Annotated in this window: 55 protein-coding genes, 1 other RNA gene and 1 riboswitch (2 of these 57 only partly in view); of the genes, 29 read left to right on the top strand and 27 right to left on the bottom strand. The window is 66.2% G+C overall.

The window, feature by feature from the left end; translation table 11 throughout:
* Positions 1-542 carry the 3' portion of a methionine--tRNA ligase gene (metG, locus tag OKW37_RS08080; protein ID WP_429335912.1) on the top strand. It extends 1591 nt beyond the left edge of the window, so only the last 542 of its 2133 coding nucleotides appear in the window; its start codon lies off the left edge, out of view; it ends in the stop codon at positions 540-542.
* A gap of 97 nt (positions 543-639) precedes the next feature.
* On the opposite strand, the gene OKW37_RS08075 is transcribed toward metG, so the two are convergent.
* Entirely contained in the window at positions 640-4977 is a 4338-nt protein-coding gene (locus OKW37_RS08075; protein WP_429509791.1) for a translocation/assembly module TamB domain-containing protein, read from the bottom strand.
* 45 nt (positions 4978-5022) lie between these two features.
* Complete coding sequence (locus OKW37_RS08070) at positions 5023-6876, bottom strand: autotransporter assembly complex protein TamA (RefSeq protein WP_429407116.1); 1854 nt, start codon at positions 6874-6876, stop codon at positions 5023-5025.
* A 266-nt stretch (positions 6877-7142) separates the two neighbouring features.
* Between OKW37_RS08070 and OKW37_RS08065 the strand changes: the two genes are divergently transcribed.
* The 4 genes from OKW37_RS08065 to panD all read left to right on the top strand — a co-directional run bounded on the left by OKW37_RS08065 (position 7143) and on the right by panD (position 9824).
* Entirely contained in the window at positions 7143-7328 is a 186-nt protein-coding gene (locus OKW37_RS08065) for a DUF3460 family protein (RefSeq protein WP_429407118.1), read from the top strand.
* A 20-nt stretch (positions 7329-7348) separates the two neighbouring features.
* The gene (locus tag OKW37_RS08060) at positions 7349-8260 is read left to right on the top strand and encodes a segregation and condensation protein A (RefSeq protein WP_221311919.1); all 912 of its coding nucleotides are present in this window, start codon (positions 7349-7351) and stop codon (positions 8258-8260) included.
* Positions 8261-8543: 283 nt separating this feature from the next.
* The gene (gene panC, locus OKW37_RS08055) at positions 8544-9377 is read left to right on the top strand and encodes a pantoate--beta-alanine ligase (protein WP_429408471.1); all 834 of its coding nucleotides are present in this window, start codon (positions 8544-8546) and stop codon (positions 9375-9377) included.
* A gap of 60 nt (positions 9378-9437) precedes the next feature.
* Positions 9438-9824, top strand: a complete 387-nt coding sequence (panD, locus tag OKW37_RS08050; RefSeq protein ID WP_018431692.1) for an aspartate 1-decarboxylase — start codon at positions 9438-9440, stop codon at positions 9822-9824.
* A gap of 45 nt (positions 9825-9869) precedes the next feature.
* On the opposite strand, the gene OKW37_RS08045 is transcribed toward panD, so the two are convergent.
* On the bottom strand, positions 9870-10508 hold the full coding sequence (locus OKW37_RS08045) for a ParA family protein (RefSeq protein WP_184059634.1): 639 nt from the start codon (positions 10506-10508) through the stop codon (positions 9870-9872).
* Between the two features lie 243 nt (positions 10509-10751).
* Between OKW37_RS08045 and OKW37_RS08040 the strand changes: the two genes are divergently transcribed.
* Positions 10752-11171: a PaaI family thioesterase gene (locus OKW37_RS08040; protein WP_090803438.1), complete on the top strand. Its 420-nt coding sequence runs from the start codon at positions 10752-10754 to the stop codon at positions 11169-11171.
* Between the two features lie 57 nt (positions 11172-11228).
* Here the strand turns inward: OKW37_RS08040 and OKW37_RS08035 are convergent, their stop codons facing one another.
* The gene (locus OKW37_RS08035; protein ID WP_429407121.1) at positions 11229-12755 is read right to left on the bottom strand and encodes a cobyric acid synthase; all 1527 of its coding nucleotides are present in this window, start codon (positions 12753-12755) and stop codon (positions 11229-11231) included.
* An 89-nt stretch (positions 12756-12844) separates the two neighbouring features.
* Here OKW37_RS08035 and cobU point away from each other — a divergent pair, with 89 nt between their 5' ends.
* The 4 genes from cobU to OKW37_RS08015 are packed head-to-tail and all read left to right on the top strand — an operon-like array spanning position 12845 to position 16455.
* Entirely contained in the window at positions 12845-13399 is a 555-nt protein-coding gene (gene cobU, locus OKW37_RS08030) for a bifunctional adenosylcobinamide kinase/adenosylcobinamide-phosphate guanylyltransferase (RefSeq protein ID WP_429407123.1), read from the top strand.
* Entirely contained in the window at positions 13399-14340 is a 942-nt protein-coding gene (gene cbiB / locus OKW37_RS08025) for an adenosylcobinamide-phosphate synthase CbiB (RefSeq protein ID WP_429407125.1), read from the top strand. Before cobU ends, cbiB begins: the two co-directional genes overlap by 1 nt.
* A gap of 33 nt (positions 14341-14373) precedes the next feature.
* Positions 14374-15450, top strand: a complete 1077-nt coding sequence (gene cobD / locus OKW37_RS08020; RefSeq protein WP_429407127.1) for a threonine-phosphate decarboxylase CobD — start codon at positions 14374-14376, stop codon at positions 15448-15450.
* 54 nt (positions 15451-15504) lie between these two features.
* Entirely contained in the window at positions 15505-16455 is a 951-nt protein-coding gene (locus OKW37_RS08015; RefSeq protein WP_429407129.1) for a cobalamin-binding protein, read from the top strand.
* Between the two features lie 53 nt (positions 16456-16508).
* Here OKW37_RS08015 and cobC read toward each other — a convergent pair whose 3' ends face one another.
* The 6 genes from cobC to OKW37_RS07985 all read right to left on the bottom strand — a co-directional run bounded on the left by cobC (position 16509) and on the right by OKW37_RS07985 (position 22919).
* Entirely contained in the window at positions 16509-17099 is a 591-nt protein-coding gene (cobC, locus tag OKW37_RS08010) for an alpha-ribazole phosphatase (RefSeq protein WP_429407131.1), read from the bottom strand.
* Complete coding sequence (locus tag OKW37_RS08005; RefSeq protein WP_429335903.1) at positions 17084-17860, bottom strand: adenosylcobinamide-GDP ribazoletransferase; 777 nt, start codon at positions 17858-17860, stop codon at positions 17084-17086. Before OKW37_RS08005 ends, cobC begins: the two co-directional genes overlap by 16 nt.
* A gap of 73 nt (positions 17861-17933) precedes the next feature.
* Positions 17934-18995 (bottom strand): nicotinate-nucleotide--dimethylbenzimidazole phosphoribosyltransferase, encoded by a 1062-nt coding sequence (cobT, locus tag OKW37_RS08000; RefSeq protein WP_429407134.1) that lies wholly within the window; start codon positions 18993-18995, stop codon positions 17934-17936.
* Positions 18996-19029: 34 nt separating this feature from the next.
* Complete coding sequence (locus OKW37_RS07995) at positions 19030-19839, bottom strand: ABC transporter ATP-binding protein (RefSeq protein WP_429407136.1); 810 nt, start codon at positions 19837-19839, stop codon at positions 19030-19032.
* A gap of 29 nt (positions 19840-19868) precedes the next feature.
* Positions 19869-20933 carry a FecCD family ABC transporter permease gene (locus tag OKW37_RS07990; RefSeq protein WP_187611863.1) on the bottom strand — a complete coding sequence of 355 codons (1065 nt, stop codon included), beginning with the start codon at positions 20931-20933 and terminating at the stop codon, positions 19869-19871.
* 39 nt (positions 20934-20972) lie between these two features.
* On the bottom strand, positions 20973-22919 hold the full coding sequence (locus OKW37_RS07985; protein ID WP_429407138.1) for a TonB-dependent receptor domain-containing protein: 1947 nt from the start codon (positions 22917-22919) through the stop codon (positions 20973-20975).
* Between the two features lie 91 nt (positions 22920-23010).
* Positions 23011-23275: riboswitch (cobalamin riboswitch) on the bottom strand.
* A gap of 220 nt (positions 23276-23495) precedes the next feature.
* Here OKW37_RS07985 and OKW37_RS07980 point away from each other — a divergent pair.
* The 5 genes from OKW37_RS07980 (at position 23496) to OKW37_RS07960 (ending at position 25985) form a co-directional block, all read left to right on the top strand.
* Entirely contained in the window at positions 23496-23855 is a 360-nt protein-coding gene (locus tag OKW37_RS07980; protein WP_090803421.1) for an ATPase, read from the top strand.
* Positions 23852-24166 carry a cell division protein ZapA gene (locus tag OKW37_RS07975; protein WP_018419691.1) on the top strand — a complete coding sequence of 105 codons (315 nt, stop codon included), beginning with the start codon at positions 23852-23854 and terminating at the stop codon, positions 24164-24166. Before OKW37_RS07980 ends, OKW37_RS07975 begins: the two co-directional genes overlap by 4 nt.
* 66 nt (positions 24167-24232) lie before the next feature.
* Positions 24233-24414, top strand: a non-coding RNA gene (gene ssrS / locus OKW37_RS07970) — 6S RNA.
* 141 nt (positions 24415-24555) lie between these two features.
* Positions 24556-25014: an EVE domain-containing protein gene (locus OKW37_RS07965; RefSeq protein WP_429407140.1), complete on the top strand. Its 459-nt coding sequence runs from the start codon at positions 24556-24558 to the stop codon at positions 25012-25014.
* Positions 25015-25259: 245 nt separating this feature from the next.
* A complete protein-coding gene (locus OKW37_RS07960) occupies positions 25260-25985 on the top strand; it encodes an SIMPL domain-containing protein (protein ID WP_429407142.1) in 726 nt (241 codons plus the stop codon).
* A gap of 94 nt (positions 25986-26079) precedes the next feature.
* On the opposite strand, the gene lgt is transcribed toward OKW37_RS07960, so the two are convergent.
* Positions 26080-26985: a prolipoprotein diacylglyceryl transferase gene (lgt, locus tag OKW37_RS07955; protein WP_187611785.1), complete on the bottom strand. Its 906-nt coding sequence runs from the start codon at positions 26983-26985 to the stop codon at positions 26080-26082.
* A 60-nt stretch (positions 26986-27045) separates the two neighbouring features.
* Positions 27046-28032, bottom strand: a complete 987-nt coding sequence (locus tag OKW37_RS07950; RefSeq protein ID WP_090803415.1) for a LysR family transcriptional regulator — start codon at positions 28030-28032, stop codon at positions 27046-27048.
* A gap of 158 nt (positions 28033-28190) precedes the next feature.
* Here OKW37_RS07950 and ilvD point away from each other — a divergent pair, with 158 nt between their 5' ends.
* Entirely contained in the window at positions 28191-29864 is a 1674-nt protein-coding gene (ilvD, locus tag OKW37_RS07945) for a dihydroxy-acid dehydratase (protein WP_429407144.1), read from the top strand.
* A gap of 147 nt (positions 29865-30011) precedes the next feature.
* A complete protein-coding gene (locus OKW37_RS07940) occupies positions 30012-30350 on the top strand; it encodes a c-type cytochrome (RefSeq protein ID WP_429407146.1) in 339 nt (112 codons plus the stop codon).
* Between the two features lie 24 nt (positions 30351-30374).
* Here the strand turns inward: OKW37_RS07940 and OKW37_RS07935 are convergent, their stop codons facing one another.
* From OKW37_RS07935 to OKW37_RS07925, 3 genes are all read right to left on the bottom strand, one after another.
* Positions 30375-31193 (bottom strand): DUF2486 family protein, encoded by an 819-nt coding sequence (locus tag OKW37_RS07935; protein WP_429407148.1) that lies wholly within the window; start codon positions 31191-31193, stop codon positions 30375-30377.
* A gap of 84 nt (positions 31194-31277) precedes the next feature.
* The gene (locus OKW37_RS07930; RefSeq protein WP_184059659.1) at positions 31278-31694 is read right to left on the bottom strand and encodes a DNA polymerase III subunit chi; all 417 of its coding nucleotides are present in this window, start codon (positions 31692-31694) and stop codon (positions 31278-31280) included.
* 52 nt (positions 31695-31746) lie between these two features.
* A complete protein-coding gene (locus OKW37_RS07925) occupies positions 31747-33258 on the bottom strand; it encodes a leucyl aminopeptidase (RefSeq protein ID WP_184059660.1) in 1512 nt (503 codons plus the stop codon).
* A gap of 138 nt (positions 33259-33396) precedes the next feature.
* Here OKW37_RS07925 and lptF point away from each other — a divergent pair, with 138 nt between their 5' ends.
* Genes lptF through OKW37_RS07910 form a run of 3 tightly spaced genes read left to right on the top strand, consistent with a single transcriptional unit; the run spans position 33397 to position 36065 of the window.
* Positions 33397-34494 carry an LPS export ABC transporter permease LptF gene (gene lptF / locus OKW37_RS07920; protein ID WP_184059661.1) on the top strand — a complete coding sequence of 366 codons (1098 nt, stop codon included), beginning with the start codon at positions 33397-33399 and terminating at the stop codon, positions 34492-34494.
* 3 nt (positions 34495-34497) lie between these two features.
* Entirely contained in the window at positions 34498-35646 is a 1149-nt protein-coding gene (lptG, locus tag OKW37_RS07915; RefSeq protein ID WP_018419679.1) for an LPS export ABC transporter permease LptG, read from the top strand.
* Positions 35647-35684: 38 nt separating this feature from the next.
* Positions 35685-36065, top strand: coding sequence for a sirohydrochlorin chelatase (locus OKW37_RS07910; protein WP_018419678.1), 381 nt, complete (start codon positions 35685-35687; stop codon positions 36063-36065).
* Positions 36066-36122: 57 nt separating this feature from the next.
* On the opposite strand, the gene cobA is transcribed toward OKW37_RS07910, so the two are convergent.
* The 6 genes from cobA to OKW37_RS07880 all read right to left on the bottom strand — a co-directional run bounded on the left by cobA (position 36123) and on the right by OKW37_RS07880 (position 42356).
* Entirely contained in the window at positions 36123-36878 is a 756-nt protein-coding gene (gene cobA / locus OKW37_RS07905) for a uroporphyrinogen-III C-methyltransferase (RefSeq protein WP_090803404.1), read from the bottom strand.
* 86 nt (positions 36879-36964) lie between these two features.
* The gene (locus OKW37_RS07900; protein ID WP_429407152.1) at positions 36965-38281 is read right to left on the bottom strand and encodes a sulfate adenylyltransferase subunit 1; all 1317 of its coding nucleotides are present in this window, start codon (positions 38279-38281) and stop codon (positions 36965-36967) included.
* Between the two features lie 24 nt (positions 38282-38305).
* Positions 38306-39268, bottom strand: coding sequence for a sulfate adenylyltransferase subunit CysD (gene cysD, locus OKW37_RS07895; protein ID WP_429356748.1), 963 nt, complete (start codon positions 39266-39268; stop codon positions 38306-38308).
* Between the two features lie 101 nt (positions 39269-39369).
* Positions 39370-40116: a phosphoadenylyl-sulfate reductase gene (locus OKW37_RS07890; RefSeq protein WP_184059665.1), complete on the bottom strand. Its 747-nt coding sequence runs from the start codon at positions 40114-40116 to the stop codon at positions 39370-39372.
* Positions 40113-40655 carry a DUF934 domain-containing protein gene (locus tag OKW37_RS07885; RefSeq protein ID WP_429407154.1) on the bottom strand — a complete coding sequence of 181 codons (543 nt, stop codon included), beginning with the start codon at positions 40653-40655 and terminating at the stop codon, positions 40113-40115. The genes OKW37_RS07890 and OKW37_RS07885 overlap by 4 nt, the downstream gene beginning before the upstream one ends.
* A gap of 21 nt (positions 40656-40676) precedes the next feature.
* Positions 40677-42356, bottom strand: coding sequence for a nitrite/sulfite reductase (locus OKW37_RS07880; RefSeq protein WP_429407156.1), 1680 nt, complete (start codon positions 42354-42356; stop codon positions 40677-40679).
* A gap of 225 nt (positions 42357-42581) precedes the next feature.
* Here OKW37_RS07880 and OKW37_RS07875 point away from each other — a divergent pair, with 225 nt between their 5' ends.
* The 6 genes from OKW37_RS07875 (at position 42582) to OKW37_RS07850 (ending at position 47739) form a co-directional block, all read left to right on the top strand.
* Complete coding sequence (locus OKW37_RS07875) at positions 42582-43523, top strand: CysB family HTH-type transcriptional regulator (RefSeq protein ID WP_184059671.1); 942 nt, start codon at positions 42582-42584, stop codon at positions 43521-43523.
* A 39-nt stretch (positions 43524-43562) separates the two neighbouring features.
* Positions 43563-44732 (top strand): ABC transporter substrate-binding protein, encoded by a 1170-nt coding sequence (locus tag OKW37_RS07870; RefSeq protein ID WP_429407158.1) that lies wholly within the window; start codon positions 43563-43565, stop codon positions 44730-44732.
* A gap of 168 nt (positions 44733-44900) precedes the next feature.
* On the top strand, positions 44901-45440 hold the full coding sequence (locus tag OKW37_RS07865) for a DUF302 domain-containing protein (RefSeq protein ID WP_429407160.1): 540 nt from the start codon (positions 44901-44903) through the stop codon (positions 45438-45440).
* Between the two features lie 23 nt (positions 45441-45463).
* On the top strand, positions 45464-46462 hold the full coding sequence (locus OKW37_RS07860) for a zinc-dependent alcohol dehydrogenase family protein (protein ID WP_429356744.1): 999 nt from the start codon (positions 45464-45466) through the stop codon (positions 46460-46462).
* Positions 46463-46552: 90 nt separating this feature from the next.
* The gene (locus tag OKW37_RS07855) at positions 46553-47317 is read left to right on the top strand and encodes a ParA family protein (protein ID WP_090803391.1); all 765 of its coding nucleotides are present in this window, start codon (positions 46553-46555) and stop codon (positions 47315-47317) included.
* A 161-nt stretch (positions 47318-47478) separates the two neighbouring features.
* Positions 47479-47739, top strand: coding sequence for a hypothetical protein (locus tag OKW37_RS07850; protein ID WP_090803389.1), 261 nt, complete (start codon positions 47479-47481; stop codon positions 47737-47739).
* Positions 47740-47781: 42 nt separating this feature from the next.
* Here the strand turns inward: OKW37_RS07850 and OKW37_RS07845 are convergent, their stop codons facing one another.
* The 6 genes from OKW37_RS07845 to OKW37_RS07820 form a co-directional block, all read right to left on the bottom strand.
* The gene (locus OKW37_RS07845; RefSeq protein ID WP_429407163.1) at positions 47782-48933 is read right to left on the bottom strand and encodes a Gfo/Idh/MocA family protein; all 1152 of its coding nucleotides are present in this window, start codon (positions 48931-48933) and stop codon (positions 47782-47784) included.
* A 44-nt stretch (positions 48934-48977) separates the two neighbouring features.
* Complete coding sequence (locus OKW37_RS07840; RefSeq protein WP_429356741.1) at positions 48978-50027, bottom strand: sugar phosphate isomerase/epimerase family protein; 1050 nt, start codon at positions 50025-50027, stop codon at positions 48978-48980.
* Between the two features lie 67 nt (positions 50028-50094).
* Positions 50095-51057, bottom strand: a complete 963-nt coding sequence (locus OKW37_RS07835) for a substrate-binding domain-containing protein (protein ID WP_018419664.1) — start codon at positions 51055-51057, stop codon at positions 50095-50097.
* A gap of 148 nt (positions 51058-51205) precedes the next feature.
* Positions 51206-52219, bottom strand: a complete 1014-nt coding sequence (locus OKW37_RS07830; protein WP_184045512.1) for an ABC transporter permease — start codon at positions 52217-52219, stop codon at positions 51206-51208.
* Positions 52200-53687 (bottom strand): sugar ABC transporter ATP-binding protein, encoded by a 1488-nt coding sequence (locus OKW37_RS07825; RefSeq protein WP_429407166.1) that lies wholly within the window; start codon positions 53685-53687, stop codon positions 52200-52202. Before OKW37_RS07825 ends, OKW37_RS07830 begins: the two co-directional genes overlap by 20 nt.
* A 3-nt stretch (positions 53688-53690) precedes the next feature.
* Entirely contained in the window at positions 53691-54779 is a 1089-nt protein-coding gene (locus OKW37_RS07820) for a LacI family DNA-binding transcriptional regulator (protein ID WP_429407168.1), read from the bottom strand.
* A 289-nt stretch (positions 54780-55068) separates the two neighbouring features.
* On the opposite strand from OKW37_RS07820, the gene OKW37_RS07815 reads away from it, so the two are divergent.
* The 3 genes from OKW37_RS07815 to OKW37_RS07805 all read left to right on the top strand — a co-directional run.
* The gene (locus OKW37_RS07815) at positions 55069-55722 is read left to right on the top strand and encodes a protein-L-isoaspartate O-methyltransferase family protein (protein WP_090805605.1); all 654 of its coding nucleotides are present in this window, start codon (positions 55069-55071) and stop codon (positions 55720-55722) included.
* An 89-nt stretch (positions 55723-55811) separates the two neighbouring features.
* Entirely contained in the window at positions 55812-56135 is a 324-nt protein-coding gene (locus tag OKW37_RS07810) for a rhodanese-like domain-containing protein (RefSeq protein WP_429407170.1), read from the top strand.
* A 49-nt stretch (positions 56136-56184) separates the two neighbouring features.
* Positions 56185-56274, top strand: partial view of a hypothetical protein gene (locus tag OKW37_RS07805; RefSeq protein ID WP_429407172.1) — the 5' end (the start) only. Its footprint extends 909 nt past the window's final position; 90 of the gene's 999 nt are visible here — the first part of the coding sequence; it begins with the start codon at positions 56185-56187; the stop codon falls past the right edge of the window.

The following is a 56274-nucleotide window of genomic DNA, read 5'->3' as shown; positions in this document are numbered from 1 at the left end:
ACGCCACCGTGCCGCTCAGCTCGGCGCGCCCGATCAACGCGTACAAGCATCTGATGACGCGCGTCGATCCGAAGCAGATCGAGGCGCTGCTCGCGGCCAATCGCGACTCGCTGCAGGCCACGCCGGAAGCGGCGCCGGCCGACGCGAAGGCCAAGGCGAAGGCCCACGCCAAGGCCGTCGCCGCGAAGGAAGAAGAGGCCGGCATCATCACGATCGACGACTTCGCGAAGGTCGATCTGCGCATCGCGAAGATCGTCGACTGCAAGGCGGTGGAAGGCTCGGACAAGCTGCTGCAACTGACGCTCGACGTCGGCGAAGAGAAGACCCGCAACGTGTTCTCGGGCATCAAGTCCGCGTATCAGCCGGAGCAGCTGATCGGCAAGCTGACCGTGATGGTCGCGAACCTGGCGCCGCGCAAGATGAAGTTCGGCATGTCCGAGGGCATGGTGCTAGCGGCATCGGCGGCGGACGAGAAGGCCGAACCGGGCCTCTACGTGCTCGAGCCGCATAGCGGCGCGAAGCCCGGCATGCGCGTGAAGTAACGCGCGGCGCCTTTGGGCGCCTCGCCCCACCTCGCCGCAGGCAGGTATGACGAAAACGGCACGCTTCCAGGCGTGCCGTTTTTTTATGTTGCCCGCATCACCACGAGATCCGGTCGAAGCGCCGCGTGTACAGCACGTCGGCGCCATAGAACGTGCCGCCATACACGACCAGCGACCAGTATCGCGTCAGATTGATCGTCGCCTTGATCGCATTGCTCGCCGACTGCAACCCCTGCTCGTAGCCAATCACGAGCCGCTCGTTGATCGCCTTCGACACCATCACGACTTGCGGATCGGTCAGGCCGACGTCGCTGCGGCCGATCGAAAACTCGTCGAGCCCGACGGTCTGCGCGATCCGCTGACCCGTCGCGCTGCCGAGCAGCGCGAGCGCGGTCGTCATCGTGCTCTGCTGGCCGAGGTTGTTGCCCTGGTCGGTGCCGTGGCCGAACAGCAGCCACGACAGTTTTTCGTTGTCCGGCACGCTTGGCTCCGACACGAGCCGCGCGACCGGCGCCTGCAGCGTGCCCGTTACCTGTACGCCGGCCTCGACCTGCTGGTTGCGGCGCATCGCGAGAATGTTGATGCCCGGATTCGTGACCGGCCCGTTGAACGTGAAGAAGCCGTTCTCGATCGCGAGCTTGCGGCCGAATTCGGTGTAGGTCGAACCCGGCGTGACGCGCACGTTGCCGACCGCGCGCAGCGGCGTATTCGGCGCGCTCGTCGCGGTGATCGTGCCGGCGAGGCCGAGATCGGCGCCCTTCCCACGGAAGCGGAAGTCGTTGCCGAGGCCGATCTCGATGTTCGCGCGTGGCGCGAACGGGCTCGCCGGCGGCTGGCCGCCTTCGCTCGGAGGCGGCCGGCCGCCCGAGCGCGTGCCGTCCGGGCGGATGATCACGACGTCGTCGCCGAGGCTCGGCGCGGCCTGCTCGGGCAGATCGAACCGCGCGCTGTCGACCACGAACTTGCCGTCGATCACGGGGCCGCGCTCCACGCCGCCGTTCGAGATGTTCGCACTGCCCGACAGCGACAGATGGCGGTCCGGCGACGCGAACACATCGAGCTTGTCCGCGACGATGCTCGCGGTCATGTCGGGCTCCGGGCTGTCGAGACGCACGTGCCCAGTCGCGCGCAGCGTGCCGCTCGCGCCGTGGAACTCGACCTGCTGGAAGTCCACCATGTTCTGCGACAGCGCGATGCGCACGACCCCATCCTTCAGTTGCACGCCCTGGCTCACGACCGTCGCGGACAGACCGTCGCCGGTCAGCGAGCCGGTCACGTTCGGTTTCGCGACCGTGCCGCCGAGCGCGAGCTTCAGCGCGAGATGGCCGTCGAGCAGATAGCCGGGGCCGAGCAGGCCGCCCGTCGTGCGCAGCGACGGCACGTTCGCGTTCACGTTGCCCGACAGCGCGCTTTGCGGATCGACGCTCAACATGCCGTCGCGCAGCGCGAGCGGCGTGTGCGCGTCGGCATCGATCACGCCGACGCGGCTCGCCTGCGCATGCACGGTCGCATTGAGCCGGTTGCCGCCGGTGAATTCGGCGCGCGCGCGGATGTCGCCAATGCCCATCGACGAGAGCCCGCGGCCGATCTCGACCGTGACGTCGCCGCTGCGCCGCCGCAGCTCGATGTGGCCGCTCGCCGTCGCGCCGAGCGAGAAGTCCCAGTCGCCGTCGAACACGAGGTCGGTGCGCACGGCGGGCGGCTCGCCGGTGATCTGGTGACGCAGCTCCTGCAAGTGCGCGAGCGACACATCGGTCAGGCTGCCGGCCGACTGGACGCGGCCGTGATCGAACGCGAATGACTTCAGGGTCAGCACCGAGCCTTCGATCGTCAGGCGCGTCGCGCCGAGCGTGAGGTGCCCCGGCCCGGCGCTGAGCGCGAGCGGCGATTCGAGATTGAGCGCCGGCGTGCCGCGATTTTGCAGACGCGTGACGGTGCCGTCCCAGCGCGAGCCGTCGCGCGTGTCGGTCAGCTTGCCGTTGGCGGCGAGCGTCAGATCGAGCGGTCGGTCCTGCAGCTTGCCGGTCGCGGCGGCTTCGAGCGTGTGGTTCGCGCGTGTGCCGGACAGGCGGGCGGTCAGCGTGGCGAGGTCGACGCCGCCCGCGTTGACATTGCGCGCGTCGGTCGTGAACGCGAGCGCGCCGTTCGCGCCGTCGCGCAACTCGGCGTGGCCTTCCGCATGGCCGATGCGGTTGCTCGCGAACACGACGCTGTCGGCCTTGTAATTCAGCGTGACGTTCGGATGCGCGAACGAGCCGGTAACGTCGCCGTCCGCGGCGACCGCGCCCGCGAGGCCGAAGCCGAGCCGATCGAGCTGCGGCGCGTCGATGCCGAAGCGCAGCCGGTCGCCGGCCGCGCCGAAGCTGCCTTGCAGATTCACCCGGTTGCCCGCCACCGAAAGATTCGCGTGGCTCGGCAGGATTCGCGAGCCGGCCAGCTGGATCATGCCGCCGCCCGTGAGCGGCAGGTCGTTGTAGACGCTCGGACCGAGCGTGAATTCGGCGCGCGTCGTGAAGACCGGCGCGAGCACACCTGCTGCCGTGACCGTGGCGTTCACGCGCGCCTCGATCCTGCGCGCTGGCGGACCTGCATGCGCGGCCGCGCGTGGCGCAGGGCCCGCGCCATGCGCGGGCGGTGGCGTCCTGCGCTCGAGCACTTCGGTCTGCACCGCGGCCTGCGCGGTGTTCTTCGCGATGGCGGCGGCCTGATCGCCGGGCGCCGCGCTCTTCGCGCCGGCGGTGCTGCCCACGAGCGCCGCGGCTTGCGCTTGCCGCTCGCGTTGCGCGCCACTCGCGGCGGACGCGCCGGATGTCGTGACAGGCGTGCGGGCGGGCATCTGCGAGGTCAGCGACAGCGGATCGAAATCGGTCAGTTGCGCCTTCAGGTTGTAGGTCGAGTTCTCATCGTGCTTCAGCGCGCCCGATAGATCGATGCGGCCACGGCCCGACGTGACGCGCACGTCGTTGAAGCTGATGCGTGCGGGGTCGAACGTAATCTTGCCCTGGGCGCGCAGCGCCGCGGCGGGGTCGGCGAGATCGAGCGTCAGGGTCTGGATGTCGTCGTTCAGGCGGATGCCGATCGGGCCGGACAGCTGCGTCGGCCGCACGGTCGCCTGCAGCGCGTTCAGGTCGAGCCGCGCGACGCTCAGATCGAGCCGGCCGTGCCGGCCGCTCAGCGCGCCGCCGCCGGTGAGCGTCGCGTTGCGCACGAGCCGCACGTTCAGGTTCGAGATGCTCTGCGTGTGGGCGTCGAGGCGCACGTCGGCGTTCGCATCGATCAGCGGCAGCAGTTTCTGGTCGATTGCGCCGGGTTTCGCGTTGACGATCGAGACATGGCCGGCGACGGCGAAACCCGCCGCCGGTTTGGCCGGCGCGTGGTGGCCGCCGAAGATGTGGTGCGGATGGCTGGCGGCCGACGGTTTCGCCGCGCTGGCTGTGCCAGGGGCGGTCGCCGCGCCCTGCTCGACCGGCTGCAGCTCCGCGCGCACCGCCAGATCGGCGAGCGGCGCACCTGGCGCGAAAGCCTGCGGATTCACATGATCGAAGCTCAGCGTCGCGCGCTGCAACGGCACCGCGGCGAACGGCGCCGCTTCGACCCGCGCGTGGCCGGCGAGCTTCATGCCGCTCGCATCGAGCTCGGCGACGAGCTGCTCGAGCGTGCCGCTCAGGTGGCCGGCCACCTGCACCGCTTCATCGTTGACCTTGCCCGCATAACCGACTTCGCCGGTGAGCGGAAACGGCCGCACGCCATCGAGTTTCGCCGCTGCCGTCAGCGCCCCGAACGGCGTATCGAGCCGATCGATCGCGGCCTCGTGATGACGCCCGTCGCTGCGCCCATGAAACGCGAAGCCGGACAGCTCCGTCGTCGACGCGCCCTGGTGCAGCAGCAGCCGCTCGACCTGCACGTCGCGGATCTCCAGCTGCATCGGTAGCTGCAGATCCTGCGGCAAGCTCAGCGGCTCGCTGGTGCTCGCCGACGACGGGCCGACGCGCGCCTCGATCGTGCCGACGTGCAGGTAGTCGATCGTGAACCGCCACGGCTCGCGCGCGAGCGCCCAGCTGCCCGCGATGCGGTCGATCTCGATGTCGGTGCCGCTGCCGTCGAGGCTGCGCCAGCGCACGTCGCGCAGTTGCACGCCGCGCGCGAGCGTGCCGCCCTCGAGCGTGCCGGCGAGCCGGCCGCCGAGCAGCTTCACGGCCGCGTGCCACGCGTACGCAGTGCCGCGCTCGGTCGTCAGCGCCCCGTACAGCAGACCGACCGCGAGTGCGGCGAGCAGTACCAGCATGACCACCGTGCCCGCGACCGACTTCAGCAGCAGCCGGCCCCAGCGCCGCTTCGGCGGCGGCGTGTCGGGCGGCTGCTGCCCATCCGGCGGTCCTGGCGGCATGGCGCCGGGCGGCTGCGCGGGGGGCGGGGCGGTGACGTCGGTGGTCATGCGTGAATACGGTGGCAAATAAGGTAGTGGGTTGTCGTCAAAACGTCAGAACGCGATGCCGAGCGTGATATACGGCCGCACCCGGTTATCGCGGATCCCGTAAGCGACATCGAGATTGACCGGGCCGACCGGGCTGCGCCAGCGCGCGCCGACGCCGGCGCCCGGATAGAAAACTTTTTCGCCCCAGGTGTCGGTCGCGGTGCCGATGTCGAAGAATACGGCCGCGCCCCAGTTGTGCGAGAACCAGTGCTGGTATTCGGCCGCGCTCGTCAGCAGGTACTTGGTCGGCAGGATCGAGCCGGCGACGTTGTTACCGATGCTCTGGAAGCCGTAGCCGCGCACCGAGTTCGAGCCGCCCGCGCGGAACAGCAGCGACGCCGGAATGCCGCTCGAGCTGCCGCTCGTGAATACGCCGCCGAGTTCGGCGCGGATCAGCACGATGTCGTCGACGCCGATCGGGAAATACTGCTGGCCGCGCGCGTAGCCGCGGATGAACGACTGGTCGGCGAGCAGACCTTTCACCGCGAAGCCCGCCTCGACGTGGATCAGGTTGCCGCGGCGCGGGAACAGCGGGTCGTCGGTGTCGCGCCGCGTCCACGACCACCCCGGCACCAGCGCGTGCGCGCGGGTCGGCGGCGCCGCGTTCTGGTCGAGCTGATCGTCGTAGAACAGCAGCGAATAGCTGTAGTCGAGGAACTGCGACGTGCGCGAGCGCTGCACGCCGCCGCGGATGCTGTAGATGCGCGTGTCGGAGACGTCGGTGGTCGTGTACGACGCGAGCATGCTATTGGTCCACCCGTGCTGGCCCGGCGGCATCGACAGCTGGATCTGCCCGTATTGCTGCGTCTTGTCGGCGCGGCCCTCGACGGTGAACGGCCACGCCGCGCCGAACGTGTTCAGATACGTGTAGCCGCCCTGCACGAGCGGGCCGTTGTCGGTCGAATAGCCGACGCCGCCGCGGAAGCTGTGATACGGAAACTCCGACACCTTCACGTGCACCGGCGTGTCGAGCGGCTTGGCGGGGTTGTCGTCGAGGTCGATCGCGACGCTCGCGAAGTACGGCGTGTTCTGCAGTTGCCGCTGCAGTTCGGCGACAGTGCGCGTGTCGTAGATCTCGCCCGGCGAGATCGGATTGACGTTGTGGACGATGCGCTCCGGATAGCGCTTCGTGCCCTGCACGTCGAGCTGGCCCATCGTGAAGGTCGGCCCGCTGTCGTAGATCACCGACAGCTTCGCCGTGTGCGTGCGCGGATCGATCAGCGCCTCCGAGTGGTAGATCTTCGCGGCGAGGTAGCGGCGCGATTGCAGCTCGCGCAGCGACGCGTTCTTCGCGTCGTCCCAGGCGCCCTGCGAGAACGGCTGGCCCTCGTGCAGCGAGAACGCGAAGCGCGTCGCGTTTTCGCGCGATGGGTCTTCGGTCAGCACCGCGCCGCGAAACGACAGATCGACCGACGTGACCTTGGTCTGCGGGCCCGGCTCCACGCGCACGGTGACCTGCCGCAGATTGTCGACGGTGCGCACGTCGGTGCTGACGAGCGGCGAGAAATAGCCCTGCGTCGCGGCGAGATCGCGCACCTGCTGTGGCGTCGCGGTGATCAGGAACGAGAACTGGTCGTCGGTGACGTCGGGCCGCTTCGCGAAACGCGAGATATCGAGGTGCTGTTCGAGCAGCCGGCGCAGCGCGCGCGGCTCGGCGACCACCTCGACCTTGTAGCTCGGTGCCTTGCTCGCCGCGTGAGCCTTGCCCGCGGCGAGCAGCAACATCAGGAGGCCGAGGCCGATGGCGAGCGACGCACGCAGCCAGCACCGCGCGAGCGCCTCGCGCTCACGCGCGCGCCCGCGCGCCTGGCCGGTCTCGCCGCGCAACGCACGCGGCATGTCGATCGTACCTCCCGCCAAACAGGACCTCCGGCCTCAATGGTTGAATTCTCGCGCCCGGCCGCGCATGCGATCGAGGCATGCTATTTGACCACAACGCGACCCCGATCGGCCTGTCTCGTGCCCCTGGCGGAGCCCCGCGCTTCATCTCAAAAATGGGCGGCCCGCGGCGATTTTCGACCGCCCGCGACGCATGCGGTAAAATCGCGGACGACGGCGCCCTCCCCGCGGCACCGCGCAGCGGCCAGCCCGAGAGCCGCCACCCTACCCACCACGGACGTCGAGCCATGTATCAATCGGACATCACCCAGTTCCTGAACCAGCTCAAGCAACAGAAGCCCAATCTGGAGGCCGAGCAACGCAAAGGCCGCGCACTGCTGTGGGACAAACAGCCGATCGATCTGGAAGAGCGCGCCGAGCAGAACACTTCGCGCGTGGAGCAGACGCCTTACTCGTACTACCAGAACTTCTAAGCTCCCCAGTCACGCCGACGATGAGTCACGCTGACGAGGTGCATGGTCCGCTTCACGGCCCGATACACGGCCCGGTTCACGGCCCAGCGCCGGCACCGTCCGACACCGCGCTTTCCACGCCCGCCACCGATTCGACGCCCGACACGGTCGACGGCGTCGCGTTCGCGCGTCTGTACGGCGAGCCGCTGTTCAAGCTGCCGAACGACCTGTACATCCCTCCGGACGCGCTCGAGGTATTCCTCGAGACCTTCGAGGGGCCGCTCGACCTGCTGCTGTACCTGATCCGCAAGCAGAACTTCAACGTGCTCGACATCCCGATGGCGGATGTCACCGTGCAATATCTCGGCTACGTCGAGCAACTGCGCAAGACCAATCTCGAACTCGCGTCCGAGTATCTGCTGATGGCCGCGATGCTGATCGAAATCAAGTCGCGCATGCTGCTGCCGGTCAAGAAGGCCGACACCGGCGAGGAAGCCGAAGACCCGCGCGCCGAACTGGTGCGCCGCCTGCTCGAATACGAGCAGATGAAGCTCGCCGCGCAACGCATCGACCAGTTGCCGCAGCTTGGGCGCGATTTCCTGCGCGCCGAGGTCTACATCGAGCAGAGTGTCGCCCCGCGCTTCCCGGACGTGAACAGCGACGACCTGCGCGCCGCGTGGGCCGACGTGATCAAGCGCGCGAAGCTGGTCCAGCATCACAAGATTTCGCGCGAGGAGTTGTCGGTGCGCGAGCACATGAGCCTGATCCTGCGGCAGTTGCAGAATGCGCGCTTCATCGAGTTTTCCGATCTGTTCGACACGAGCCGCGGCGTGCCGGTCGTCATCGTGAATTTCATCGCCGTGCTCGAGCTGTGCCGTGAATCGCTCGTCGAAATCACCCAGGCGGAGCCGTTCGCGCCGATTTACGTGCGGCTGGCGTATCTACCGGCCTGAGCGCTGAATGACGGCCGCTTGACGGCCGGACCGCGGCCGGACCGTGGAAATCTCGCTACGAACACCGTCGCAGCGATGCCTGGCGGGCCTCAGCGGGGAGTGCGCGGCAAGCGCGCCGCGCCCCGCTCGGAAGTGCCGCCGCGTTTCGGTGCGTCCGCTGCCCAAATCCACTACAATCCGCGCTCCGAACCCGTCATTTGCCGGTGAGGCGATGAGCCGCGCGATTCCGCCAGGTGTCGCGCCAACCGGATCGCGCGCCGCGCGAGCCTATCCCTGTCCGATCATGAAAGTCATCAGCTCGATCCATGAATTGCGCGACCAGTTGCGCGGCCAGAATCGCACGGCCTTCGTGCCGACGATGGGCAACCTCCACGAGGGCCATCTGTCGCTGATGCGCCTCGCGCGCCAGCACGGCGACCCGGTCGTGGCGAGCATATTCGTCAACCGCCTGCAGTTCGGCCCGAACGAGGATTTCGACAAATATCCGCGCACGCTCGAAGCCGATATCGAGAAGCTGCAAAAGGAAGGGGTCTACGTGCTATTCGCGCCGACCGAAAGGGACATGTATCCGGAGCCGCAGGAATACCGCGTGCATCCGCCGCACGATCTCGGCGACATCCTCGAGGGCGAATTCCGCCCCGGCTTCTTCCACGGTGTGTGCACGATCGTGATGAAGCTGATGTCGTGCGTGCAGCCGCGCGTCGCGGTGTTCGGCAAGAAGGATTACCAGCAGCTGATGATCGTGCGCCAGATGTGCCACCAGTTCGCGCTGCCGACCGACATCGTCGCCGCCGAAACCGTGCGCGACACCGACGGCCTCGCGCTCAGCTCGCGCAACCGGTTCCTTTCGGCCGCCGAACGCGCCGAGGCGCCGATGCTGGCCGCCGAACTCAATCGGGTGCGCGACGCGGTGCTCGCGGGCGAGCGCGACTTCGCGAAACTCGAAGAGTCGGCCAAAGCGACGCTCGCGACGCGCGGCTGGAATCCCGATTACATCGCGATCCGCAAGCGCTCGAACCTGATCGCGCCCGGCGCGCAGGACGCCAGCGCACCGCTCGTGGTGCTGGCCGCCGCGAAGCTCGGCGCGACCCGGCTCATCGACAACCTCGAAATCTGACGCCGCAACCGCCCGCGCGAACACAGTTACACTGCGCAGTCACATAGGATTGGATTGATCATGCAACGCAATATGCTGAAGTCGAAGATTCACCGCGTCGCGGTCACGCACTGCGAGCTCCACTACGAGGGCTCGTGCGCGATCGACGAAGATCTGCTCGAAGCGGCGAACATCGTCGAAAACGAGCGTATCGACATCTGGAACATCAACAACGGCGAGCGCTTCTCGACGTACGCGATCAAGGGCGAGCGCGGCAGCGGCATGATTTCGCTGAACGGCTCGGCCGCGCGTCGCGCGCAGCTCGGCGATCTGGTCATCATCGCGGCGTTCGCGGTGGTCGACGAGGCGGAGCTGAAGGCGGGCTGGAAGCCGGACCTCGTGTTCGTCGATGAAAACAACAAGATCAAGGGCAGCCGTGACCACGTGCCCACGCAGGCCTGGAGCTGAGCGAAGCTCAGCTTGACGCTTGACTGATGGCGGGCAGCCCCCGCCTCAGCCCTTCTTCCCCGCGCCGTTCGTCCACTCGACGATCGGCTGCCACTGCTCCAGATCCTTCTCCACACGGCTTTTCGCGACATCCCACAGCGTCAGGCCGTGCGCCGCGAGTTGCACGTAGTTCTGCGTGTCGCGCAGAAAACCGAGCACCGGCAGCTTCAATCCCTCGACGAAGCGATGCAGCTGCTCGGCCGAGCGCGTGCGCGCATCGACGCGCATGCCGACCACGCCGACCTCGATCGCGCCCTTCCTGACCGCCTTTTCCTTCGCCAGCCTCTCGAGAAATTCCTGGGTCGCGAGAATATCGAACAGCGACGGCTGCAACGGCACGATCACCTTGTCGGCGAGATCGAGCGCGATGTTCAGGCGATTGCCGTGCAGGCCGGCCGGCGTGTCGACGACCGCGTGCTCGAGGCCTTTCGGCGGCTTGGCCGGCGTGTCGGGATTGACCTCCCAGGTTTCGATGTTCGGCAGCGTGGCGGGCCGTAATTCGAGCCACGCATGCGCGGAGTGCTGCTTGTCGAGGTCGGCCAGCGCGACCCATTCGCCCGCCGCGGCGAAATAGCCGGCCAGATTGGTCGATAGCGTGCTCTTGCCCACGCCGCCCTTCGGATTCGCCACCACGATCACCGACATGAAATCTCCCGGAAAGAAGGCTGGACACCGCCAGCCGGTTTGCCGCGCTATTGCTCCGTCCCCGCCGATCCGCTGTGACCGGCGCCGGCGGGCTCCACGATCGCTGCCGTTCGAAGTTCGGTTTCCAGGGACGCCCACCGGTCCAGCCGTTGATAATATCGACAAATTCAGCGCGGCCGAAGCCCCCGCATCGCGAATCGGCCGCTCCAACCCGCCGTTTTTTTCGACAAGGACCTGAATCTCATGAGCAAACTGCGCCCGGAATACACCGTCGAACGCCTGCTGGAGCGCCAGAAGGGCACGCTGCCGGACCTGCTGGGCCTGCGCGTGCTGACCGTGGACCAGGGCACACTGGTCGCCGAACTGACCGTGCGCGAGGCGCTGCTCGCGCCGAACGGCTTCCTGCACGCGGCCACGGTGATCGGCCTCGCCGACACCGCGTGCGGCTACGCGTGCATCGCGCATCTGCCCGAAAACTCGCGCAACTTCACGACGATCGAGCTGAAGAGCAACTTCCTCGGCACCGCGACGCAGGGCACGATCCGCGCGGTCGCCAAGGGTGTGCACCTTGGGCGCAGCACGCAGGTCTGGGACGCGACGGTCACCGGTCCGGATGGTAAGACCATCGCGCTGTTTCGTTGCACGCAGATGGTGTTGTACTGAGCGAACCGCGCGAGCAGCAATTGCGTTCACTCCGATGAAGGAGGCCGGCGCAGAGCGTCACCCCAGCGCCGCGAACAGCCTGCGCATATCGACGTGCCCGGCCAGCGTATCGGCCAGCCGCTCCAGCGACGCCTCGCGCAACGCCGGATAGTCGAGCGCTTCGGCATCGCTCAAACCCGCCCATGCGAGCAGCGCCGCGCACGCGGCCGGCGTGTCGAACAGGCCATGCACGTAGGTCGTGAGAATCTGGCCATCGGCGGACATCGCGCCATCGGGACGGCCAAAGTCCGCGCCGCCCTCGTGCGGGCCAGCGTGGTCGAGTCGCAGCGCCGGCGTGTCCAATGCCGGCCCGCGCGTCTCGCCCATATGAATCTCGTAGCCGGCGACGTCCGGCGTGCCGGGCAGCGCCAGGCGCCCGGTCACATTCTTCAGTGTCTTGTCGCGCGTGAGCACGGTCGCATAGTCGAGCCAGCCGAAGCCCGCGAAGGTGCCCGGCGCGCCCTCGACGCCATGCGGATCGGCGATCTCGCGGCCGAGCATCTGCATGCCGCCGCAAATGCCGATCACGCGGCCGCCGTAGCGCAGATGCCGCGCCAGCACGTCGTCCCAGCCCTGTGCGCGTAGAAACGCGAGGTCGTCCGGCACGTTCTTCGAGCCCGGCAGGATGATCAGATCGGCGGCCGGCGGCGGCGTACCCGCGCGCACATAGTGAAAATCGACCTGCGGATGCGCGCGCAACGCGTCGAAGTCGGTGTGATTGCTGATGTGCGGCAGCACCGGCACGACCACGCGCAGCAGACGGCGCGAATCAACGCTCGCCGCCGCGCGCAGCTCGGGCGGCAGCATGTCCTCGGCGTCGAGCGTCAGGCCATGCAGATACGGCACGACACCGAGCACCGGCTTGCCGGTCTTCGCTTCCAGCCAGTCGAGCCCGGGCTTCAGCAGACCGATGTCGCCGCGAAAGCGGTTGATGATGAAGCCGCGCACGCGCGCCTGCTCGCTGTCGGACAGACACGCGAGCGTGCCGGTCAGGTGCGCGAACACGCCACCGCGATCGATGTCGGCGACCAGCACGACCGGGCAGTCGACCGCCTCCGCGAAACCCATGTTCGCGATGTCGCGCTCGCGCAGATTGATCTCGGCCGGACTGCCCGCGCCTTCGACGAAAATCGTGTCGTACGACGCGCGCAGCCGCGCATACGACTCCAGCACCGCCTCGAACGCGACCGGCTTGTAGTCGTGATACGCGCGCGCGTCGAGGTTGATGCGCGCCTTGCCGTGGATGATCACCTGCGCGCCGCGATCGCTGGTCGGCTTCAGCAGCACCGGGTTCAGATCGGTGTGCGCGTCGATGCCCGCGGCGAGCGCCTGCAATGCCTGCGCGCGCCCGATCTCGCCGCCATCGACAGTCACCGCGCTGTTCAACGCCATGTTCTGCGGCTTGAACGGCGCGACCCGCGCACCCGCGCGCCGCGCGAGGCGGCACAGTCCCGCAACCAGCGTGCTCTTGCCCGCGTCGGACGTGGTGCCCTGGATCATCAGCGTGCCGCGCGGCACGGGCAGGATGTCGGGAGGAATGGTCATTCGGGTCACGGCGGTGCAGGTGGAAGATGGACAGTGGCGTTGCAATGCAATCGAGCGGCATTATCCCATCGCGCCGGTACAATCATAGGATGACTCCCCGCGACCTCACCTTCGTCCTCGGCGGCGCCCGCTCCGGCAAGAGCGCGCATGCCGAGCGGCTCGCCAGCGACAGCGCCCTCCCCGTCATCTACATCGCCACCGCCCGCGTCACCGACGACGCCGAATTCAACGCGCGCATTGCGCATCATCGCGAGCGGCGGCCCGCGCATTGGGGGCTCGTCGAAGCGGACGACGACCTCGCCGGCGCGCTCGCGCAACAGGACGCGCCGGGCCGGTGTCTGCTGATCGACTGCCTGACGCTGTGGCTCGCAAACCTGCTATGTCCCGCCGACGGCGCGGCGGCGCCGCTGTCGCACTACTACGAGCAGGCCGCCGCGTTCGAAGCGGCGCTCGCCGGCGCGCGCGGCAAGATCATCGTCGTCAGCAACGAGATCGGCCTCGGCGTCGTGCCGCTCGGCGAAGCCACGCGTCTTTACGTCGACGAACTCGGGCGCTTGAATCAGCGCATCGCCGCGTTGAGCGGCGCGGCCACGCTGATGGTCGCGGGACTGCCGCTCGCGCTGAAAAGCGCGAGCCGCGTGTGATGCCGCCGCTGACCATGCCGCTGGTCGCGACGCTCGCGGTCGCGGGCGTCGCCGTCGACCGCTGGTTCGGCGAGCCGAGCCGCCGGCATCCGCTGATCGGGTTCGGCAACTGGGCGGCGCGTATCGAGGCGCGCTTCAATCACGACCGGCGTCTGCGGCTCAGGGGCCTGCTCGCATGGGCGCTCGCGGTTCTGCCGCCGGTGTTGATCGCGTGGTGGCTCGTCGCCGTGCTGCCGTTGTTCGCGGCCTGCGCGCTGCATGTCGCGCTGCTGTGGTTCGCGCTCGGCGCGCGCAGCCTGCGCGATCACATCGCGCCGATCGCGCGGGCGCTCGGCCAACGCGATCTGGCCACGGCACGTGAGTTGACCGCACGGATCGTCTCGCGCGACACCGCGCAGTCGGACGAGGCCGCGCTCGCGCGCGCCGCGGTCGAATCGGCGCTCGAAAACGGCAACGACGCGATCTTCGGCGCGCTGTTCTGGTTCGCGCTCGCGGGCGGGCCCGGCGCGCTCGGCTTTCGCCTCGCCAATACGCTCGACGCGATGTGGGGTTATCGCACGCCGCGCTATCTGCGCTTCGGCTGGGCCGCCGCGTGCATCGACGACGTGCTGAACTGGATTCCCGCGCGGCTGACTGCCACGAGCTACGCGCTGCTCGGCGACACGCTGACCGCCTGGCGCTGCTGGCGCGAGCAGGCGCCGCGCTGGGACAGCCCGAACGCGGGCCCGGTGATGGCCGCCGGCGCCGGCAGCCTGAACGTGCTGATCGGCGGGCCGGCCGTGTATCACGGCACGCTCGAGCACCGGCCGACGCTGGGCTTCGGGCGTCCCGCCGAGGCGCGTCATGTGGACGCCGCGTTGATGCTGGTCGAACGCACGGTGATTCTCTGGCTGGCCGTGCTGATCGTGCTGGCGTTGTTGAGCGTGCCGTTTCATGGCTGAGCGGAACGACGCGCGTAGCGATGGGATGAGCGCATGACCGACTGGACGCAACCGCGCGAGCACGCCGCAAGCGGCCCGATCGCGCACGGCGGCAACCTGCACGAAGCGGCGGCGCGCTACGGCATTGCGTACGCGCAGTGGCTCGATCTGTCGACGGGCATCAATCCGCACGGCTATCCGGTGCCGCCGCTGCCCGCCGACGCGTGGCGCCGTTTGCCCGACGAAGGCGACGGCTTCGCCGAGCGGGCCGCGCGCTACTACGACGCGCCCGATGCCGCGCACGTGCTGCCCGTCGCCGGCAGCCAGGCGGCGATTCGCGCGCTGCCCGCGTTGCTGTCGCCCGCGACGGTCGGCATCGCGCCGCTGACCTACGGCGAGTACGCGCCCGCGTTCGCGCGCGCCGGACACGCGGTCGCGCCGCTCGACGTGCATCGCGACACGCTGCCCGCCGCGCTCACGCACGTCGCGATCGTCAACCCCGACAATCCGACCGCCACGCATATCGATGCCGCCAGGCTGCTGCACTGGCACGCGCAGTTGCGCGAACGCGGCGGCACGCTGCTCGTCGACGAAGCGTTCGCCGATACGCTGCCGGCCGCGCGGGTCGCGTCGCTGGCGGCGCATACGCACCGGGACGGGCTCGTCGTGTTGCGCTCGCCCGGCAAGTTCTTCGGGCTCGCGGGTGTGCGCGCCGGCTTCGTGCTCGGCGCGCCCGCATTGCTCGCCGCGTTGCGCGACAGGCTGGGGGCGTGGACTGTCAGCGGTCCCGCGCGTCATGCGGTGAGCGCCGCGTTCGACGATGCCGCGTGGCAAACGCGCATGCGTGAGCGGCTCATCGGCGACAGCGCGCGGCTTGCCGGGCTGTTGCATGCGCACGGTTTCGCGACACGCGGCACGCCGCTTTTCGCATGGACCGACGATGCGCGCGCCGCCGCGTTGCATGAAGCGCTCGCGCGGCGCGGCGTGTGGACGCGTCTTTTTCCGCCATCGCTTCGGGTGCCATCGGCCAGCGTGCGCTTCGGGCTGCCGGGCGACGAAGCCGAATGGACCCGCTTCGAGCAACAGTTGCAACAGGCGGTTGACTCGATCGATACCGCGCGGTCGAGTTAGCGCAGTGACCTTCGCACCCAAGCCGCTCAACGCTTCTTGATCCGCCCTCGTCCGATGATCCGCTTTGCTCGTTCCATCCGCTTTGCCCTGCCCGCGCACCGCTTGATCGATTGGTTCGGCGCCGCAGCGCTCGCGCTGACCGCACTGAGCGTGCACGCCGCGATCACCGTCACCGACGACAGCGGCGCGACCGTCACGCTCGCCGCGCCCGCGCAGCGCGTGATCAGCCTCGCCCCGCACGTGACCGAATTGCTGTACGCCGCAGGCGGCGGCCCGAAGATGGTCGGCGCCGTGTCGTACAGCGACTATCCGCCCGAAGCGAAGCAACTCCCGCGCGTCGGCGACAACAAGGCGCTCGACCTCGAACGCATGGTCGCGCTGAAACCGGACCTGATCGTCGTGTGGCGGCACGGCAACGCGCAGCGCCAGCTCGAACGCTTGCGCGAGCTACACGTGCCGCTCTTTTTCAGCGAGCCGCGCCGTCTCGACGATATCGCCGTGTCGCTGACCAAGCTCGGCCGGCTGCTCGGCACATCGGCGAGCGCGGATGCGGCGGCGGCCGCCTTCCGCGACGACATCGCCCGTCTGCGCGCGCGGTATGCGAACCGCCCGGCCGTCAGCGTCTTCTATCAGGTATGGGACCGGCCGCTGATGACGCTCAACGGCGAGCACATGATCAGCGACGTGATCACGCTATGCGGCGGCCGCAATGTGTTCGCGGACCTGCAGCCGCTCGTGCCGACCGTGTCGATCGAAGCGGTGCTCGCGGCGAATCCGCAGGCGATCGTCACCGCCGCACCCGGCGCGACGCGGCCCGACACGATGCTGCCGCAACTCGACACATGGCGCGCATGGCCGGGTCTCGCGGCCGTCGCGAACAACAACCTGTTTGCGATCGACGGCGATCTGATCAATCGCCCCGCGCCGCGCATCGCGCAAGGCGCGCGGCAACTGTGCGAGGACCTCGAACTGGCGCGCTCGCGCAGCAAGCAGCCCGCGCCATGACGGCGCCGCGTGTGGCGAGAAAAAAGGATCGGTTTTCCCGATGACCACGCGGGTCACGCATTCCATCGCACGAGCGACCACTGCAGCGTCTCGTCGTTACGTCGCAACCAGACGATCCCCGTCATATCTAGCGACCACTGCAGGCAATGCGCGAGCGGCACCTCCAGCACCCACGACGCGATCGCGCGCATCACGCCCGCGTGCGTGACCACGTATGCGGGCGACAGCTCGCGCGTCAGCGCGAACGCATCGAACCACGCTCGCACACGCGCGACGAATTGCGCGACGCTCTCGCCGCCGTGCGCGCGCGCATGTTCGAAATTGGCGGCCCAGTCGTCGAGCAGCGCGCGATCGATCGTATCCCAGCGCTGCGCTTCCCACTCGCCGAAATCCATTTCCTTCAGGCGCTCGTCGTGGCTGACCACGCAGCCGAAGTCGTTCGCGATCTCGGTCGCTAGGGCGGCGCAGCGCGTAAGCGGACTCGTGATCAGCACACGCGGCGCCGGCACCTGCAAGCTCGCGAGCTTCACCGCCAACGCATTGGACGTGACCTCGGCGCTTTCCGCCAACGCGATATCGCTATGGCCGTAACAAACCCCCGCCTCGAGCGCGACAGCGGGATGTCGAATCAGGACGATATCCATGCAAGCCCCACCAGGTAGATGCTCAATTCGAAGATCTGCTGCGCGAAGCCGAGGCAGTCGCCGGTATAGCCGCCGATGCGTCTGACGAAATAACGGCCCATTGCAAAGCGCAGCGCGAACAGCACAGCACACGTGAGCGCGGCGAAACGCCAGTCGGGCATGCCGGGGCCGTTCGGCCACAGCAGCCACGGCAGCCCGAACAGCACGGCGCACAACAGCGCCGGCCCGCTCAAACGCTGCGCGACCGGCTTGGCTTTGCCGGCCGCGCGCACATAGTCGAGCGTGGCCAAGTAACTGATCGCGCACGCGCGGCTCGCGCCATGCGCCGCAAGCATCAGGCTTGCGGCGCGCAGCGGTGGCAATGCCGCGAGCGTTTGCCACTTGATCGCCAGAGCGATCACGAGCGCGATGGCGCCGAAAACACCGATGCGCGAGTCGTGCATGATGCGCAGCGCATCGTCGCGCGTATAGGCGCCACCGAACGCATCGATGCAGTCGGCGAGACCGTCCTCGTGAAATGCGCCCGTGACCACGAGCGACGCGGCCATCGACAGCAGCACCGCGACACTCGCCGGAAACACGCGCAGCGCGGCCAGATAGACGAGCGCGCTGAAGCCGCCGACCAACACGCCGACGAGCGGAAAATAGCGCGCCGCGGCGTTCAGATAATGCGGCTCGAAACCGACCCAGCGCGGCACGGGCACGCGCGTGAAGTAACCGAGCGCCGTGAAGAAATAGCGCAGTTCCGCGAGCGGGTTCATGAACGTGGCGAGCGCAGGTTCACGGCGCTGCGGGCCGAGCTTCGCGTTATCGCGAAGCGCGTGCTCGCGCGCTTCACGGTTCGCGATCGGCGACGCCCGCCGAATCGAAGCTGGCCATCTCGTTGACGAAGGCCACCGCCGCGCGCAGCAACGGCACCGCGAGCGCGGCGCCCGTGCCTTCGCCGAGCCGCATGTCGAGCGACAGCAGCGGCTGCGCGCCGAAATGATCGAGCATGCGCCGATGCCCGGCCTCGTTCGACGCATGCGCGAACACGCAGTACTCGCGCACGTCGGGCGAGAACGCATCGGCGACCAGCAGCGCGGACGTCGCGATGAAGCCATCGACGAGGATGGTCATGCGCGCCTCGGCGGCCGCCAGATACGCGCCCGCCATCATCGCGATTTCGAAGCCGCCGAAGGTCGCGAGCACGTCGAGCGGCGCGCGTGCATCCGCATGGCGCGCGAGCGCCGCCGCGAGCACGTTGCGCTTCTTCGCGAGTCCGGCATTGTCGAGACCCGTGCCGCGGCCGACGCAGTCGTCGATCGGGACGCCGCACAGGCGGCTCATCAGACACGCGGCCGCCGAGGTGTTCGCGATGCCCATCTCGCCGAAGCCGATCACGTTCGTGCCGAGCGCCGCGTGATGACGCACGCGCGCGGCGCCCGCCTGCATCGCGGCGAGCGCTTCGGCGTGCGTCATCGCGGCTTCGTGTGCGAAGTTGCGCGTGCCGGGCCCGACCGGAATGTCGACGAGTCGGTCCGTGGACGGCAGCGGCGTCGCGATGCCCGCGTTGACCACTTCGAGTTCGAGACCCGCGACGTGACTGAGCGCGTTGATCGCCGCGCCGCCCGCGATGAAGTTCGCGACCATCTGCGCGGTCACCGCTTGCGGATAGGGGCTCACGCCTTCGGCGGCGATGCCGTGGTCGCCCGCGAAAACGATCATCGCGGGACGCTGCACGGTGGGACGCGTACTACGCTGGATCAGGCCCATCTGGCGCGCGAGCGTTTCGAGCCGGCCGAGGCTGCCGAGCGGTTTGGTGCGCGTATCGATGATCCGCTGCAATTCGGCGCGTAGCGTCTGATCGAGCGGCGCGACTTCGGGCAAACCGGCTGGGTGTGGGATGCGAGTCATAGGTGTGATCGAAACAAGGGATAGGAATAAAATATCAGCCTGACTGTGCGTCATGGCCGGCAGGCGATTCGTGACGCGCGCGCGGCGCGGGTATCAGCGCCTCGTGCTCGCCGTCGCGAATCAGAATCAGCGGATAGCCGAACGCGCGGCTCGTCAACGCGGGCGTCAGCACGTCGCGCACTGGGCCCGCATACGCGCCGCCCGCGCCGTCGAGCAGCAACGCGTGCGTCGCGAAGCGGCGCGCGAGGTTCAGGTCGTGGCACGAGAACAGCACACTACGGCGCGGTTCGCGCGTCCATGCGGCGAGCGCTTCGAGACAGTCGACCTGATGATGCAGGTCGAGATGCGACAACGGTTCGTCGAGCAGCAACAGCGGCGCGTCCTGGCACAGCACCGCCGCGAGGGCAACGCGCTGACGCTCGCCGCCCGATAGCGACAGCACGTCGCGCGCCGCAAAGTCCGCAAGGCCGAGCCGTTCGAGCGCCGCCCGCGCGGCCGCGCGATCCTCGTCGCGCTCCCAGCCCCAGCCGCCCAGATGCGGGAAGCGGTTCAGCAGCACGATGTCGAGCACGCTTGCGTTGAACGCATCGGCCGCGCTTTGCGGCATCAGCGCGCGGCGCCGTGCGAGCGGCAGCGGCTGCCAGTCGGCCACGCGCACGCCATCGAGTTCGACATGGCCCGCCGCCGGATGCAACAGCCCCGCCAGCGTCGATAGCAGGGTGGTCTTGCCCGCGCCGTTCGGCCCGGCGATGCACCAGATTTCGCCCGCATGGAACGTGTGCGTGAACGCGTCGAGCAAGGTGCGCGCGCCGGCGCGCAACGTCAGGCGCTGCGTGCTCAGCATCGAACAGGTGGGGCTGGGTTTGGCTCGTATCATCGGCGGCGTTTGAGCAGCATCCACAGGAACACCGGTACGCCGACCAGCGACGTGATCACGCCGACCGGCAATTGCGCGGGCGCGATCACGGTCCGCGCGATCAGATCCGCGCCCATCACCGCGACACCGCCGCCGAGCGCGGCCGCCGGCAGCAGCATGCGCTGATCGTTGCCGAACGCGAGCCGCAGCATGTGCGGCACGACGAGACCGACGAAGCCGATCGTGCCCGCGGTCGTCACCGCCGCGGCCGCCGCCAGCGACGCGACCAGGTACACACGCAAACGCAGCGGCATCACGGCGACGCCCAACGCCTGGGCGGCCGCGTCGCCGCGCAGCAACACGTTCAGACGCGGCGCGGCCGGCACGATCGCAAGCAACACGAGCGCGAGCGCCATCAGCGCGGTCCACGGCAGCGCGCCGCCGTTGAGGTCGCCGGTGAGCCAGAACAGCATGCCGCGCAGACGGCTGTCGGGCGCGAGATTGAGCAGCAGCGTGATCAGCGCGCCCCACCCGGCCGCGATCACCGCGCCGGTCAATAGCAAACGGGGCGACGTGTCCTGCGGCTCGCCGCGCCATAGCTCGCGACGCGCGAGGCCGAGCACCAGCAGGATCGACACGAACGCACCCGCGAACGCGCTCGCATCGACGAGCCACCATGCGCCGCCCGCGATCATCGCAACGAGCGCGAACGTCGCCGCGCCGCCCGACACGCCGAGCACGTATGGCTCGGCCAGCGGATTGCGCAGCAGCACCTGCAGCAGCGCGCCGGCGAGCGCGAGCAACGCGCCGCACGCGAAGCCCGCGAGCGCGCGCGGCAAACGCAACGTACGCACGATTTCGCCGGCGAGATCGTCGCTGCCCGTGCCGCCGAACGTGTGCGTCGGCACGAGCGCCGCAAGCACGCGCGACGGCGCGAGCGGCACACTGCCGAGCACCAGCGAGGCGCCGAGCACCGCGATGGCGGCGAGCGCGAGCCCGAGCCAGATCGCGGCCGCGCGTTTCGCGTTCATCGGGCGCGGCGTCGCCATCGCGGCGCACAGCGAAGCGGACGCGCGGCTCATCCGCGTGCGCTCACGCATGCGGCCACCCCGGCGCGCGCGTCACTGCTGCTGCCAGCCGAGCGTGAGATACGCACCGCGTCGCGGCGAGTTATACGAGTAGGCCGTTTCATAATCCTTGTTGAACAGATTGTCGATTTGCGCGCTGACGTACCACGCTTTGGTGACGTTGTAGCGCGCCGACAGATTCACGATGCCATAACCGCCGAGGTTGCCGGTGCTATCGGTACGCGGACCGCTGACGATCCACTCGCCGCCAACCCGCCATCCACCGATGCTGCGATTCACCGCGAACGACCCGAACCGACGCGCGCGCCGCACGAGGTCGGTACCGTTGTCGAGATCGACCGGGTTCTGCAGCGTCACCGATGCGCGCACGTCGGTCTTGCCGACATGACCGCTCCACGATCCCTCGAGTCCCTGCACCTTCGCATGGCCGACGTTCTCCGCGAGGTAGATGCCGGGGATCGTCTGCACGTAGTCGATCAGATTCGTATAGCGCGTCTGGAATGCGTTCAGACGCATCACGCCGAGCGCATCGGTCGCGTACTGCAAACCGGCTTCGACCGAATGACTGCGCTCGGGCTGGATCGACGGGTTGCCGCTGATCGGATAGTACAGATCGTCGAAGCTCGGCGCGCGGAACGAATCCGAATAGCTTGCGGTTACCTTCCAGCGCGACGTGATGTCGAATCCGTAGCCGAGATAGTAACTGTTCGCTCCACCGAAATCGGAGTACTGGTCGCGTCGCACGTTGGCCTGAATCTGGTTGCGGCCGAAGCGCGCGCTGTAGCCCGCGAAGACCGAATCGACGTGACGGTCGGGCGCGGCGAACGTGTCGGAGTCGAGCGTCTGGTCGAGATGCTCGTAGCCGAGTTGCAGCTTCTGGTTCGCGGCGAGCGCGAAATCGTTCTGCCACGTGTACTGGCGATTGTCGGTATCGAAGCGGCCGTTGTAGATGCCATTGGTGTTCGACACGCTGCGGTCGTCGCCCTCGGCGAGCGTGACGTGGGTGGTCCACCAGTCGGTCAGCTTGCCGTTCGCGAATACCGACACCTGACGCACCTTGCTATAGAGATTGTTCAGATCGGTGGGCTCGCCGTACGCATTGTCGTAGCTGTTGTCGTTGTTCGACTGGAAATAGCTGACGCCCGCGTCCCAGCTGTCGGTGAACTTGTGACGCAGCGACGCGCTGATGCTCTCGTTCAGATTGCCGTTTGCGTTCGGATTCGCGTTCGGCGCCTCGAGCGGATTGAGCGACGAAAAGCCGTCGTCCTTCGTGCGCGCGAGCGAGATGTTGATGGTCGTGCGGCCGTCCTGATCGAGCGCGCCGTTCACGCCGGCCGTTTGCGTCTGCGTGTGATAGCTGCCGTAGCCGACCGAAAAATTGAAACGCGGCGGATGATCGCCGCCGTCTTTCGTGAACACCTGCACGACGCCCCCGATCGCGCCCGAGCCATACAACGCCGACACGTTGCCGTTCACCACTTCGACGTGATCGACCTGATCGAGCGGAATCTGCGCGAGTTGAGCTGAGCCGAGACTCACCGAATCGACGCGCACGCCGTCGATCAGCAGCAGCGATTGCGTCGACGATGCGCCGCGCAGAAAGAGGCTCGCGGTCGAACCGGGGCCACCCGTGCGCGAGATTTGCGCGCCTGGCGCGAGTTGCAGCAGGCCGGGCAGATCGGTCGCGGTCGTGTCGGCGATGTCCTGCTGATCGAACTGCGTAGTCTGCGGGATCGCATCGCGCAACGCTTGCGGTCCGCGTTGCGCGGTCACGACGATCGGCGACAGCACGCTGCCCGGCGCATCGGTGGAGGCGGCATTGGCAGCGATTGCAGCGTTTGCGGCGGTAGCATCCGTGGCGGACGATGAAGACGAATACGGCGTCGCAGACGCGGACGCGGGCTCGGCGCTTTGCGCATGCACGACGAGCGGCAGGCTCGCGAACCCGAGCAGCGTTGCGCGGGCGATGGGGGACAGCATGGGATGACATTCCTGTGGATAGCGTGCGCGGCCTGCTTCCCCGCAGGCCGACGCGTCACGAGGCGCCCCCTTGTTTAGCGTTTTCGCGGGGGGACGTCCCTCTTTTCTGGCCGGTATCCGGGCTACGACACATCGATCCCGCCTTCCCACGCGTGACGCGCAGTGGCACACTCGCACGTTGAACTTCCAACCTTGCGATCAGGACCGACCTGCATGAGCACATCACATGCGGTCGCTTACCGTTGCGGGGGCAGCGCAGGTTCGCGCATCCGGTTTTGGCACCGCGCGCGTCCTGCTTCCCGTTTAACTGCGCGCGCCGAGAAGCGCGCGCGGGCACCAGAGTGCGGGAAGTTTACGAGCGGCCTCGCGGGGCGTCAAGAAAGGTCAACCGGAGCGCAATCGGTTCTGTTGAATGCAGGTTATTGTCCGATGGATTACCGGTTTTTTACCTTATGGTCGACGACCCGACACGCAACGAACCTGCACGTAGCGATGCTGTTACGTCTCGAAACGAGACAATTGTCGGAACCTGTAATATTCCGCGCTAAAATGCGATGTCTTTAGAGGACGCAGCACATGCTCACCGAACTCGAATCACTCTCCCAGAACATCGGCAAGCTGATTGCGATCAGCCAGCGCCACAACGAAGCGCGGCTCGCGCTCGAAGAGCAGCTCGCGCAAACGCGTGCCGAAGTGCAAGCCACGCATGCGGAACTCGCGCAATTGCGCGAAGAGCGCGACGCACTGCAGGCGGAACGCGACGCGCTGTCCGCCAAGATCGACGACGCTCAGGTGCGCCTGAATGCGATTCTCGAAAAATTGCCGCGCGCACGCGCGAGCAGCGAACCGGATAACCAGCTCGATCTGCTCGAGTCCGCCCAGCCCGGACACGAGGAAGCGGAAAGCGACGTGAGCCGACACGGAGAAAGCGCATGACCACCAAGCAGATCGAAGTATCGATTCTCGAAGTACCCTATCGTCTCGCCTGCTCGCCGGAAACGGAAGGCGCGCTGCTCGAGGCGGTCGCGCGCGTCGACGCCGAGATGAAGAAAATCCGCAGCGGCAGCAACGTGCGCGGCACCGATCGCATCGCGGTGATGGCTGCGCTGTCGCTGGCATCGGAACTGCTTAAGCTGCAAAGCAGCGTGCGACACGGAGAAGCATTTCCCGCTGAAGAAATCCGGCGTACAATGCAGCAAATGAACGAACAGCTAGGTACTGTGATCGAGCAGTACAGCTTGCAGTAAGCAGTAGTGGGCCGGTTTCGAATCGGTCACGTGTTGAACGGTTTGGGTTGTAGCTTCATCGGTTTAGCTTCCCTGCCTGGTTCGCCAAGGTCATACATTCCTTGAACCAATGCCATGTGCACGGTTGCGGAAATTTGTAGCACGGGTGTGCGCGTCACTCAGTCTGATGTACCCGAAGTGTTGCTAACTGCGACCAATTCTGAACCCTCGGTTCAGGATGCCGGCCTAGCGGCTAAGGCGGGGACCTTATCTGGAACGGCATCGGACTTCGGTTCGATGCCGTTTTTCTTTGGCCGTCGTTTTTTCGTTTGAGCGCCTTTTTCAGGGGCTTTTCCGTACGCGCCTGCTGTTGTTGCGCTTCGTTCAATCTCACACGCTCACTCCGATTCATGCGCTACTGGCTGATGAAGTCCGAACCGGACGAAGCAAGCATCGACGACCTCGCCAACGCACCTCATCGCACCTTGCCGTGGACCGGCGTACGCAACTATCAGGCGCGCAACTTCATGCGCGACGTGATGCAGGTCGGCGACGGCGTGCTCTTCTATCATTCGAGCTGTCCGGAGCCCGGCATCGCGGGCATCGCGGAGGTCTCGTCGACCGCGTATCCGGACCCTACGCAGTTCGATAAAAAGAGCTCGTACTACGACGCGAAATCGTCGCCGGAAACGCCGCGCTGGATGCTCGTCGACGTCGTGTTCAAGAAGAAAATCGCGCTGATTCCGCTTGCCGCGCTGCGCGAGCATGCCGAATTGCAGGACATGCGCGTGCTCGCCAAAGGCAACCGCCTGTCGATCACGCCGGTGACCGAAGCCGAATGGCGCTTCATCACTAAACAGCTGGTTTAAGGGCGAACGCGCGACGCGGCACCTGTCGTGATCGCATCCAGGTCATCGTTTCCGATGCGGCGGCGAAGCACTAATTGGGGAACCAAGCGTCGGTAAAACGCGCCTAATCGGTCGACGAAAGCGTGAACTCGAACCGGCCGCTCGACGGCAAGCCGATGCATTCGCCAGCGCATCCGTCAAACCGCGCGCCACCACCCGGCGCTCGCGTCGAACGTGCACAACCTGTTCAAACAAGGATTCCAGTCATGACGACAAAAACCGCGCGGTCCCTCGCACTTGCGCTCGCCTTGGGCACGCCTGTGGCACTCGCACTGAACCCTGCGCCCGCTCGAGCGCAGACCATGATGCCGCAGCCTTCGGGCGTGCTGTCGCTGAATGCGCAGGCGAGCGCGGAAGTCCCGCAGGACGAAGTCGAAATCACGCTGTTTTACGAGCAGGAAGCAAGCGAGCCGTCGTCGCTGACGTCGACGCTGAACGAACGCGCCGACGCGGCATTGCAGAAAGCGCGCGGCGTCAGCGGCGTGACCGCGCGCTCGGGCGCGTTCTCGATCTTCCCGTCGACGGACCGCGACGGACGCATCACGACGTGGCGCGGCCGCACGGAAGTCGTGCTCGAATCGCGCGACTTCGCCGCGGCATCGAAGCTCGCCGGACAGATGGCATCGATCATGCAGGTTGGCAACGTGCGTTTCTCGCTGTCGCCGCAAGCGCAGCGCGCGGCCGAACAGCGGCTCAGCGGCGAGGCGATCAAATCGTTTCGCGAGCAGGCCGCGGCGTCCTCGCAGGCGTTCGGCTTTAGCGGCTATTCGATCCGCGAGGTCAACGTGAATCACAGCGGCGTGATGCCGCGTCCGATGATGATGATGAGCGCACGCGCGATGGGCGCCGACGCGAAGAGCGCGCCGCTGTCGCTCGAAGGCGGCACGTCGACGGTGACGGTCAACGTGTCGGGGTCGGTGCAGATGAAGTGATGCGCAAGCGCAAGCCCAAACAGAAAACGCCACGGCATCCATCGATGCCGTGGCGTTTTTTCATGCAACACTCGCAACGCTAGCCGAGCGCCGCTCAGTTCGCGCCAACCGCCTGCGCCGGCTCGCGACGCCCACGGCGATACGCCCACACCATCAGGCCGATGCCCGCGAGAATCATGGGCAGCGACAGCCATTGACCCATCGACAGCCCCATCGCGAGCAGGCCGAGGAAATCGTCCGGCTCGCGCGCGAATTCGACCGTGAAGCGCGCCAGGCCGTAGCCGATCAGGAACATCGCGGAAATCGCGCCGAGCGGCTTCGGTTTGCGCGAGAAAAAGATCAGCACGAAGAACAGCGCCACGCCTTCGAGCGCGATCTCGTACAGCTCCGACGGATGTCGCGGCAGCATGTGATATTGCGCGAACACTTCGTTCAGATGCCATTGCGCGGCCAGTTGCGGATGCGCGGCGAGCCATGTGGCGTCGTCAGGCGCGGCGCCGGGAAACAGCATCGCCCATGGCGCCGACGGATCGGTCACGCGGCCCCACAGCTCGCCGTTGATGAAGTTGCCGAGGCGCCCCGCCGCGAGGCCCGTGGGAACCATCGGCGCGACGAAGTCGGTGACTTGCAGCCACGAGCGCTTGCGCTGATAAGCGAACAGCATCATCGCGATCGTCACGCCGAGAAAGCCGCCGTGAAACGACATGCCGCCTTCCCACACCTTGAAGATGTCGAGCGGATGCGCGAAATAAAAGCTCGCCTTGTAGAACAGCACATAGCCGAGCCGGCCGCCGAGGATCGTACCTAGCACGCCGTAGAACAGCATGTCGTCGATATCCTTCGCGGTCCAGCCTTGCGCGGCGACGTACGGCAGCCGCAGCCGCAGCCGGGCGACGACGATCGCCGCGACGAACGCGACGAGGTACATCAAGCCATACCAGCGCACGGCGAGCGGCCCCAGATGGATGGCGACAGGGTCGAAATTGGGGTGAATGAGCATCGTGTAGTTATGGGCAGTTCAGGTTCGAAAGCAGTTTTTACAGGGAATCAGAAGCGGGATCTAGACACGCGACGCGACGCTCGCCGCATGCGCGCGCACGATGTCGATGAAGCCCGCCAGCACCGGGCTGACCTCGTCGCTGCGCCAGACGAGGCCCGTCTCGATCGCGGGCACCGACTCGGACAGCGGCCGGTACACGACGCCCGTGCGCCGCAGGTTACGCAACGATTGCGGCACCAGCGCGACGCCCATGCCGGCCGACACGAGACTCACGATGGTCTGCATCTGGATCGCCTCCTGGCCGATCCGTGGCGCGAGGCCCGCAACGCCGTAGCAATCCATAATGATGTCATAAAAGCCTGGCGCGAGACGTCTTGGGAAGATCACGAGCGGCGCGTCGGCGACATCGCGCAGGCTGACGGGCATGTCGAGCCATTCGGCGGCGGGGTCTTCGGCGGCGCTGCCCTTGCCGTTTGCGTTCACGCTGCCCCGCAAGCCTTGCGCCATCTCCGTCGACATCGCGATCACGAGCGGCTCGCGCGCGATCGGCAGCCACGACAGCTGCGCCGCATGCCGCGACGGCAGCGGCGCGATCACCAGACCCGCGTCGATACGCCCGGCCACCAGTTCCTCGACCTGCACGTCGCTGGTCGCCTCGGTCAGTTCGAGCCGCACGCGCGGATGCCGCGCGCCGAAATCGCGCAACAGCAGCGGCAGCAGGCCGTAATCCGCAGTCGACACGAACGCCAGCGACAGCACGCCCGCCTCGCCGCGCGCGAGGCTCTGCGCGAGCGGCCTGAGCCCTTCCGCGGCCGCGAGCAGCCGCTGCACCTCCGGCAACAGATCGGCGCCGACCGCCGTCAACTCGACCGAGCGCTTGGTGCGCGCGAACAGCTCGACGCCGAGCGTCTCCTCGAGCGCGCGGATCGCCTGCGACAGCGGCGGCTGCGTCATCGACAGACGCGCAGCCGCGCGCCCGAAGTGCTTTTCCTCGGCGACGGTGACGAAATAGCGCAACTGACGCAGGTCGGGGATCGTCGGCAGCATGATTAATATATTTTACGACCTGAACAACCGCGAATAATACACACGACGCGTGTCACGCAAAACCGCCGGTTTGCACGGTCTGGCGGAACTACACTGAACGGATGCGCGCGCGCACGCCGCCGCGCGCTTTCATCAGAACAGCCAGACTGGAGCTCCCCATGGCCTACAACCGTCGTTCGAAGAACATCACGCAAGGCATCGCGCGTTCACCGAATCGCTCGATGTACTACGCGCTCGGCTACCAGAAGGAGGATTTCGACAAACCGATGATCGGCGTCGCCAACGGCCACTCGACGATTACGCCGTGCAACGCCGGCCTGCAGCGTCTCGCCGACGCGGCCGTCACCGCGATCAGGCGCGCCGACGCGAACCCGCAGACCTTCGGCACGCCGACGATCTCGGACGGCATGTCGATGGGCACCGAGGGCATGAAGTACTCGCTCGTGTCGCGCGAGGTGATCGCCGATTGCATCGAGACCTGCGTGCAAGGGCAATGGATGGACGGCGTGGTCGTGATCGGCGGCTGCGACAAGAACATGCCGGGCGGCATGATCGGCCTCGCGCGCATGAACGTGCCGGGCATCTACGTGTACGGCGGCACGATCCGGCCGGGCAACTGGAAAGGCACCGATCTGACGATCGTGTCGTCGTTCGAGGCGGTCGGCGAATTCACGGCGGGCCGCATGTCGCAGGAGGATTTCGAGGGCATCGAGAAAAATGCGTGTCCGTCGACCGGTTCGTGCGGCGGCATGTACACGGCCAATACGATGAGCTCGTCGTTCGAGGCGCTCGGCATGTCGCTCATGTATTCGTCGACGATGGCGAATCCCGACCAGGAGAAGGTCGACTCGGCCGCCGAATCGGCGCGTGTGCTCGTCGAAGCCGTCAAGAAGGATCTGAAGCCGCGCGACATCATCACGAAGCAGTCGATCGAAAACGCGGTTGCCTTGATCATGGCGACCGGCGGCTCGACCAACGCGGTGCTGCACTACCTGGCGATCGCGCACGCGGCCGAGATCGAATGGACGATCGAGGACTTCGAGCGCATGCGCAAAAAAGTGCCGGTGATCTGCAACCTGAAGCCGTCGGGGCAGTACGTCGCCACCGATCTGCACAAGGCGGGCGGCATTCCGCAGGTGCTGAAGATCCTGCTCAACGCCGGGCTTCTGCACGGCGATTGCATGACGATCACCGGCAAAACGATCGCCGAGGAGTTGAAGGACGTACCAGCCAAGCCGCGCAGCGATCAGCAGGTGATCTTCCCGATCGACAAGGCGCTCTACGCCGAAGGCCATCTCGCGATCCTGAAGGGCAATCTGGCCGAAGACGGCGCGGTCGCCAAGATCACCGGGCTCAAGAACCCGGTCATCACGGGCCCGGCGCGCGTGTTCGACGACGAGCAGAGCGCGCTCGAAGCGATCCTCGCCGACAAGATCGTCGCCGGCGACGTCGTCGTGCTGCGCTATCTTGGCCCGAAGGGCGGCCCCGGCATGCCGGAAATGCTCGCGCCGACCTCGGCGATCATCGGCAAGGGGCTCGGCGAATCGGTCGGGCTCATCACCGACGGCCGCTTCTCGGGCGGCACCTGGGGCATGGTGGTTGGGCACGTCGCGCCGGAGGCGTTCGTCGGCGGCACGATCGCGCTCGTGCACGAAGGCGATTCGATCACGATCGACGCGCACCAGCTGCTGCTGCAACTGAACATCGACGATGCCGAGCTGCAGCGCCGCCGCGCCGCATGGCAGGCGCCGAAGCCGCGCTACACATGCGGCGTGATGGCCAAGTATTTCGCGCTCGCGCAGCCGGCGAATCGAGGGGCGGTGACGGGGTAATGACCGCGGCCGGCGCGGCCCGCCCCGACGGGGATAACCCGCCGCCACGTTACGCAAAAACGCAAGGGGCGCACGAAAATCCGTGCGCCCTTTTGCTCTTATAATGCGTGCACCACGAGCCGGGCATCTGCACTGGCGGAGACCATAATGAAATCGATGTCGTACGCAGCCGTGGCAGCCACTGTTGCGCTCGCCGCCGCATTGAGCGCCGCCAGTCCCGCAGCCCGAGCCGAAACAGCCGGGCTCGCGCTCGCCCAGCAGAAGAACTGCATGAGCTGCCACTCGGTCACCCGCCCGTTCATGGGGCCGGCGCTGCACGACGTTGCAGCCCGCTATGCGGGACGCAACGACGCCGCGGCCTATCTGAAGCGCAAGATCCTCGATGGCGGCACCGGCGTATGGGGCACCGTGCCGATGCCCGCGAACACGCAACTGACGCCCGATCAGGCGGCCACGCTGGCGGCTTGGGTGCTGACGCTCAAATAACGGCGCTCTCAGGTCACCGCGGCGTCAACGCGAGCGCCGCGCGATTTCTTCTTCCACCGCTTCACGTATCCAGTCGGCCATCTCGGCTTCGAGCGTCTGCGCGACCTCGCGCGTGATCTGACTCACGAGCAGACTCGTGTGCTGCTGCACTGCATCACGGCAGCGCGCCTCGATGATGCCGCGCCCCTCGCCCGTCAGAAAACCCTGGAAGCGTCCGTGCAAACGTGCGGCGAGCGCGTCGGCATCGAGTGTGGGCTGAGCGGGAGCGGCTTCGTGCGCGCCTTCATGGTCGATATCCGGCGGCACGGTCGCGCCGGCTTCGAGCGGTATAAAGGGCTCGGTACGATCGAACACGCCGGGCGACACCTCCACGTCCTCACGCAAGTCGTCATGCCCATGTCGCACATGAATGCCGTGATGCGGCCGTGCGTGTTTTCTCGGGTGCGTGTGATCAGCCACGTGCGGCTGATGAAGCTCGGTCTGCGCGAGAGGCTCATGCTCCGCCGCATGCGGGGCTTCTCGCGTCGGCATCGGCTCCGGCACGAGCACGGGCTCCGGCGAACTCAGTTGCTCGGGCGTGGGCACCGGTTGGGGCGCGAGTACCGGCTCGGGCGCCAGCGTGGGGTCGGCTCGATGCGCGGGCGCTGGCACGAACGCGGGCTCCGTGCGAGAAGCGGGCTCGGGCACCGCCACCGGTTGCGCAACGGCTGGGCTTGCGGGCTCGGCGCCCGGCTGGGATGCAGGCGCGGCGGCATCGGTCGACGCCTCGCGCGTCTCGCGCGCGCGGCCCGGCACGAGGACCTCGTTCAGGACCGGAATCGAATTGTCGTGGGGATCGGACACGTGCGCTCTCCGTGTTTGAGTCCAAGCCAGGGCAGGCGGTCCGCATGCCGCGTTCCTCGCGGCCATGACGCGCAGCGCAACGAACTAGCCGCCCTGCTTGTAGTTGTTCAAAGCATAGCCGCGATCGCGATAGAAGCGATAGCGCTCGCGGCCCGCAGCGAGTTCCTCGTGTGCGTTACCGACCACTTCGAGCAATCTATCGAAGCGCGCGAACTGCGCCGGCACCGTTGCGCCCAGATTGAGCAGCACCTGATGATGCGGCACGTCGTCGAGATTCGTGGCCAGCACGACGGGCGTGTCGGCGGCAAGCGGCGTGCCCGCCATGCAGTGCGGCACGAAGTCGAGCGGCGAGAAGGTCCACAGCATTTCGTCGAAGGCGCGCAGGCGCGCGGGCTCGGCCAGCACGACGAGCGGCTGGCCCGCCAGATACGCCTTGCGCACGAGGCGACACGCGTACAGCAGCGAATCGCCGACGTTCGAGTGAAAGTCGATTCTCGTCATCGGCCGCTCCGCCCCGCTTGCCGCGCGCCGTGCGCGCGCTTACCGCACTGCGTCATTGGCCGGCGCGGTCGATCAGGAACTGCGCGAGCAGCGGCACCGGACGGCCCGTCGCGCCCTTCGCGGTGCCGCTCTTCCACGCGGTGCCGGCGATGTCGAGATGCGCCCACGGGTACGAATCCGTGAAACGCGACAGGAAGCACGCGGCCGTCACGCTGCCCGCCGGACGCCCGCCGATGTTCGCGACGTCCGCGAAGTTCGACTTCAGCTGGTCCTGGTACTCGTCGTCGAGCGGCAGGCGCCATGCCGGGTCGGCCGCTTCGCGCGACGCGTCGAGCAGTTCTCCCGCGAGCGCGTCGTCCTTCGAGAACAGGCCGCTGTTGTGATGGCCGAGCGCGATGATGCAGGCGCCCGTCAGCGTCGCGATGTCGATGACCGCGGCCGGCTTGAAGCGCTCCGCGTAGGTGAGCGCGTCGCACAGAATCAGGCGGCCCTCGGCGTCGGTGTTCAGCACCTCGATCGTGAGGCCCTTCATGCTGGTGACGATGTCGCCCGGCTTGGTGGCCGTGCCCGACGGCATGTTCTCGACGGCCGGAATGATGCCGACCACGTTGATCTTCAGGCCCATCTCGGCGACCGCGCGCAGCGTGCCGAGCACCGAGCCCGCGCCGCACATGTCGTATTTCATCTCGTCCATGCCCTCGCCCGGCTTCAGCGAGATGCCGCCCGTGTCGAACGTGACGCCCTTGCCGACCAGCACGACCGGCGCGGCCTTCGCGGCGGCGCCCTGGTACTGCAGCACGATGAACTGCGCCGGCTCGACCGCGCCCGCGGTGACCGACAGGAACGAGCCCATCTTCAGCGCTTCACACTGTTTCTCGCCGAGCACCTCGACCTTCAGCTTCCAGTCTTTCGCGAGCTTCTTCGCGGTGTTCGCCAGATAGGTCGGCGTGCAGACGTTGCTCGGCAGATTGCCGAGCTCGCGCGTCAGGTCCATGCCGTTGGCGAGCGCGGCGCCCTGCCTGGCGGCGAGCTTGGCGGCCTTCTCGTCACCGGTGTTGACGCTGAACACGATGCGCTTCAACGCGCGCGGCGTATTGTCCGGCTTGCTCTTCAGTTGCGTGAAGCGGTAGGTCAGCTCGCGCAGCGCGAGGATCGCGGCGCGCACACACCAGTCGGCCGTGCGTTCGAGCACCGGCAGTTGCGCGAGCGTGAACGTGACCTGCACGATCTTCGTGCCGAGCAGCGCGCGCCATGCGGCGCGGACCGCCTCGCCGTAGGCTTTCTGACTGAAAGCGTCCTGTTTGCCGAGCCCGACGAGCAGCACGCGCGACGCGCCGATGCCCGACACCTCGTGCAGGAACAGCGTGGTACCCGCCTTGCCGTCCATGTCGCCTGCCTTGATGACGCGCGTGAGCAGGCCCTTGGTGGCCGCGTCGATCTCCAGCGCGGCGCCCGACAGCGTTTGCGACTCGAACACACCGATCACGATGCAATCGGATTTCCCGGTCAGGAAACCGTTCGTCGAGCCTTTGGTCCAATCACAGGCTTTTATGCTAAAGTCCATCGCGCTTGTCCTCGGATAAAATCTGGGCTTAGGATGAAAGCCGCAATTATCCGCTATTTTTTCCCGCGGCGGCTGCACCGGAGGCGTGACGGGAACGAATCCCCGCGTCGCCGTGAGCGCCCCCTCTCGTCATCAACAATGATCTTTGAACGCTCCCTCCAGCGCGAGCTCGCGTACACGGCTGGCGCCGTGTTCATGGTTCTCCTCACGCTCGTGCTGACGACGATGATGATCCGCATCGTCGGCTTCGCGGCCTCGGGCGAGGTCGACCCGCGCGACGTGCTGGTCCTGATCGGCCTCACCGTGATCGGCTATCTGGCCATCATGCTCGTCGCGACGCTGTTCGTGTCGATCCTGTTCGTGCTCACGCGCTGGTACAAAGACTCCGAGATGGTCGTGTGGCTGTCCTCGGGCGTCAGTCTCACGCAATTCATCAAGCCGATCGGCATTTTCGCCACGCCGATCATCATCCTGATCATGTTCTTCGTGTTCGTCGGCTGGCCGTGGTCGAACCAGCAGAGCAAGCTGATCCGCGCGCGCTTCCAGCAGCGCGACGAAGTCTCGCTGCTCGCGCCGGGGCAGTTCCGCGAATCGCCGACCACGCATCGCGTGTTCTTCATCGAGAAGATGTCGCCCGACCAGGGGCATGTGGAAAACGTGTTCGTGACGAGCACCGAGGGCGGCAAGGTCAACGTCGTGGTGTCGAAGAACGGCCACATCGAGACGCACAAGAACGGCGACCGCTTCGTCGTGCTGGAAAACGGCCGCCGCTACGACGGCGAACCGGGCCGCCCCGATTTCCGCATCATGGAGTTCGAGCGCTACGGCGTGAAGATCCAGAGCCAGCCGGTCGTCAATACGCCGACCACCACCGGCTTGCCGACGCTCACGCTGCTGCGCAATCCCACTAAAGAGAACCTCGCCGAATTCGCGTGGCGCGCGGGTCTTCCGTTGATCGCGATCAACCTGATGCTGCTCGCCATTCCGCTCGCGCACCAGAACCCGCGGCGCAGCCGCACGATCAACCTCGTGATGGCCGTGTTGATCTACCTCACTTATTCGAATCTGCTGAACGTCGTGCAGGCGTGGATCGAGCAGGGCAAGATGTCGTTCGGCGTCGGGCTCGTGATCCTGCACGTGATCGTGCTCGGGATCGTCGCGTTCATCTTCTGGATGCGGGTGCGCAACCGGCCGCTATTTACGCGCGCCATGTTCAGCCGTTCGCAGGGAGCCTGAGCGATGCGCATTTATGAAAGGTATTTCGCGCGTCAGATCTATCTCACGTTCGTGTTTATCCTGTTTGCATTTTCAGGTCTGTTCTTCTTCTTCGACCTGATCAACGAACTGAACTCGGTCGGCCACGGCAACTACAAGTTTCAGTACGCGGTGCTGCGCGTCGCGCTGCAAACGCCGTCGCGTTTCTACGAAATCATTCCGGTCGCGGCGCTGATCAGCGCGATCTACGTGTTCGCGCAGATGGCGGCGAACTCCGAATACACGATCTTCCGCGTATCAGGCCTCGCGACGAATCAGGCGCTGCGCTCGCTGCTGAAGATCGGCATTCCGCTCGTGATCGTCACCTATCTGATCGGCGAAGTGGTCGGCCCGTATACGGATCAGCTCTCCGAGCGCGTGCGGCTCGAGGCGCTCGGCTCGTCGGTGTCGAGCAACTTCCAGTCGGGCGTGTGGGTCAAGGACACGCTGACCGAGCGCGCCGACGGCGAGCAGGTCACGCGCTTCGTCAACGTCGGCGAGCTGAAGCCCGACGCGACGATCAGCAACGTGCGCATCTACGAGTTCGATTCGAAGTTCCGCCTCTCGAACATTCGCATCGCGCAGAGCGGCCGCTATCAGCCGCCGGGCCACTGGCTGCTGACCGGCGTGACCGATACGCAACTGCTCGACGTGGCCCCCGCTCCGGGTACGCCGGCAGATGCGCTCAATCCGGTCTATCGCGCGAAGCAGGTCACGCTGCCCGAGTATTCGCTGCGCTCGGAGCTGACGCCGCAGATCCTGTCGGTGCTGCTGGTGTCGCCGGACCGGATGTCGATGTTCAATCTGTTCCGCTATATCCAGCATCTGACCGAAAACCATCAGGACACGCAGCGCTATGAAATCGCGCTGTGGCGCAAGGTGCTGTATCCGTTCGCGGTGTTCGTGATGCTGGTGCTGTCGCTGCCGTTCGCGTATCTGCATACGCGCGCGGGCGTGGTCGGCGTGAAGGTGTTCGGCGGCATCATGCTCGGCATGAGCTTCCAGCTGTTCAACACGCTGTTCTCGCATATCGGCACGCTCAATACGTGGCCCGCGCCGTTGACCGCGGCGACACCTGGGCTCGTCTACCTGGTGCTGGGGCTCGTCGGGTTGAAGTGGGTCGACCGGCACTAACGCCAGTGCGTTGAGGGGCATCGTCAGGAGCTGATGCGATGGCTATGCACGGACTGATTCTGTTTGGCCACGGCGCGCGCGATGCGCGCTGGCGCGAGCCGTTCGAGCGGCTCGCCGACAAGCTGCGCGCCGCGCGCGCGGCGACGGGCGAAGCTCCTGCGGTTACGCTCGCCTTTCTCGAACTGATGGAACCCGACCTGCCGACGGCCGTCGCGCAACTCGTCACGCAAGGCTGCGATGCGATCACCGTGGTGCCGGTGTTCTTCGGGCAAGGCGGTCATGTCCGCAAGGATTTGCCCGCGATCGTCGATCATTGCCGCGCCGCGCATCCCGGTGTCGAGATTCGCTGCGCGGTGGCAGTCGGCGAGGATGATTCGGTGCTGGATGCGCTCGCGCAGTATTGCTTGCGGCAGCTCTGATTTTTTCGTTCTGGTTGCTCAGATTCGCCGCTCTCGGGTCGGCCCTGCCGAGGATATTCAGGCCGCGACCAGCATCCCGTTCGACGAGCGCTTCGCCTCGGTCTGCCGCGCCGCGAACGCCTCGCCGATCATCAACAGACTCGGCTGCGACGCATCGACCCAGCGCTGCGCTTCGCCGGCCGCAAGATCTTCCAACGTCAGCGTCAGCATGCGTTCGCGCGGCGTGCTGCACGCCTCGACGATCGCCACGGGCGTCGTCGCGGGCTTGCCAGCATCGATCAGTTGCTGGGCGATTTCGACGCCGCTGTCGCGGCCCATGTAGAACACCAGAGAATCGGCGTTGACCTGCTCGCGGATCTCATCGGAACCTGGCGCGCGGCTGAACGTCGCGAGCGCGACGCTGCGCGACACGCCGCGCAGCGTCAGCGAACGCTTCAGCGTGGCCGCGCTCGCCAGCGCGGCGGTGATGCCCGGCACGACTTCATACTCGATGCCCGCGGCTTCGAGCGCGCGCATCTCTTCGTCGGCGCGGCCGAACAGCATCGGATCGCCGCCCTTCAAACGCACGACCACGTCGTGCTCCAAAGCCGCATCGACGATCTGCTTGTTGATGAACTGTTGGGCCGTCGATAGCTGGCCGCAGCGCTTGCCGACCGCAATGCGCTTCGCGCGCGCGGGCGCGTAGTCGAGCATCGCCGGCTCGACCAGCGCGTCGTGCAGCACGACGTCGGCGGCGCCGAGCAGCCGCGCGCCGCGCACCGTAATCAGGTCCGCGGCACCGGGTCCCGCGCCGATCAGATAAACCTTACCCATTGACATCAACCTGTTCGTTGGAGCGTACGCGGCGGCGCGTTGCGCCGCCTGTGTGGCCCATCCGTCGCCTGCTAGTCTTGCCGTGCTCAGGCGGAAAACGCGCGGATCATGCCGGCGGCGACCGTGTGGTTCGTCGCCTCGTCGATCAGCACGAACGCGCCGGTGCCCTGATGCGAGTCGTACGCGTCGCACACGAGCGGCTTCTGCAAGGTCAGCGCAACACGACCGATGTCGTTCATCGCCAGTTCCTTGCGATCGGTCGCCTGCGACAGCGTATGCACGTCGAGCACTTCCTTGATCGCGCCGATCTTCGCGAACACCGTGCTGGTGGTCTGCTTCAGCAGATACTTGCGCTGCGTCGACAGCGGCGCGTCGTCGAACCAGCAGAGGTCCGCTTCGAGCTTCTTCGCCGGCTCTGGCGCCGCTTCGCGCAGCACGAAGGTGTCGCCGCGCGACACGTCGACATCTTCCGCGAGACGGATCGTCACCGTCTGACCGGCGAACGCACGGTCCACCTGCGCGGTGCCGCCGACCACCGGCGCGATGATCTCGGCCACGGTCGCTTCGCGATTGGCCGGCAACACGACGATCGTGTCGCCGAGCTTCACTTCGCCCGATTCGACCCGGCCCATGTAGCCGCGGAAATCGTCGGCCTGGCTGCCGTCCTGGCGCGCGACCCACTGCACTGGAAAGCGCAGCGCCTCGCCGTTCGCGGTTTCGACCGGCAGCGCTTCGAGCACGTCGAGTAGCGGCTCGCCCGCGTACCACGGCATGCGCTCGCTCGCCGTGACGATGTTGTCGCCCTTCAGCGCCGACACCGGCACGAAGCGCACGTCCTGCAGACCGAAGTGACGCGCGAGCTCGACGTAAGCGTCGCGGATCTCGTTGAAGCGCGCTTCGCTGTAGTCGACGAGGTCCATCTTGTTGATCGCGACGATCACGTGCTGCAGACCGAGCAGCTTGACGATCGCGCTATGACGCTTGGTTTGCGGCAGCAGTTGCGCGACGCCGTTTTCGAACGTCACGCGCGTCGCGTCGACGAGAATGATCGCCGCATGCGCGGTCGACGCGCCCGTCACCATGTTGCGCGTGTACTGCTCATGGCCCGGCGTATCGGCGATGATGAACTTACGCTTGGCGGTGGCGAAGTAGCGGTAGGCGACGTCGATCGTGATGCCCTGCTCGCGCTCGGCTTCGAGGCCGTCGGTCAACAGCGACAGATCGATTTCATCGCCGACGGTGCGCTTGTTCTTCGCGCGCGACAGCGCCGAGAGCTGGTCGCTCAATACCGCCTTGCTGTCGTACAGCAGGCGGCCGATCAGCGTGCTCTTGCCGTCGTCGACGCTGCCCGCGGTGATGAAACGCAGCACGCCGAGGTCTTCTGGTTGATGAATACTGCTCATGGTTGCTTTGCCTTCGTCGTGTGCTTAGAAATAACCCTGCTTCTTGCGCTGCTCCATCGCCGCTTCCGACACCTGGTCGTCCATCCGCGTCGCGCCGCGTTCCGTGATTTCGGTGACAGCCGTCTCGGCGATGATCTTCTCGAGGTCGTCCGCGTCGCTTTCGACCGGGCACGTGCAACTGATGTCGCCGACCGTGCGGAAACGCACGAGCGCCTGTTCGCTCGTCTCACCCTCGCGCATCGGCGTGAGCGGCGTGACCGGCACGAGCAGGCCGTTGCGGCGCACGATCTCGCGCTGGTGCGCGTAGTAGATCGACGGCAGTTCGAGCTGTTCACGCGCGATGTACTGCCACACGTCGAGCTCGGTCCAGTTCGAGATCGGGAACACGCGCATGTGTTCGCCGTTGTGCAGACGCGCGTTGTACAGGCTCCACAGTTCCGGGCGCTGCGCCTTCGGGTCCCACTGGCCGAATTCGTCACGGAACGAGAAGATGCGCTCTTTCGCGCGGGCCTTTTCCTCGTCGCGGCGCGCGCCGCCGATCATCGCGGTGTAACCGTACTGCTCGATGGTTTCGAGCAGCGTCACCGCCTGCGCGGCATTGCGCGAATCCGTTTCGCGACGCAGACGCACGGTGCCGCGCTTGATCGAATCTTCAACATGGCCGACCACCAGTTCCGCGCCGATCTGTTGCGCGCGACGATCGCGGAAGTCGATCACTTCGTCGTAGTTGTGGCCCGTGTCGATATGCACGAGCGGGAACGGTAGCTGCGTTTTGCGGTTCGCACCGAGGCCGAACGCCTTCAGTGCGAGCGCGAGCACCACGACGGAATCCTTGCCGCCCGAAAACAGCAGCGCCGGCTTGCTGCATTCGGCGACCAGTTCGCGCAGGATGTGAATCGACTCGGCTTCGAGCCAATCGAGGTGATCCATCCGGTTGACCGTGTTGGCAAGTGGAGCGTTGACAGTGGAATCGAGCGTGGTGCTCATAGCGGGTCCTTCGTTGGTTCGCCCGGCAAGCGCTGCTCGCACGGGCGAAAATATTCAGATCGGTTTCGGCGGTAATGCGCCGCAAGCTCGGTAGGCGGCGCTCAGGCCGACGCGTTTTCGTTGCGCTCGACCGCAATCGGAGTAATCGCCGTGATATGCAAGCCGCATTCCTTCGTATCGCGCGACTCCCACCACCAGCGCCCCGCCCGGCTGTCTTCGCCGGGGCGGATCGCACGCGTACACGGCTCGCAGCCGATGCTCGGATAACCGCGCGCATGCAGCGGATTGACCGGCACGTCGAACGCACTAAGATAATCCCAGACTTCGGCTTCGGTCCAGTCCGCGAGTGGATTGAACTTGGCGATGTTGCGCGCGTCGTCGTGCTCTTCCTCGTGCAGCTCGGCACGCGTGACCGATTGCTCGCGACGCTGCCCGGTCACCCAGGCGCTGACCTCGGCAAGCGCGCGATTGAGCGGCTCGACCTTGCGGATCTCGCAGCAGCGCTTGCGCAGCTCGACGCTTTCATAGAATGCGTTCAGGCCGTGCCCGTTCACATACTGCTCGACCGCGGCCGCCTGCGGATGAAACTGCTCGATGTCGTAGCCGTAGCGCTCTTTCACGCGGTCGAGCATGCCGAGCGTTTCCGCATGCAGACGCCCCGTGTTCAGCGAAAAGATGCCGATCTTCACGCCGCGCGACAGGATCGCATGCGTGAGCAGCATGTCTTCGGCCGCGAGGCTGCTCGCGAGCTTCACGTTCGCGTGACGCGCTGCGATCGAGTCGAGCAGCGCGTCGAGACGCTCGACCTTCGCTGCGAGCTCCGGGCTCAACGATTGGGCGGCGCTCATGCCGGGACCTTGGCGGCGCCAGCCTGCGCGGCACGGCGGCGGAACAGCGGCGACGTGTCCACGGCGCCCTGGTACTGCACGCTAAAGTCGTCGAACGCTTTCAACGCGTCGTTGATGTCCTTGTCGGCGCGCAGTGCATACGCGTCGAAGCCGCAGCGGAACATGAACGTGATCTGGTCGCGCAGCACGTCGCCGATCGCGCGCAGTTCGCCCTTGTAGCCATAGCGCTCGCGCAGCAGACGGCCGATGCTGTAGCCACGGCCGTCGCGGAACACCGGGAAGTCCACGGCGATCAGCGCGAGCTTGTCGAAGTCGCCGACGATGTCCGCCGGTTCGTTATCCGGCGCGAGCCACACGCCGATGTCGGCGGCTTGACGCGCGGCCACGAGCGCTTCACGCTCGGCCTGCCACAGCGCCAGCGGCACGATGACCTTGCCGGCCGGCAGTTCGGCCATTGCCGGCAAAGCGCCGTCTTCCGCGGCACGCACGACGCTCCAGTCGTCGTCGACGATCGCGCGGTTCTTGATGATTGAAGCCATCTGTTCAGTATCCTTTCGCGGTTACGCGTGAGCCGGTTGACGCGCGGCGTACACGCGCTCCTTGAACGGCGCGATGCCGATGCGGGTGTACGTATCGATGAAACGCTCGCCTTCCTGGCGGTTTTCCACGAACGTATCGATCACCTTCGTCATCACGTCGGGCATTTCCTCGGCCGAGAACGACGGGCCGATCACGCGGCCAAGGTGAGCGCCGGTCGCGCCGGTGCCCTGCTCGCCGCCGAGCGTCACCTGGTACCACTCGGAGCCGTCCTTGTCGACGCCCAGAATGCCGATGTTGCCGACGTGATGGTGACCGCACGCGTTGATGCAGCCCGAGATGTTCAGCGACACGTCGCCGAGGTCGTACACGTAGTCGAGATCGTTGAAACGTTCCTGGATCGCGAGCGCGATCGGAATCGACTTCGCATTCGCGAGCGAGCAGAAGTCACCGCCCGGGCACGAGATGATGTCGGTCAACAAGCCGATGTTCGGCGTCGCGAAACCCTGCGCCCTGGCCTTTTCCCACAACGCGAACAGGTCGCGCTTCTTGACGTCGGCGAGGATCAGGTTCTGTTCGTGCGACACGCGGACCTTGCCGAACGAGTATTCGTCGGCCCAGTCGGCGACCGCGTCCATCTGCACGTCCGTCGCGTCGCCCGGCGCAACCGCGGTCGGCTTCAGCGACAGCGTGACCGAGGCGTAGCCCGACACCTTGTGCGGACGCACGTTACGCTCGACCCAGCGCGCGAACGCGCGGTTTTCCAGCAGATGCTTTTCGAACGACGTATCGGTGTCCGGCAGCTTGTCGTAAGCGGGCGGCGCGAAGTATTGCGTCACGCGATCGACTTCGGCCTGCGTGAGCGTCGACGGGCCGTCCTTCAGGTGCTGCCACTCTTCTTCGACCTGCGCGGCGAACTTCTCCGCCGACAGCGCCTTCACCAGAATCTTGATACGCGCCTTGTACATGTTGTCGCGGCGGCCGTAGCGGTTGTACACACGCAACACGGCTTCGCTATAGGTCAGCAGGTGCTGCCACGGCAGATCGCGGCGGATCACCGCGCCGACGATCGGCGTGCGGCCCAGACCACCACCAGCGAGGATGTCGGCCACCAGTTCGCCCTGTTCGTTCTTGCGCAGATACACGCCCATGTCGTGGATCTGCACGGCCGCGCGGTCTTCCTTCGAACCCGACACCGCGATCTTGAACTTGCGCGGCAGCCACGCGAATTCGGGGTGGAACGTCGACCATTGACGCAGGATTTCGGCCCACGGACGCGGATCGACGACTTCGTCGGGCGCGACGCCGGCGAATTGATCGGCGGTGATGTTGCGGATGCAGTTGCCCGAGGTCTGAATGCCGTGCATCTGCACGGCGGCGAGCTTGCGCAGGATTTCCGGCGTTTCTTCGAGCTTGATCCAGTTGTACTGGATGTTCGAACGCGTCGAGAAATGGCCGTAGCCGCGGTCGTGTTCGCGCGCGATCTGCGCGAGCACGCGCATCTGGTCGCTGCGCAAGTTGCCGTACGGAATCGCGATGCGGTGCATGTACGCGTGGCGCTGGTAATACAGACCGTTCTGCAGGCGCAGCGGACGGAATTCCTCTTCGCTCAATTCGCCCGACAAGCGGCGGCGAACCTGATCGGCGTACTGCGCGACCCGTTCATCGACGATGGTCTGGTCGTACTGATCGTATTGGTACATTCGGGGGCCCCAATTTTTCGAAACTTGCGTGACACGCGACCGTCCGGATCGGCCGCGGCTTGAATACCGGCTTTGTCAGCTATCGCAAGCGAGCGTTTAGACCCATCGCTCATTTGCTTATAACAAATACAGATATCCATATTGAAAAAGATGGACAGATCGTAATAAACTCGCCTTATATTTCAAACGACTAAAAAATTCTTTTTATATGCGGCGAGGTTATATATGAACCTGCACCAATTCCGCTTCGTCCGCGAGGCTGTGCGGCAGAACTTCAACCTCACCGAAGCGGCCAAGGCGTTGTTTACGAGCCAGCCGGGCGTCTCGAAGGCGATCATCGAGCTGGAGGACGAACTTGGCGTCGAAATCTTCACCCGCCACGGCAAGCGCGTGCGCTCGCTGACCGAGCCGGGCCGCATCATATTGCAATCGGTCGAAAAAATCCTGCAGGAAGTGGAAAGCCTGAGGCGGGTCGGCAAGGACTTCGCTGCGCAGGACCAGGGCAATCTGACGATCGCCGCCACCCACACGCAGGCGCGCTACTCGCTGCCCGCGGCGATCGCGGAGTTCAAGAAGCGCTTTCCGAAGGTTCACCTTTCAATTCTGCAAGGCAGCCCGACCCAGGTCGCCGAAATGGTGCTGCACGACCAGGCCGACCTCGCGATCGCGACCGAGGCGATCTCGAACTACAAGGATCTGGTGTCGCTGCCCTGCTTCCAGTGGCACCACGTCGCGGTGATGCAGCCCGACCATCCGCTGCTCGAGCGCAAGCTGCTGTCGCTCGACGACCTGACCCAGTACCCGCTGATTACGTACGACAACGCGTTCGCCGGCCGCACCAAGATCAACGAAGCGTTCCGCCTGCGCGGTGTGCATCCGGACATCGTGCTCGAGGCGATCGACGCCGACGTGATCAAGACCTACGTCGAGCTGGGCCTCGGCGTCGGCATCATGGCCGACATCGCGTTCAACGCCGAGCGCGACCGCCATTTGCGCGCGATGCCGGTCGGCCATCTGTTCGGCAGCAACGTGACGCGCGTCGCGCTGAAACAGGGCGCGTATCTGCGCAGCTACGTGTACACGCTCGTCGAGCTGCTGTCGCCGAGCCTGAACCGCAAGCTGATCGAGCAGGCGTTGAATGGCGAACACGAAACCTATGAGCTTTGAACCGCTTCCATACCGCTCTCTCGCTACGGAGACCTTCCGATGAAGTTGCATAACAATAAAGTACGCAACACCCTGCGCGGCCTCGCGGCCGCGGCGCTGCTCGTCGCCGGCGCGGCGCACGCCGACCTGAAAGTCGGCATCGACCTGTCGAACACGGGGCCGGCCGCCGTGATCGGCATCACGAGCAAGAACGCGATGCTGATGTGGCCGCAGACGATCGCCGGCCAGAAAGCCGACTACATCTTCCTCGACGACGCGTCCGACCCCGGCAACGCCGTGCGCAACATCCGCAAGCTGATCAACGAGGACCACGTCGACGTGATCGTCGGCCCGAACATCACGCCGGCCGCGATGGCCGCGCTCGATCCGGTCGCCGACAGCCAGACGCCGATGATCACGCTGATCGGCTCGGCCATCGTCGTCGAGCCGCAGGAAGGCAAAAAGATCTGGGCCTACAAGATGGCGCAGACCGATAGCGCGATGGCCGACGTGATGACGCGCTACATGTCGAACCACGACGTGAAGACGGTCGGTTTCATCGGTTTCGCGGACGGCTACGGCGAAAGCTGGCTCAACGAGTTCAGCAAGTTCGCTGCGCTGCGCCATATCCAGCTGGTCGCGACCGAGCGCTACAACCGCACCGACGCGAGCGTGACCGGCCAGATCCTGAAGCTGATGGCCGCGAAGCCCGACGCGATCCTGATCGCCGGCGCGGGCACCCCAACGGTACTGCCGCAGCGCACGCTGATCGAGCGCGGCTACAAGGGCCCGATCTATCAGACGCATGGCATCGCGACGCCGGAGTTCATCAAGCTCGGCGGTAAAGACGTGGAAGGCACGCTGTTCCCGACGCAACCGGTCGTCGTCGCGCGCACGCTGCCGGCCGATCATCCGTCGAAGAAGGCGGCGCTCGCGTTCGTCGACGCGTACGAGGCGAAGTACGGCCCCGGCAGCGTCACGCAGTTCGCGGGCGACGCGGCCGGCGTGTACCCGCGCCTGCAGGACGCCGTCGCGCGCGCGTTGAAGACCGCGCAGCCGGGTACGCCGGCGTTTCGCGTCGCATTGCGCGACGAGCTCGAACACGCGCATGAGCTGGTGGTGCCGAACGGGGTCGTCAATACGAGCCCGAAGGATCACGTCGGCCTCGATCAGCGGGCGAGCGTGATGGGCACCATCAAGAATGGCAAATTTGTTTACCTGAGCCAGTAATCTGGCATCGGGGCGCCGATCAGGCGCCCCTGACGGCGGCTTCGCGAATGTGGAAGCCGCCGTTCGTTCAGCGGGCACCCCATCCGCTTTCATTCGCCTTTCGGCAGAACGTCCCTCACAGCGCGTCCGCACGTTCGGCCACACCGCACCAGCGAACGCCTACACTGCATGGATCCGCTTCTCCGTTGGCGCATTGCACGCATGCGACGCATGCTGCGTCACGGTCAACGCGTTGCCCGTCCGGCAGACCTGATCACGCGAACGCTGCCGGAGCACAACATCCGCACGGGAGCCATGATGGCCACCGCTTCGATCGCAGAGAACGCCAACGCTGGCATCGTCACCGTTGCAAGCACCCGTGCGGGCGACGCGACCGCCGAGCGTCTTCAAACCTTGATTCTGGAGCGCGGGCTGACGGTTTTCGCGTGCATCGATTTCAGCGGTGACGCTGGGCGCGAGGGACTGGCGATGCCGTTCAGCCGGCTCCTGATCTTCGGCAATCCCAAAGCCGGTACACCGCTGATGCAACTCGCGCCGACCGCCGCGCTCGATCTTCCTTTGAAGGTGCTCGTCTGGGAGGATGCGGACGGCCGTGCGTGGCTATCGTTCAACTCGACAGCCTATCTTCGTGAGCGGCATGGTCTGCCGGACGACTTGATGAAGCCGGTGAGCGGTGTGGCCGCCCTCGTCGATGCGGCCGCGCGATAACGCGTCGAACCAAGGAGACCGCCATGTCCATGCACGCTCTGATCCTCAGCCAATACAACGGCCCGCTCGAATACACGCCGCTGCCCCGCCCGGAACCCGCTGCCGGCCAGGTCCTGGTGCGCGTCGCCGCGAGCGGCCTCAATCCGCTCGACATCAAGATTCGCGCGGGCGAGGCCGCGCACGCGCAACACCCGTTGCCGCTCGTCCTCGGGATCGACCTCGCGGGCACGGTGGAGGCGCTCGGCGATGGCGTCGGCGGGTTCGCTGTCGGCGACAACGTGTATGGCATGACCGGCGGCGTCGGCGGCATCCAGGGGTCGCTCGCCGAGTACGCTGCGGTCGATGCCGCCCTGCTCGCCCATGCGCCGCGCAATCTGTCGATGCGCGAGGCCGCCGCGTTGCCGCTCGCGTTCATCACGTCGTATGCGGGTATCGTCGATCGCGCGCATCTGCAAGGCGGAACCAAAGTGCTGGTCCAGGGTGGCGCCGGAGGGGTCGGCCACATCGCCGTGCAACTGGCGCGCGCGCTCGGCGCCGACGTCTATGCAACCGCGAGCGCACACAATGCCGAGCTGGTGCGGCGGCTCGGCGCGACACCGATCGACTACCGCGCGCAGACGGTCGAACAGTATGTGGCGAGTTTGACCGATGGCGAAGGATTCGATCTGGTCGTCGATACGGTAGGGGGGGCCTCGCTCGATGCGTCGTTCGCCGCGGTCCGGCATTTTGGGCACGTGGTCAGTGCGCTTGGCTGGGGCACGCATGCGCTTGCGCCGCTGTCGTTTCGTGAAGCCAGCTATTCAGGGATCTTCACGCTGTATCCGTTGCTGACCGGTCGATATCGCGCGCACCTCGGCGAGATGATGCGCGAAGCGACGCGGCTCGTGGAAAGCGGCGCGCTCGCGCCCGTGGTCGATCAGACACGGTTCGATTTGCGCAGCGCGGACGAGGCCTATCAGCTCGTTGCCAGTGGGACTGGACGTGTGAAGGTGGTGGTCGACGTGGATACCGCGCAACGCTGACCCGGTCACGAACAACCCATCGAAATCAGCGCTGTCACCCGACTCAGGTATGCTGGGCCCTTTGTAACCGCTTCCGTTCAAGGGGAGACCATGCGGCGCGTTGTATTCAATCAGAAAGGTGGCGTAGGCAAATCGACCATCGTCTGCAACCTGGCGGCCATCAGCGCGAGCGAAGGTCTGCGTACGCTGGTGATCGACCTCGATGCCCAGGCGAATTCGACCCAGTACCTGCTCGGCGCCCAGGCGAGCGAGGTCAACCCCACCGTCGCAGGCTTCTTCGAAACCGCGCTCGGCTTCAGCTTCAAACCCGTGGAAGCGACCTCGTTCATCCATCCGACCCGCTTCGAGAATCTCGACGTGATGCCCGCCCATCCCGACCTCGACACGCTGCACGGCAAGCTCGAATCGCGCTACAAGATCTACAAGCTGCGCGACGCGCTGAACGAACTCGACATGTACGACGCGATTTACATCGACACGCCGCCCGCGCTGAACTTCTACACGCGCTCGGCGCTGATCGCCGTCGAGCGTTGTCTGATTCCGTTCGACTGCGACGACTTCTCGCGTCGCGCGCTCTACACGCTGCTCGAAAACGTCAAGGAGATCCAGCAGGATCACAACGACGCGCTGCAGGTGGAGGGCATCGTCATCAACCAGTTCCAGCCTCGCGCGAGCCTGCCGCAAAAGCTCGTCGACGAACTGATCGGCGAAGGCTTGCCGGTGCTGGGGTCGCGCTTGTCATCGTCGGTGAAGATCCGTGAGTCGCATCAGCTGGCGACACCCGTCATTCATCTCGATCCGGGGCATAAGCTGGCGCAGGAGTATCGGGCGTTGCATCGGGAGTTGAGCGAGTAAGCCGGAGCGCGGCGCCGAAGCACGAGCGCGAGCCACCCTTCTCCGCTGTCGCCGAGCGGGTCGTGGTTCATCGCGTGTTTTCGTGCTTAGTCCCCAACCGCATACCGTCGGCAAAATTGTTAAAGTAACGCTCTCGTCAAACAGCCGCCGCAGTCCCCATCATGCGCACCACCCGAGCCATCCACGCCGTCGAGCGCCTGAAAACGCGCAGCGGCAACCCGCGCTTCGCCGCGATCAGTCTGTCCGGCGGCCTGTTCTATCTGGTCGACAAATCAAGCGGAGCCGACAAGAAAGTGTCCGACCCGCTGACGCTCGACGACTTCGTCAAGTTCGTCGACGCCTACGGCCCGCAGAAGCCGCGCAAGGCCAGCAAGCTCGATATCGCATTCGAAGCGCAGATCAAGAAAAGCAAGGGCGGTTGACGCTTCGGCAGCTTCGCCGACCTGGCGTTTTGTTGCAACGCTTCACGCCTCTTCGATCTCCACCCACCGTCCATCCGCCGCACTACTTTTCAGCACCGCGTCGATAAACCGCAAACCGTCGACGCCATCATCGACCGTCGTCAATAGCAGGCTCTCGGCTGGTGGCGCGCGACCATCGTTCAACGCATCGATCTGCAACGCCGCATCCTGGTACAACTGCGCGAACGCTTCCAGATAGCCTTCCGGATGCCCGGCCGGCACGCGGGTCGCATGCGCGGCAACCTGACTGTTCACCCGAGCGCGCGTCAATCGTTCGGCAGCGCCGCCCAACGGCGTGAACCACAAGGCGTTCGGCTCCTCCTGATCGAACGCGAGTCCCGCCTTCGTGCCATACACGCGCAAGCGCAGCGCGTTCTCCGCGCCGCACGCCACCTGGCTCGCCCACAACATGCCGCGCGCGCCGTTCGCATAACGCAGCATCGCCTGCACGTGATCGTCGACACGACGCCCCGGTACGAAGGTGTGCAACTCGGCCGACAGCGCGCGCGGCATCATCCCCGCCACGAAAGCGGCCAGTTGATACGCGTGCGTGCCGATATCGCCGAGGCACCCGGCCGGCCCCGCCAACGCCGGATCGGTGCGCCAGCTTGCCTGCCTGTTCGCGCCGCCTGTTTCGACCGGCTCGGCGAGCCAGTCCTGCGCATACTCGACCTGCACGACGCGAATCTCGCCCAGTTCGCCACGTTCGACCAGCTCGCGCGCATGCCGCACGAGCGGGTAGCCCGAATAGGTATGCGTCAACGCAAACAGCCGCTTTTTTGACTGCGCGAGCTTCGCGAGCGCTTCACCTTCGGCGAGCGAAACCGCGAGCGGCTTGTCGCAGATCACGTGGATGCCGGCTTCGAGAAACGCCGTCGCGACCGGCGCGTGCAGATGATTCGGCGTGACGATCGCGACCGCGTCGATGCCGTCCTCGCGCGCGGCCTCGGCGCGCGCCATCTCGCGCCAATCCGCGTAGCTGCGCGCGATGCCCGCTTCGACGGCGCTCGCCCGCGCGCGCTCGGAATCGGACGACAACGCGCCCGCCACCAGTTCGAAACGATCGTCGAGCCGCGCGGCGATCCGATGCACGGCGCCGATGAACGCGCCCTGCCCGCCGCCGACCATCCCCAGCCTGAGCCTTCTTCGCTGCATTGTTTGCGCTCCCATGTGTTGCGTCGGCTGTCACCGCCCGGCTGTCAGATGCCGAGCACGCTTTTCAACTGCGCGGTATCGACGCCGCTTCCCGCGAAGTCATCGAACGCACGCTCGGCCACGTGGATGATGTGCCGGCGAATGAACGCCGCGCCTTCGCGCGCGCCGTCGTGCGGATGCTTCAATGCGCATTCCCATTCGAGCACGGCCCAGCCCGGAAAATCGAACTGCGCCATCTTCGAGAAGATCGCGCCGAAGTCGATCTGCCCATCGCCGAGCGAGCGAAACCGCCCCGCGCGTTCGACCCAGCCGCTGTAGCCGCCGTACACGCCCTGCTTGCCGGTCGGACGAAACTCCGCGTCCTTCACATGAAACGCCTTGATGCGTTCGTGGTAGATATCGATGAACGCGAGATAGTCGAGCTGTTGCAGCACGAAGTGGCTCGGGTCGTACAGGATGTTCGCGCGCGGATGCTGATCGACCGCCGCGAGAAAGCGCTCGAACGTCACGCCGTCGTGCAGGTCTTCGCCCGGATGCAGTTCGTAGCAGACATCGACGCCGGCCGCGTCGAACGCATCGAGAATCGGCGTCCAGCGGCGCGCGAGCTCTTCGAACGCGGCTTCGACGAGACCGGCCGGCCGCTGCGGCCACGGGTACAGATACGGCCACGCGAGCGCGCCCGAAAACGACACGTGCGTGCTCAGGCCCAAACGACGCGACGCCTGCGCCGCGAGCTTCATCTGCGCGATCGCCCATTCGGTGCGCGCCGCCGGATTGCCGCGCACCTGCGGCGCGGCGAAGCCGTCGAACAGCGTGTCGTAAGCCGGATGCACGGCGACCAGTTGCCCTTGCAGATGGGTCGATAGTTCGGTGATCGCGACGCCCGCGTTGTCGACGCTCTCGCGCAGTTCGTCGCAATACGCGTCGCTCGCGGCCGCCTTGTCGAGATCGATCAGGCGCGGGTCGCACGGCACCTGGATGCCCTTGAAGCCGAGACCCGCGGCCCAATCCGCGAGATGCGCGAGGTTGTCGAACGGCACGTCGTCGCCCACGAACTGCGCGAGAAAAATCGCCGGCCCTTTGATGGTTTTCATCGTACGGTTCCTCGAACTTTGCGCGCGGGCCGCGCCCGCGCGTGCTAGACGATGCTCGGCGCGCCGCTCAGAACGGCGAGTCGGGGAAATAGAACTGCTGGGCGTTTTCCTTCGTGATCAGCACCGACGGAATGATCGTGGTGGCCGGCAGCTTGTCGCCCTTCAGCCGCGCTTCGGCCGTCAGCTTGATCGCGTCGTAGATGAATTTCGGCGAGTACGACACGTCGGCCTTGATCATCGGCGCGCCGTCCATCACGTTCTTCACCATGCCCTTCGAGCCCGCGCCGCCGAACACGATCTTGATGTCGTTGCGCTTCGCCTGATCGATCGCCTTCAGCACGCCGACCGCCATGTCGTCGTCGGCGGCCCATACGGCGTCGATATGCTTGAAGCGCGTCAGGTAGTCCTGCATCACCTTGAACGCGTCGTCGCGATTCCAGTTCGCGTATTTCGCGTCGAGAATCTTGATGTCCGGATAGTTTTTCATCACGCCGGTGAAGGCGGTCCAGCGCTCGTTGTCGAGCGTGGTCGGAATGCCGCGCAGCGCGACGACGTTGCCCTTGCCGTCGAGTGCCTTCGCCAGGTACTCGGCCGGAATCTTGCCGAACGCGGTGTTGTCGCCGGCCACGTAGGCGTCCTGCGCGCTCGTGTTCGTCAGGCCGCGATCGACCACCGTCACGTACACGCCTTTCTTCTTCACCTGCTCGACCGGCTGTGTCAGCGTCGCCGATTCGTACGGGAAGATCACGAGCGCGTTGATCTTGTTGACCGTCACGAGATCCTGCAACTGGTTCGCCTGCTCGGGCGCGTTGGCGGCCGTTTTCACGATCACTTTCAGATCGGGATGCGCCTTCTCGAGATCCGCCTTCGCCTTGTTCGCCCACCAGACGATGCCGCCGGTGAAGCCGTGATCGGCCGTCGGAATCGCGACGCCCAGCGTGACCTTGTCGTCGGCGCGCGCCGCGCCGCTCGTGCCCAGTATCCCCAACGCCAGCACGCCGGCGCCGATCGCTCGAATGACTTGCTTCATGGTGTGTGTCTCCAATCATGAGGCGTTCGCTCGCCTCGATTTTTCGGACCTGCCGTTGGTTTACCGCGCCTGCTTTGCTACGCCTGCTTCGCTGCGTTTTCTTCGCTGCGCTGTCGTCACTGCGGCGCCGCCGCCTTGAAGGGCGCCGCTAGCGCCGCCCACGCTGCACGAACGCGACGAAAATAATCACGACGCCCTGCACCGCCGCGTTCAGATACACGCTGATGATGCTGGTCAGGTTCAGGATGTTCGCGATCACCGACAGCAGGATCGCGCCGATCACGGTGCCGATCACGCGCCCCTCGCCGCCCTTGAGCGCGGTGCCGCCGACCACCACCGACGCAATCGCTTCGAGCTCCCACAACAGGCCCGTGGTCGGCGTGGCGGAGCCGAGGCGCGGCACGTAGAGCACGGTGGCCACGCCCACGCAAATCCCCAGCAGCACGTAAGTGACGATCTTCACCGTATCGACGCGAATCGCCGCATAACGCGCGACCTGTTCGTTCGAGCCGATCGCCTGCACGTGCCGGCCGAACGCGGTGCGATTGAGGATCAGCGCGCCGCCGGCCGCGACCACGAGAAACACCCAGATCGGCACCGGCACACCGAACAGGCTCGCGTAATAGACCGGACCGTAGAGGTCCGATAGCGAATCATTGAGCGTCAGCGCGCCGCCATCGGCGAGCCATGTCAGCACCGCGCGAAAAATCCCGAGCGTGCCCAGGGTGACGATGAACGGCTCGATGCGCCCTTTGGTGATCAGCAGCCCATGCGCGCAGCCGAACAGCGCGCCGAGCACGAACGCCGCGACGATGCCGATCGTCACGATCACGAGCGGCGGCAACGCATGACCGGCGGCGCCCGCCGCGAGCCCGTTCATCAGCCAGATCATGATGCCCGCGATCAGCGCGGCCATCGAGCCGACCGACAGATCGATGCCGCCCGAGATGATCACGAAGGTCATGCCGACCGCGATGATGCCGATGAACGACGTGCGCGTGAGCACGTTCATCAGGTTGTCGAGCGTCGCGAAGTCGCGATTGAGCAGCGTGCCGACGATGCACAGCACGATCAGCCCGGCGAGCGGCCCGAGCGTGTAGAGCCGCTGCGCGACGCGCAGCGCGCGCCGTGATTGCACGGCTTCAGTGGGTGCCGGTCGCATGAGCGATCAACTCCTGTTCAGTCAGACGCTCGAGCGTCAGCGTCGCTTGCAGATGTCCCGCGCGCATGACGGCGACGCGATGGCACAAGCCGATCAGCTCGACCAGTTCGGATGAAATGACGATCACCGCGCGGCCCTGCGCGGCGAGACGATGAATCAGGAAGTAGATGTCGCGTTTCGCGCCGACGTCGACGCCGCGCGTCGGCTCGTCGAGCACGATCACGTTCGGGTCGGGCTGCAGGAACTTCGCAAGCGCGAGCTTCTGCTGGTTGCCGCCCGACAGCATGCGCGCGCGGCTCGACAGGTCGCCGGTACGAATGCCGAATTCGCCGACGGCCTTCTGCAAGGCCGCGCGCCCCGCTTTCATGTCGAGCAGCGGATGCGCGTAGCGTTCTAGCGTCATCAGCGTGACGTTGTCCTGCAGGCTCAGGTCGACGTGCAGACCCTTGCCCTTACGGTCCTCGCTCAGATACGTGAGACCGTGGCGCATCGCGTCGCGCGGGTTCTTCAGATCGACTGCCCGGCCGGCGATTTCAATCGTGCCGCCCGTGCGTTTGCGCAAGCCGATGATCGCCTCGAACGCCTCGGTGCGGCCCGCGCCGACGAGGCCCGCGAAACCGAGCACTTCGCCCGCGCGCACCTCGAAGCTCAGATCCTCGACCCAGTCGGGCACCGTCAGGCCGTTCACACGCAACGCGATCGGCGTGTCGGCGGGCACCGTCTGCTTGTCGGGGAACATGTCGGACACGTCGCGCCCGACCATCAGGTTCGCCATCTGCTGACGCGCGAGCCCCGCGGTTTCACCGCGCGCGACGAAGCGGCCATCGCGCATCACGATCACTTCGTCGGTGATGCGCTCCACTTCATCGAGCTTGTGCGAGATGTAGACGATCGTCACGCCATCGGCCTTGAGCTTCAGCATCAGCGCGAAGAGCCGTTCGGTCTCGGCGGGCGTCAGCGTCGCGGTCGGCTCGTCCATGATCAGGAGACGCGCACGGCGCGACAGCGCCTTCGCGATCTCGACCATCTGCTTTTCCGCGACGATCAGCTCGCGCACCTTCGTGTCCGGCGCGCGCTCGAGCCCGACCTGCGCAAGATAGCGCGCGGCGTCGCTGCGCATCGCGGCATCGTCGACTAACCAGCCGCGGCGCTTCTCGTGACCGAGGTACATGTTCTGCGCGATCGTCAGATGCTCGGCGAGGTTGAACTCCTGGTGGATCAGCACGATGCCCTGCGCCTCGGCGTCGCGTGAGCCGGCGAAGCGCTGCGCGTGGCCGTCGACCAGCACGCTGCCTGACGTTGCCGTTTCATAGCCGGCGAGGATTTTCATCAGCGTCGACTTGCCCGCGCCGTTCTCGCCGAGCAGACCGTAGATGCGGCCGGGTGCGAGTTCGAAGCTCACGCCGTGCAGCACGCGCACGGGCCCGAAGTCCTTGCGGATGTCGTCGAAACGGATCGCGAGGCTCATGGCTCACGCACTCCCGCGGATCACGAGGCGATGCGGCAGCAGCACGCCCGGCACGTTGGCCTGCGGATTCGCGAGGCGTTGCAGCAGCAGACGCGCGGCGGTCTCGCCGAGCTCGCGCATCGGCTGCGCGATAGTCGTGAGCGGCGGATCGATCTGCGCGGCGAGCGAGATGTCGTCGAAGCCGGCCACGGCGACGTCGTCGGGCACGCGCTTGCCGGCGCTGCGCAAGCCGTGGATCACGCCGATCGCGAGCGTGTCCGACACCGCGAAGATCGCGCTCGGCGCATCGCGCTGCCGCATCAACGCAGCCGCGGCCGACGCACCCGCTTCGTAATCGAGGCTGTTCAGATTCATGCGCCAGCGCGGGTCGGGCGCGATGCCCGCGTCGCTCAATGCGTCGAGGTAGCCCTGCTGACGCTGGCGCGCATACAGATAGTCGACGTCGGAATTGATCAAGCCGATGCGCCGGTGGCCGCGCGTGAGCAGGTGGCGCACCGCGTCGCCCGCCGCGCGGTAGTTGTCGATGCCGACGTAGGGCACGCCCATCTGCGGATCGAACTCGCAGCACGCGACCCACGGCAGCGCCTGCGACGCCTCGCCGAGCGCCTGCTGGATGGTCGCCGGATCGAGGCAGATCGCGCCGTCCGCGCGGCGCCGCCGCAGCATGTCGAAGTAGCTGCGCTCACGCCCCGGGTCCGCGCCGGTGTCGCATAGCAGCATGAAATAGCCGTGCCGACGCGCGACGCTGTCGATACCGCGCACGATCTCCGCGTAAAACGGATTGCCGAAGTCCGGCACCATCGTCAGCAGCAGGCGGCTTTCGGCGGTGCGCAGATTGCGCGCAAGTTCGTTGACGCGGTAGCCGCTCGCGTCGATCGCGGCGAGCACCCTGTCGCGGGTAGCGGTCCGCACGTTCTCGTGGCCGTTCAGCACACGCGACACCGTCGCGACCGACACGCCCGCCTGCTCGGCCACGCCGGCGATCGACGGCCCGTCGGCCGCGCGCGGCGAGCGCCTCTGCGGCTGAGGTTGCGGTTGACTGCTCGCGCCGAACACCACGGCCGGCGACGATCGGGACGGCGTTCGGGACACACGACCTCGCAGCAAAAATGTAATCGATTACATTTTGTGGCGATGGCGATGCGAATCGCAAGGACGGATCGCTAGGGATTAACACGGGGGCCGCCCGGCCTGGCGCTTGCCCGCGAGCGGCCGGCGCGAGTCCGCCATTTGATACAATCCCGCCGTTCCCCTGACGCGGCTTGCGATGCGAATGCCTTGCTCCGAAGCCGCGGCCGCCGGCAATCCGCCGGGGCCGGGTCAGGACAAAAGTCTGCGGCAGCCGCCGCCCGCTCGCCAAACCAAAACCGCCGAATCCACCATGAACATCGAGCAAGCGCGTTTCAACATGATCGAACAGCAGATCCGCCCCTGGGAAGTGCTCGACCAGGACGTGCTGAATCTGCTGTCGATCGTCAAACGTGAGAATTTCGTCCCCGCCGCTTACCGCGACCTGGCTTTTGCGGACTTCGAAGTGCCGCTGCCGGCCGGCCAGCACATGCTGGCGCCGCGCGTCGAGGCGCGCGTGCTGCAGGAACTCGCGGTGAAGAAGCACGAAAGCGTGCTGGAAATCGGCGCGGGCTCGGGTTACATGGCGGCGCTGCTCGCGCATCGCGCGCAACACGTGTTGAGCGTCGACATCGAACCGGAACTGGCCGAGTTCGCGAAGAGCAACCTGATCGCCAACGGCGTGCTGAACGTCGAAGTCGCGACCGGCGACGCCGCGCGCGGCTGGACCGGCGCGGCACCGTACGACGTGATCTGCGTATCGGGCGGTCTGCCGGTGCTGCCGCAGGAAATCCTCGAACAGCTGAAGGTCGGCGGCCGTCTCGCGGCGTTCGTCGGCAGCGCGCCGGTGATGAAGGCGCAAATCATCACGCGCATCGACGAGAAGCAATACCGCATCTCCGACGTGTTCGAAACCTATGTCGAGCCGCTCGCCAACGCGGTGCAGCCGGCGCGGTTCAGGTTCTAAGCGGCACTTTTTCGCTGCGCTTCGCGCTGTATTATTGATCTGGACGGGCGGCGAGTAAGCCGCCGTCCCACGAACTGGATGTCTCGCTGATGCAAAACCTGACCGCTCCCGCACTCGCCGAATGGCTCGCCGATACCTCGCGCCCCGCACCCGTGCTGCTCGACGTACGCGAGCCGAGGGAACTGCAAACGGCGTCGATCGCCGGCATCGTGTCGATTCCGATGCGCGAGATTCCCGCGCGCAGCGAAGAACTCGATGACGACGCGCAGATCGTCTGCATCTGCCATCACGGTACGCGCAGCGCGCAGGTCGCGATGTTCCTCGAATCGCGCGGACACACCAACGTGTTCAATCTGCAAGGCGGGATCGACGCGTGGTCGCGTCAGGTCGATCCGTCGGTTCCGACTTACTGAGATTCGGCGCGAAGGTAGCGCGTTGAAGCGGCGCAAGGGCTGACGGTCCTTGCGCCGTTTGTCTTTGGTGCTGCGCACGGTCGCTAGAGCAGCCAAAATTTTGGGCCGTCGCCCATGTCCGGACAACCTGTCGCACGGT

It is taken from the genome of Paraburkholderia sp. MM5482-R2 (assembly GCF_050436125.1).
GTDB lineage: Bacteria > Pseudomonadota > Gammaproteobacteria > Burkholderiales > Burkholderiaceae > Paraburkholderia > Paraburkholderia tuberum.
The sequence above is the reverse complement of the archived record's forward strand: the minus strand, read 5'-3'. Positions and strand labels throughout refer to the sequence as shown.

Bases quoted from the DNA above. Each gene is read 5' to 3' on its own strand.
- OKW37_RS08075 (WP_429509791.1), bottom strand. From the start codon at position 4,977: ATGACCACCGACGTCACCGCCCCGCCCCCCGCGCAGCCGCCCGGCGCC.
- OKW37_RS08065 (WP_429407118.1), top strand. From the start codon at position 7,143: ATGTATCAATCGGACATCACCCAGTTCCTGAACCAGCTCAAGCAACAG.
- OKW37_RS08060 (WP_221311919.1), top strand. From the start codon at position 7,349: ATGAGTCACGCTGACGAGGTGCATGGTCCGCTTCACGGCCCGATACAC.
- panC (WP_429408471.1), top strand. From the start codon at position 8,544: ATGAAAGTCATCAGCTCGATCCATGAATTGCGCGACCAGTTGCGCGGC.
- panD (WP_018431692.1), top strand. From the start codon at position 9,438: ATGCAACGCAATATGCTGAAGTCGAAGATTCACCGCGTCGCGGTCACG.
- OKW37_RS08045 (WP_184059634.1), bottom strand. From the start codon at position 10,508: ATGTCGGTGATCGTGGTGGCGAATCCGAAGGGCGGCGTGGGCAAGAGC.
- OKW37_RS08040 (WP_090803438.1), top strand. From the start codon at position 10,752: ATGAGCAAACTGCGCCCGGAATACACCGTCGAACGCCTGCTGGAGCGC.
- OKW37_RS08035 (WP_429407121.1), bottom strand. From the start codon at position 12,755: ATGACCATTCCTCCCGACATCCTGCCCGTGCCGCGCGGCACGCTGATG.
- cobU (WP_429407123.1), top strand. From the start codon at position 12,845: ATGACTCCCCGCGACCTCACCTTCGTCCTCGGCGGCGCCCGCTCCGGC.
- cbiB (WP_429407125.1), top strand. From the start codon at position 13,399: ATGCCGCCGCTGACCATGCCGCTGGTCGCGACGCTCGCGGTCGCGGGC.
- cobD (WP_429407127.1), top strand. From the start codon at position 14,374: ATGACCGACTGGACGCAACCGCGCGAGCACGCCGCAAGCGGCCCGATC.
- OKW37_RS08015 (WP_429407129.1), top strand. From the start codon at position 15,505: ATGATCCGCTTTGCTCGTTCCATCCGCTTTGCCCTGCCCGCGCACCGC.
- cobC (WP_429407131.1), bottom strand. From the start codon at position 17,099: ATGGATATCGTCCTGATTCGACATCCCGCTGTCGCGCTCGAGGCGGGG.
- OKW37_RS08005 (WP_429335903.1), bottom strand. From the start codon at position 17,860: ATGAACCCGCTCGCGGAACTGCGCTATTTCTTCACGGCGCTCGGTTAC.
- cobT (WP_429407134.1), bottom strand. From the start codon at position 18,995: ATGACTCGCATCCCACACCCAGCCGGTTTGCCCGAAGTCGCGCCGCTC.
- OKW37_RS07995 (WP_429407136.1), bottom strand. From the start codon at position 19,839: ATGCTGAGCACGCAGCGCCTGACGTTGCGCGCCGGCGCGCGCACCTTG.
- OKW37_RS07990 (WP_187611863.1), bottom strand. From the start codon at position 20,933: ATGAGCCGCGCGTCCGCTTCGCTGTGCGCCGCGATGGCGACGCCGCGC.
- OKW37_RS07985 (WP_429407138.1), bottom strand. From the start codon at position 22,919: ATGCTGTCCCCCATCGCCCGCGCAACGCTGCTCGGGTTCGCGAGCCTG.
- OKW37_RS07980 (WP_090803421.1), top strand. From the start codon at position 23,496: ATGCTCACCGAACTCGAATCACTCTCCCAGAACATCGGCAAGCTGATT.
- OKW37_RS07975 (WP_018419691.1), top strand. From the start codon at position 23,852: ATGACCACCAAGCAGATCGAAGTATCGATTCTCGAAGTACCCTATCGT.
- OKW37_RS07965 (WP_429407140.1), top strand. From the start codon at position 24,556: ATGCGCTACTGGCTGATGAAGTCCGAACCGGACGAAGCAAGCATCGAC.
- OKW37_RS07960 (WP_429407142.1), top strand. From the start codon at position 25,260: ATGACGACAAAAACCGCGCGGTCCCTCGCACTTGCGCTCGCCTTGGGC.
- lgt (WP_187611785.1), bottom strand. From the start codon at position 26,985: ATGCTCATTCACCCCAATTTCGACCCTGTCGCCATCCATCTGGGGCCG.
- OKW37_RS07950 (WP_090803415.1), bottom strand. From the start codon at position 28,032: ATGCTGCCGACGATCCCCGACCTGCGTCAGTTGCGCTATTTCGTCACC.
- ilvD (WP_429407144.1), top strand. From the start codon at position 28,191: ATGGCCTACAACCGTCGTTCGAAGAACATCACGCAAGGCATCGCGCGT.
- OKW37_RS07940 (WP_429407146.1), top strand. From the start codon at position 30,012: ATGAAATCGATGTCGTACGCAGCCGTGGCAGCCACTGTTGCGCTCGCC.
- OKW37_RS07930 (WP_184059659.1), bottom strand. From the start codon at position 31,694: ATGACGAGAATCGACTTTCACTCGAACGTCGGCGATTCGCTGCTGTAC.
- OKW37_RS07925 (WP_184059660.1), bottom strand. From the start codon at position 33,258: ATGGACTTTAGCATAAAAGCCTGTGATTGGACCAAAGGCTCGACGAAC.
- lptF (WP_184059661.1), top strand. From the start codon at position 33,397: ATGATCTTTGAACGCTCCCTCCAGCGCGAGCTCGCGTACACGGCTGGC.
- lptG (WP_018419679.1), top strand. From the start codon at position 34,498: ATGCGCATTTATGAAAGGTATTTCGCGCGTCAGATCTATCTCACGTTC.
- OKW37_RS07910 (WP_018419678.1), top strand. From the start codon at position 35,685: ATGGCTATGCACGGACTGATTCTGTTTGGCCACGGCGCGCGCGATGCG.
- cobA (WP_090803404.1), bottom strand. From the start codon at position 36,878: ATGGGTAAGGTTTATCTGATCGGCGCGGGACCCGGTGCCGCGGACCTG.
- OKW37_RS07900 (WP_429407152.1), bottom strand. From the start codon at position 38,281: ATGAGCAGTATTCATCAACCAGAAGACCTCGGCGTGCTGCGTTTCATC.
- cysD (WP_429356748.1), bottom strand. From the start codon at position 39,268: ATGAGCACCACGCTCGATTCCACTGTCAACGCTCCACTTGCCAACACG.
- OKW37_RS07890 (WP_184059665.1), bottom strand. From the start codon at position 40,116: ATGAGCGCCGCCCAATCGTTGAGCCCGGAGCTCGCAGCGAAGGTCGAG.
- OKW37_RS07885 (WP_429407154.1), bottom strand. From the start codon at position 40,655: ATGGCTTCAATCATCAAGAACCGCGCGATCGTCGACGACGACTGGAGC.
- OKW37_RS07880 (WP_429407156.1), bottom strand. From the start codon at position 42,356: ATGTACCAATACGATCAGTACGACCAGACCATCGTCGATGAACGGGTC.
- OKW37_RS07875 (WP_184059671.1), top strand. From the start codon at position 42,582: ATGAACCTGCACCAATTCCGCTTCGTCCGCGAGGCTGTGCGGCAGAAC.
- OKW37_RS07870 (WP_429407158.1), top strand. From the start codon at position 43,563: ATGAAGTTGCATAACAATAAAGTACGCAACACCCTGCGCGGCCTCGCG.
- OKW37_RS07865 (WP_429407160.1), top strand. From the start codon at position 44,901: ATGGATCCGCTTCTCCGTTGGCGCATTGCACGCATGCGACGCATGCTG.
- OKW37_RS07860 (WP_429356744.1), top strand. From the start codon at position 45,464: ATGTCCATGCACGCTCTGATCCTCAGCCAATACAACGGCCCGCTCGAA.
- OKW37_RS07855 (WP_090803391.1), top strand. From the start codon at position 46,553: ATGCGGCGCGTTGTATTCAATCAGAAAGGTGGCGTAGGCAAATCGACC.
- OKW37_RS07850 (WP_090803389.1), top strand. From the start codon at position 47,479: ATGCGCACCACCCGAGCCATCCACGCCGTCGAGCGCCTGAAAACGCGC.
- OKW37_RS07845 (WP_429407163.1), bottom strand. From the start codon at position 48,933: ATGCAGCGAAGAAGGCTCAGGCTGGGGATGGTCGGCGGCGGGCAGGGC.
- OKW37_RS07840 (WP_429356741.1), bottom strand. From the start codon at position 50,027: ATGAAAACCATCAAAGGGCCGGCGATTTTTCTCGCGCAGTTCGTGGGC.
- OKW37_RS07835 (WP_018419664.1), bottom strand. From the start codon at position 51,057: ATGAAGCAAGTCATTCGAGCGATCGGCGCCGGCGTGCTGGCGTTGGGG.
- OKW37_RS07830 (WP_184045512.1), bottom strand. From the start codon at position 52,219: ATGCGACCGGCACCCACTGAAGCCGTGCAATCACGGCGCGCGCTGCGC.
- OKW37_RS07825 (WP_429407166.1), bottom strand. From the start codon at position 53,687: ATGAGCCTCGCGATCCGTTTCGACGACATCCGCAAGGACTTCGGGCCC.
- OKW37_RS07815 (WP_090805605.1), top strand. From the start codon at position 55,069: ATGAACATCGAGCAAGCGCGTTTCAACATGATCGAACAGCAGATCCGC.
- OKW37_RS07810 (WP_429407170.1), top strand. From the start codon at position 55,812: ATGCAAAACCTGACCGCTCCCGCACTCGCCGAATGGCTCGCCGATACC.